General features: G+C 63.9%; 37 protein-coding genes. 15 read left to right on the forward strand and 22 right to left on the reverse strand.

Annotation, left to right across the window (positions count from 1 at the left end; genetic code table 11):
- Window positions 1-213 precede the first annotated feature (213 nt).
- Window positions 214-717: a cytochrome P460 family protein gene (locus tag AC0L23_RS33960; protein WP_473357988.1), complete on the forward strand. Its 504-nt coding sequence runs from the start codon at window positions 214-216 to the stop codon at window positions 715-717.
- A 10-nt stretch (window positions 718-727) separates the two neighbouring features.
- Here AC0L23_RS33960 and AC0L23_RS33965 read toward each other — a convergent pair whose 3' ends face one another.
- From AC0L23_RS33965 to AC0L23_RS33990, 6 genes are all read right to left on the reverse strand, one after another.
- Window positions 728-4,237 (reverse strand): PAS domain-containing hybrid sensor histidine kinase/response regulator, encoded by a 3,510-nt coding sequence (locus AC0L23_RS33965; protein ID WP_026233515.1) that lies wholly within the window; start codon window positions 4,235-4,237, stop codon window positions 728-730.
- A gap of 399 nt (window positions 4,238-4,636) precedes the next feature.
- The gene (hemA, locus tag AC0L23_RS33970; protein ID WP_085349285.1) at window positions 4,637-5,866 is read right to left on the reverse strand and encodes a 5-aminolevulinate synthase; all 1,230 of its coding nucleotides are present in this window, start codon (window positions 5,864-5,866) and stop codon (window positions 4,637-4,639) included.
- A 201-nt stretch (window positions 5,867-6,067) separates the two neighbouring features.
- Entirely contained in the window at window positions 6,068-7,129 is a 1,062-nt protein-coding gene (locus tag AC0L23_RS33975; RefSeq protein WP_018458161.1) for an MBL fold metallo-hydrolase, read from the reverse strand.
- 95 nt (window positions 7,130-7,224) lie between these two features.
- On the reverse strand, window positions 7,225-9,378 hold the full coding sequence (locus tag AC0L23_RS33980; RefSeq protein WP_018458162.1) for a methyl-accepting chemotaxis protein: 2,154 nt from the start codon (window positions 9,376-9,378) through the stop codon (window positions 7,225-7,227).
- Window positions 9,379-9,543: 165 nt separating this feature from the next.
- A complete protein-coding gene (locus AC0L23_RS33985; RefSeq protein WP_018458163.1) occupies window positions 9,544-10,269 on the reverse strand; it encodes an outer membrane protein in 726 nt (241 codons plus the stop codon).
- Window positions 10,270-10,491: 222 nt separating this feature from the next.
- Entirely contained in the window at window positions 10,492-10,812 is a 321-nt protein-coding gene (locus AC0L23_RS33990; RefSeq protein WP_027570057.1) for a hypothetical protein, read from the reverse strand.
- 207 nt (window positions 10,813-11,019) lie between these two features.
- On the opposite strand from AC0L23_RS33990, the gene AC0L23_RS33995 reads away from it, so the two are divergent.
- Complete coding sequence (locus AC0L23_RS33995; protein WP_018458165.1) at window positions 11,020-11,310, forward strand: hypothetical protein; 291 nt, start codon at window positions 11,020-11,022, stop codon at window positions 11,308-11,310.
- Between the two features lie 135 nt (window positions 11,311-11,445).
- Here the strand turns inward: AC0L23_RS33995 and AC0L23_RS34000 are convergent, their stop codons facing one another.
- Window positions 11,446-11,655, reverse strand: coding sequence for a hypothetical protein (locus AC0L23_RS34000; RefSeq protein WP_007605116.1), 210 nt, complete (start codon window positions 11,653-11,655; stop codon window positions 11,446-11,448).
- Window positions 11,652-11,816, reverse strand: a complete 165-nt coding sequence (locus tag AC0L23_RS34005) for a hypothetical protein (protein ID WP_162847230.1) — start codon at window positions 11,814-11,816, stop codon at window positions 11,652-11,654. Before AC0L23_RS34005 ends, AC0L23_RS34000 begins: the two co-directional genes overlap by 4 nt.
- Window positions 11,817-12,161: 345 nt before the next feature.
- Between AC0L23_RS34005 and AC0L23_RS34010 the strand changes: the two genes are divergently transcribed.
- Complete coding sequence (locus AC0L23_RS34010) at window positions 12,162-12,431, forward strand: hypothetical protein (protein WP_085358057.1); 270 nt, start codon at window positions 12,162-12,164, stop codon at window positions 12,429-12,431.
- Between the two features lie 18 nt (window positions 12,432-12,449).
- Here the strand turns inward: AC0L23_RS34010 and AC0L23_RS34015 are convergent, their stop codons facing one another.
- The 5 genes from AC0L23_RS34015 to AC0L23_RS34035 all read right to left on the reverse strand — a co-directional run bounded on the left by AC0L23_RS34015 (window position 12,450) and on the right by AC0L23_RS34035 (window position 19,334).
- Complete coding sequence (locus tag AC0L23_RS34015; RefSeq protein WP_085383884.1) at window positions 12,450-14,066, reverse strand: ABC transporter ATP-binding protein; 1,617 nt, start codon at window positions 14,064-14,066, stop codon at window positions 12,450-12,452.
- A 2-nt stretch (window positions 14,067-14,068) separates the two neighbouring features.
- Window positions 14,069-14,908 carry an ABC transporter permease gene (locus tag AC0L23_RS34020; protein ID WP_018458168.1) on the reverse strand — a complete coding sequence of 280 codons (840 nt, stop codon included), beginning with the start codon at window positions 14,906-14,908 and terminating at the stop codon, window positions 14,069-14,071.
- On the reverse strand, window positions 14,905-15,876 hold the full coding sequence (locus AC0L23_RS34025) for an ABC transporter permease (RefSeq protein ID WP_085358053.1): 972 nt from the start codon (window positions 15,874-15,876) through the stop codon (window positions 14,905-14,907). Before AC0L23_RS34025 ends, AC0L23_RS34020 begins: the two co-directional genes overlap by 4 nt.
- A 91-nt stretch (window positions 15,877-15,967) precedes the next feature.
- Window positions 15,968-17,518, reverse strand: a complete 1,551-nt coding sequence (locus tag AC0L23_RS34030) for an ABC transporter substrate-binding protein (protein WP_085358051.1) — start codon at window positions 17,516-17,518, stop codon at window positions 15,968-15,970.
- A 265-nt stretch (window positions 17,519-17,783) separates the two neighbouring features.
- Window positions 17,784-19,334 carry a winged helix-turn-helix domain-containing tetratricopeptide repeat protein gene (locus tag AC0L23_RS34035; protein ID WP_026233517.1) on the reverse strand — a complete coding sequence of 517 codons (1,551 nt, stop codon included), beginning with the start codon at window positions 19,332-19,334 and terminating at the stop codon, window positions 17,784-17,786.
- A 134-nt stretch (window positions 19,335-19,468) separates the two neighbouring features.
- On the opposite strand from AC0L23_RS34035, the gene mddA reads away from it, so the two are divergent.
- Window positions 19,469-20,254: a methanethiol S-methyltransferase gene (gene mddA / locus AC0L23_RS34040; protein WP_085358049.1), complete on the forward strand. Its 786-nt coding sequence runs from the start codon at window positions 19,469-19,471 to the stop codon at window positions 20,252-20,254.
- A 231-nt stretch (window positions 20,255-20,485) separates the two neighbouring features.
- A complete protein-coding gene (locus AC0L23_RS34045; RefSeq protein ID WP_085358047.1) occupies window positions 20,486-20,908 on the forward strand; it encodes a GFA family protein in 423 nt (140 codons plus the stop codon).
- 43 nt (window positions 20,909-20,951) lie between these two features.
- Here the strand turns inward: AC0L23_RS34045 and AC0L23_RS34050 are convergent, their stop codons facing one another.
- Window positions 20,952-22,511 carry a winged helix-turn-helix domain-containing tetratricopeptide repeat protein gene (locus AC0L23_RS34050; RefSeq protein ID WP_018458174.1) on the reverse strand — a complete coding sequence of 520 codons (1,560 nt, stop codon included), beginning with the start codon at window positions 22,509-22,511 and terminating at the stop codon, window positions 20,952-20,954.
- A gap of 420 nt (window positions 22,512-22,931) precedes the next feature.
- Between AC0L23_RS34050 and pcaB the strand changes: the two genes are divergently transcribed.
- On the forward strand, window positions 22,932-24,293 hold the full coding sequence (pcaB, locus tag AC0L23_RS34055) for a 3-carboxy-cis,cis-muconate cycloisomerase (RefSeq protein WP_085358045.1): 1,362 nt from the start codon (window positions 22,932-22,934) through the stop codon (window positions 24,291-24,293).
- A 113-nt stretch (window positions 24,294-24,406) separates the two neighbouring features.
- On the forward strand, window positions 24,407-25,663 hold the full coding sequence (locus tag AC0L23_RS34060) for an aminopeptidase (RefSeq protein WP_085383885.1): 1,257 nt from the start codon (window positions 24,407-24,409) through the stop codon (window positions 25,661-25,663).
- On the opposite strand, the gene AC0L23_RS34065 is transcribed toward AC0L23_RS34060, so the two are convergent.
- The gene (locus AC0L23_RS34065; RefSeq protein WP_085358041.1) at window positions 25,664-26,056 is read right to left on the reverse strand and encodes a hypothetical protein; all 393 of its coding nucleotides are present in this window, start codon (window positions 26,054-26,056) and stop codon (window positions 25,664-25,666) included.
- A gap of 234 nt (window positions 26,057-26,290) precedes the next feature.
- Between AC0L23_RS34065 and AC0L23_RS34070 the strand changes: the two genes are divergently transcribed.
- Window positions 26,291-26,746 (forward strand): cupin domain-containing protein, encoded by a 456-nt coding sequence (locus AC0L23_RS34070; RefSeq protein ID WP_085383886.1) that lies wholly within the window; start codon window positions 26,291-26,293, stop codon window positions 26,744-26,746.
- A gap of 96 nt (window positions 26,747-26,842) precedes the next feature.
- On the opposite strand, the gene AC0L23_RS34075 is transcribed toward AC0L23_RS34070, so the two are convergent.
- From AC0L23_RS34075 to AC0L23_RS34095, 5 genes are all read right to left on the reverse strand, one after another.
- Complete coding sequence (locus AC0L23_RS34075; RefSeq protein ID WP_085358037.1) at window positions 26,843-27,892, reverse strand: amidohydrolase family protein; 1,050 nt, start codon at window positions 27,890-27,892, stop codon at window positions 26,843-26,845.
- 116 nt (window positions 27,893-28,008) lie between these two features.
- Window positions 28,009-28,530 (reverse strand): hypothetical protein, encoded by a 522-nt coding sequence (locus AC0L23_RS34080; protein WP_085358035.1) that lies wholly within the window; start codon window positions 28,528-28,530, stop codon window positions 28,009-28,011.
- A gap of 62 nt (window positions 28,531-28,592) precedes the next feature.
- Entirely contained in the window at window positions 28,593-29,405 is an 813-nt protein-coding gene (locus AC0L23_RS34085; protein ID WP_085358033.1) for an MBL fold metallo-hydrolase, read from the reverse strand.
- Window positions 29,406-29,527: 122 nt separating this feature from the next.
- Complete coding sequence (locus AC0L23_RS34090) at window positions 29,528-31,054, reverse strand: hypothetical protein (RefSeq protein ID WP_018458183.1); 1,527 nt, start codon at window positions 31,052-31,054, stop codon at window positions 29,528-29,530.
- The gene (locus AC0L23_RS34095) at window positions 31,051-31,800 is read right to left on the reverse strand and encodes an ABC transporter ATP-binding protein (protein ID WP_085383890.1); all 750 of its coding nucleotides are present in this window, start codon (window positions 31,798-31,800) and stop codon (window positions 31,051-31,053) included. Before AC0L23_RS34095 ends, AC0L23_RS34090 begins: the two co-directional genes overlap by 4 nt.
- Before the next feature lie 263 nt (window positions 31,801-32,063).
- Between AC0L23_RS34095 and AC0L23_RS34100 the strand changes: the two genes are divergently transcribed.
- The 6 genes from AC0L23_RS34100 to AC0L23_RS34125 all read left to right on the forward strand — a co-directional run bounded on the left by AC0L23_RS34100 (window position 32,064) and on the right by AC0L23_RS34125 (window position 38,899).
- The gene (locus AC0L23_RS34100; RefSeq protein WP_018458185.1) at window positions 32,064-32,939 is read left to right on the forward strand and encodes a branched-chain amino acid ABC transporter permease; all 876 of its coding nucleotides are present in this window, start codon (window positions 32,064-32,066) and stop codon (window positions 32,937-32,939) included.
- Between the two features lie 4 nt (window positions 32,940-32,943).
- On the forward strand, window positions 32,944-34,095 hold the full coding sequence (locus AC0L23_RS34105; RefSeq protein ID WP_018458186.1) for a branched-chain amino acid ABC transporter permease: 1,152 nt from the start codon (window positions 32,944-32,946) through the stop codon (window positions 34,093-34,095).
- Complete coding sequence (locus AC0L23_RS34110; RefSeq protein ID WP_018458187.1) at window positions 34,092-34,850, forward strand: ABC transporter ATP-binding protein; 759 nt, start codon at window positions 34,092-34,094, stop codon at window positions 34,848-34,850. Before AC0L23_RS34105 ends, AC0L23_RS34110 begins: the two co-directional genes overlap by 4 nt.
- Before the next feature lie 4 nt (window positions 34,851-34,854).
- Entirely contained in the window at window positions 34,855-35,643 is a 789-nt protein-coding gene (locus tag AC0L23_RS34115) for an ABC transporter ATP-binding protein (protein ID WP_085358059.1), read from the forward strand.
- Window positions 35,644-35,781: 138 nt separating this feature from the next.
- Entirely contained in the window at window positions 35,782-37,620 is a 1,839-nt protein-coding gene (locus tag AC0L23_RS34120) for an AMP-dependent synthetase/ligase (RefSeq protein WP_085358029.1), read from the forward strand.
- A 79-nt stretch (window positions 37,621-37,699) separates the two neighbouring features.
- A complete protein-coding gene (locus AC0L23_RS34125) occupies window positions 37,700-38,899 on the forward strand; it encodes an ABC transporter substrate-binding protein (RefSeq protein WP_026233521.1) in 1,200 nt (399 codons plus the stop codon).
- Window positions 38,900-39,055: 156 nt separating this feature from the next.
- On the opposite strand, the gene AC0L23_RS34130 is transcribed toward AC0L23_RS34125, so the two are convergent.
- A complete protein-coding gene (locus AC0L23_RS34130; protein ID WP_085349300.1) occupies window positions 39,056-40,180 on the reverse strand; it encodes a lysozyme inhibitor LprI family protein in 1,125 nt (374 codons plus the stop codon).
- Between the two features lie 100 nt (window positions 40,181-40,280).
- Entirely contained in the window at window positions 40,281-41,012 is a 732-nt protein-coding gene (locus tag AC0L23_RS34135) for a transglutaminase-like cysteine peptidase (protein ID WP_085349301.1), read from the reverse strand.
- A gap of 620 nt (window positions 41,013-41,632) precedes the next feature.
- Between AC0L23_RS34135 and AC0L23_RS34140 the strand changes: the two genes are divergently transcribed.
- The coding region (locus tag AC0L23_RS34140; RefSeq protein WP_473357986.1) for a FecR domain-containing protein at window positions 41,633-45,114 on the forward strand (3,482 nt) is incomplete at its 3' end.

A 45,114-nucleotide genomic window follows, 5' to 3' on the forward strand; every position in this document is an offset into this window, starting at 1 on the left:
CCGCCTTACCCGGGGGGCCACCGCCCACACTCGCCCCCCCCACCCACCCCACGCGTTTCCCCCGGCCGCCCCCCCCGCCGCGGGGGGCGCCTGTGTTTTTGGCCCGCGCCGCGGCCCCCCCCGCCCCCCCCGAGGCCTGACATGCGAACGCAGTTCAATGAAGCGTCAGCGAAAATGAAATCCGAAAAGTCAAAAGTTCCGTCTTCTACGACGATGATCGTGCTTGCCGTGCTCCTCCTCGTCGTTGTCCTGACCTGCGTGCCCTATCTGGTCACGATCGCTTTCGCGCAGGGCCCGGCGGATGCCTCGCCCATCTTCGGCGTCACTGTGCCGGAGGGCTACAAGCAGTGGGAGCTGATCGCGCCGGCCGAGGAGGCGGCTCCCCTGGACGAGCTGCGTGCCGTCGTCGGCAACAGGACCGCGATCGATGCTTATCAAGACAACAAGCTTCCGTTCCCGGACGGCACAATTCTGGTCAAGCCGGCCTGGAAGCGGAAACAGTCGCCCGAATTTGCGTCCGCGACGATTCCCGGTGAAGCCACCACCGTCCAGGTGATGGTCAAGGATTCCAAAAAATATGCCTCGACCGGCGGCTGGGGATTTGGTCGCTTCATCAACGGCAAGCCGGTCGACGAGGCCCAGCATCGCACCTGCTTCGCGTGCCACGAAGCTCGTGTGAAGAGTCGCGACTACGTGTTTACGAGGCTTGCGCCCTGAGTGCGGAGTTTCACTCCGCAGCCACCATCTGCTGCGTGCGCCACTGGCCGAGCAGGGCGCGCAGCGAAGCCGGCTTGACCGGCTTGTTGAGCACCGCAACCTTTTCGTCGCGCGCAGCCATTTGCACGGCGGGGCTGCGGTCGGCGGTGATCAGGATCGCGGGGATGCCGTCACCGAAGCGGCGGCGGATGTCGCGGATCGCGGCGATGCCGTTGCCGCGGTCGAGATGGTAATCGACCAGCAGGCCGGTCACGCGGCGGCCCGCAGTCTCGATTGCGGCGATCGCGGCCTCGGGATCGGCGACCGCGATCACCTCGGCGTCCCACGCCTTCAGCAGCGTGCGCATGCCGTCGAGGATCGCGGCGTCGTTCTCGATGCAGACGATCAGGGTACCCGAGATCGAGGTCCGTGCGAGCGGCGTCGCACTGGTCACGGCCGCGGTGTGAGTGATCGCCTTCGCCGTCGGCACCGTCACGGAAAACACCGAGCCGCCGCCGACATTGGAATCGATGGCGATGTCGTGCTTGAGCACGCGCGCCAGCCGCTCGACGATCGACAGGCCCAGGCCGAGGCCGCGGGCAATTCGCGCGCCCTGCTCCAGGCGGTGGAATTCCTTGAAGATCTCGCCGCGCTTGACCGTCGGGATACCGACGCCGGTGTCGTAGACGCAGATCTTCAGCGTGGCGCCGCGGCGGCGGCAGCCGACCAGCACGCGCCCGCGTGGAGTATATTTGATCGCGTTGGAGATCAGGTTCTGGAGCAGCCGCCGCAGCAAGAGACGATCCGACTCGACGGGCAGCGAACACGGCACGAACACGAGCGCCAGATTCTTCGCGCGTGCGATCGGCGCGAACTCGATCTCCAGCGAGCGCATCAGATCGGCCATCTTGAAGCTCGAGATCGAGGTCGTCATCGCGCCGGCGTCGAGCCTGGAGATGTCGAGCAGCGCGCCGAGAATTTCCTCGATCGCCTGGAGCGATTCGTCGATGTTCTCGACCAGCCGTGTCTCCTCGCCGCTGTGCTGACGCTCGACCAGGCTCGTGACATAGAGCCGCGCCGCGTTCAGCGGCTGGAGAATGTCGTGGCTTGCGGCGGCGAGAAAGCGGGTCTTGGAGATGCTGGCGTCTTCGGCCGCGCTCTTGGCCAGCGCCAGCTCGGAATTCAGCCGGGTCAGCTCCTCGGTGCGGTCGCGCACCCGCTTTTCCAGCGTCGCATTGGCCCTCTCCAGCGCTTCGGCCGCCTCGAACGTGGGCGTGACGTCGGTGAAGGTAATGACGAAGCCGCCGCCGGGCATGCGGTTGGTCAAGATCTCGATCACCATGTGGCGGTCGGGCAGGCGCTCGAGATAAGGCTCGCCGTCGGTGGTGTAAGCCACCAGCCGGCGCTCCAGCATGGCCTCGCGCTCGATCGGATCGGCCGGCTCGCTCACGCCCATGAATTCCAGGATTTCACGCAATGGCGTGCCGAACTGGATGAAATGCGGAGGAACGTTGAGGAGATCGCCGAACTGCCGGTTGGAGCAGATCAGTTGCAGATCGGCATCGAACACCGCGATGCCCTGGCGCACATGGTTAAGCGCGGTCTGGAGGATCTCGCGGTTGAAATGCAGCGCCGCATGGGAATCGTCGAGCAGTTTTAGCGCAGCCTTGGCGGAGACCGTCCGTTTGCGCAGCAGCAGCGACATTACGAGACGCGAGGAGGCTGCGCCGATCGAGGAGGCGATCAGGTGCTCGGCGTGCTGCAGCAGCTCGAAATCGGCGGGCGCCCCGGACTCCAGCCGCACATTGCGCCGCGCGGATAAGGCCTCGAACGAATGCCGCGCGCGGTCAGGCCCGAGATATTGCGCTACCGTGGTCTGGATGTCCTGCACCGTGACCGTGGTGCGCCAGCGGCGGAAATTCGGGGAAATTGGCGCGAGCGTGTTGGGGACGAACAGATCGGCCTGGACCAGCTCGATCGAAGACGGCCGGCGCGCCAGCGACAGCAGCACGTAGGTGAGGATGTTGAGCGACAGCGACCAGACCACGCCGTGCATCAGCGGCGGCAAATCGGCGCCGAACAACGCCTGCGGCCGCAGCGCCTCGATCCCGAACGGGCCGTGCTGGAGCAGCAGGATGCCCGCCGTCGAGGTATCCATGAAGCTCGGGATGAAGAGCGTGTAGAGCCACACTGCGAAGCCGACCAGCATGCCGCCGATCGCGCCGCGCGCGGTCGCGCGCCGCCACAGCAGTCCACCGAAGAAGCTTGGTGCAAGCTGGGCGATGGCGGCAAAAGACAGCAGGCCGATCGCCGCGAGCTGGGTGTTGCCGAGCGCGCGGTAGTAGAAATAGGCCATCACCATGATGGCGAAGATCGCGAGCCGGCGCGAACGCAACAGGAAGTCGCTGAAATCGGCACCGCCGGTGCGCCCCTCCGGCCGTCGTTGCAGCACCAGGGGCACCACGAGGTCGTTCGAAACCATGATGGAGAGCGCGACGCATTCGACGATCACCATCGCGGTCGCCGCCGACAGCCCGCCGACGAAGACGGCGACGCTGAGCAGATCCGCGCCGCCCTCCATCGGCAGCGCCAGCACGTACATGTCAGGATCGGCGGCGCCGAACGGGAAGCTGACGAGGCCGGCGAGCGCGATCGGGATCACGAACAGATTGATGGCGACGAGATAGAGCGGAAACAGCCAGCGCGCGCGACCGACCTCGGCGTCCGAGGAATTCTCCACCACGCTGACGTGGAACTGGCGCGGCAGCAGCATGATTGCGCACAGCGACAGCAGCGTCATGGTCAGGAAGTTGCCGATCGACGGCGAATAGTTGATGACGCGCACCGCCTCCGGTGTCTTCATCGCGCGCTCGATCAGTTCGTGCGGCGAGAACATCCAGAACGTGACGAAGGTGCCCGCAGCGAGGAAGGCGACGAGCTTGATGATGGATTCGGTTGCGACCGCCAGCATCAGGCCGTGCTGGTGCTCGGTGGCGTCCGTCTGCCGCGTGCCGAACAGCACCGCGAAGGCCGCCATCGCCAGCGTCACGATCAGCGCCACGTCGCCGATGATCGGGATGTGGGAGAAGGCCTGGTCTTCGCTCAGGATGGTTTCGAGCGAGGAGGCGACCGCCTTGAGCTGGAGCGCGATGTAGGGCACCGAGCCGATGATAGCGATCAGCGCGACGGTTGCCGCCACTGCCTGGCTCTTGCCGTAGCGCGCGCCGATGAAGTCGGCGATCGAGGTGATGTTGTGGGCCTTCGCGAGCTGGATCACGCGGCGGAGGACGCCGGCCCCTAACCCGATCATCAGGATCGGGCCGACATAGATCGCGAGGAAGTCGGTGGAGGTGCGGGTGGCGAAGCCGACCGAGCCGAAGAAGGTCCAGGAGGTGCAGTAGATCGCCAGCGACAGCGGATAGATCAGCCCCGAGGCGCGGCCGCGCCCGGCCGGCGAGCGGCGGTCGCCATGGCTCGCCACCAGGAACAGAAAGCCGATATAGCCGAAGGCGGCGGCGATCACGCCCCAATCGTGCAGCATGGCGAGCGTGCTTCTCCCGGGGCGCGCGCTGGCCGCGCCCAATCTCATTTTCCCTGTAAATCTAGCGCGTTGGACGGGTGGAGGCGACAGCGAAATGCCGTGCCACGGCGGGAACCGGAGTTGTCGTTAAGCGGTGCGCAGTCTTAAAGCTGCGCTGCTTCTGGCTTACCGAGAGAGTCCCCGCGTGGTACCCCCCCTCCCTGACCCGCCCCCACAAGGAGGGAGGGAACGGAGAGACCGTCCGCGTTGCAGGAAATTCGAGACCGACCGCTACGCTGTGGGGCTCCCCCGACGTAAGGGAGGCGCAACTCTCTCGCTCCCTTTCCCCATGTGGGGGAGGGGGGGGAGGGGGAAGCTCCGGGACGGTGAAACTTAGATCGAAAGAGAAGGCGAAGAAGCCTATTCCGCCGCCAGCGACTTCTCGCGGAGCGGCAGACCCAGGCGGTCCCACACCTGCAGCAGGGCTTCGGCGAGTTGATCGATCAGGCCGTCGTCGTGATAGGGCGAGGGCGTGATGCGCAGGCGTTCGGAGCCCTTGGCGACCGTCGGATAGTTGATCGGCTGGATGTAGATGCCGTGCCGTTCGAGCAAGAGGTCGGAAGCCTGCTTGCATTTCTCGGCATCGCCGATGAACAGCGGGACGATGTGGGTGTCGCTCGACATCACCGGCAGGCCGGCGGCGTTGAGGATCGCCTTGACGCGGGCGGCGCGGTCCTGGTGACGCTCGCGCTCCCAGCTTGACGTCTTCAGATGCTTGATCGCGGCGGTCGCGGCCGAGCAGATCGCCGGCGGCAGCGCGGTGGTGAAGATGAAGCCGGGCGCATAGGAGCGCACGGCGTCGATGATCTGACCGTTGGCGGCGATGTAGCCGCCGAGGCAGCCGAACGCCTTGGCAAGCGTGCCTTCGAGAATGTCGATGCGATGCATCACGCCGTCGCGCTCGGCGATGCCGCCGCCGCGCGGGCCGTACATGCCGACGGCGTGGACCTCGTCGACATAGGTCATCGCGCCGTACTTCTCGGCGAGGTCGCAGATCTTGGCGAGCGGGGCGATGTCGCCGTCCATCGAATAAAGACTCTCGCAGGCGATCAGCTTGGGCCGGCTCGGGCCCGCAGCCTTCAACAGCGCTTCGAGATCGGCGAGGTCGTTGTGGCGGAACACGACCCGCTCGCAGCCGGACTGGCGGATGCCCTCGATCATCGAATTGTGGTTGAGCTCGTCGGACAGGATCAGGCAGTTCGGAATGAGCTTTGCGATGGTCGCGATGCCGGTCTGGTTCGAGACGTAGCCGGACGTGAAGAGCAGCGAGGCTTCCTTGCCGTGGAGATCGGCGAGCTCGGCCTCGAGCTGCACCAGCGGATGATGCGTGCCGGCGATGTTGCGGGTGCCGCCGGCGCCGGTGCCGACGCGGGTCGCGGTCTCGACCATCGCGCCCACCACCTTCGGGTGCTGGCCCATGCCGAGATAATCGTTGGAGCACCAGATCACGACGTCGCGCTTGCCCTTGGGCGAGTGCCAGAGCGCATGCGGGAACCGGCCGGCAATGCGCTCGAGATCGGCGAACACGCGGTAGCGCCGCTCGGTGTGGAGACGATCAAGGGCGGAATTGAAAAACTGGGCGTAATCCATCGTCAAACCTGCAGCGGAACCGACCAAAGACCCGCATATCCTTAGAGCTTTTCCAGCTCCAATGTCTATGCGCTATCCCACATTTGGACCTGCGGGGCATTTGGGCAAAATGCCCTATCGTGCGATTTGAAACTTGATCCGGATCAAGTTCGCGCGAGATGCAATGTTGCTCTGCACCATCCGCTGAATTGAAGTCAGCGCTCAGGTCGTCCTGAACTGCAACACGCCGTCCTGCGTCTCGGCCGTCAGCCGGCCCTCGACGATCATGTAATTGACGTGGGCGACCAGTTCGCCGGCAGCGAAACCCATCTGATGTTCGTCCAGAACGTGCTTGTTAAACACCACGGGCACCAGGGCGCGCGAGGTCTGCGGCACCTCGCGGCAGGCTTCCGCGATCAGGCGGCAGCGCTCCTCATGGTGATCGGCGAGCTGCTTGATGCGGGTCTTGAGCCCGTAGAACGGCACGCCGTGGCCAGGCAGCACCAGCACGTCATAGGGGAGAGTCGTGGTGAGGCGGGCGAGCGAGGCCAGATATTCGCCGAGCGAGTTCTGGTCGGGTTCGACCGCCCACACGCTGACGTTCGGCGAGATCTTGCTCAGCACCTGGTCGGCCGAGAGGAACAGCTTGTCGTCGGCGCAGTACAGCATCACCTGGTCGAGCGCGTGACCGCCGCCGGTGATCACCTTGAAGCGGCGCGTGCCGATCACGACGTCATCGCCATGCGAGATGCGGCGGTAGGACGGCGGCAGCACCGAGACGCGCTTGAGATAGTCCTGGCCGCGGCCGAGCAGTTTTTCGGTGAGCGACTCGTCCATGCCATGGCGGCGGAAGAACAGCCGCTGCGCTTCCTGCCGCTCCTCGGTGCCGCGGTTCTGGTGATAGACCGATTGCAGATATTCGACCTGCGACATCACGAGCGGGCAGTTGAACCGCTCGACGATCCACCCGGCCAGACCGACATGATCGGGATGGGAATGGGTCACGATCAGGCGCGTGATGTTGACGCCCTTCAGCGGCCCGTCGAACAGCTTCGTCCAGGCTTCGATCGTCTCCTCATTGCCGAAGCCGGCATCGATCATGGCATAGCCGTCACCATCGGCGAGCAGGTAGATGTTCACATGGTTGAGGCGGAACGGCAGCTTCAGCCGCGCCCACAACACTCCTGGCTTCACCTCGACGACCTGTTCGGGGCCGGGATGCTGTTCCCAGGGATAGCGCAGGGCGTCGGCGGAGGACTGCACGGTGTCGGTCTTTGCGTTCATCCTACCGGCTTAAACCCGCCCGTCACGGCGCGCCAGCCGAAAAAGAACGCTGGCGCGGCCTGCATAGCGGTCATTCCGGGCTACGGAACGGCGCCTTACGCAGCCCGCATGTTGTTGAGGAACGCGTCGATCTCTCCGCGCAGCATGTCGGCTTCGCGGCGGAGCGCGTCGGAGGCGCCGAGCACTTCGTTCGCCGCTGCGCCGGCTTCCGCCGAAGCCGTGGAGACGCCGACGATGTTGCTGGAAACCTCGCTGGTGCCACCGGCCGCATGCTGGATGTTGCGGGCGATCTCGCGTGTCGCCGCGCCCTGTTCCTCGACGGCGGCGGCGATCGTCGTAGTGACGTCGTTGATCTCGCCGATGATCCGGCCGATGCCCTGGATGGCGCCGACCGCCGACGTCGTCACTGACTGCATGCTGGCGATCTGGCTACGGATCTCCTCCGTGGCCTTGGCGGTCTGGCTCGCGAGGCTCTTCACCTCGGAGGCGACCACCGCGAAGCCGCGGCCGGCTTCGCCCGCGCGCGCCGCCTCGATGGTGGCGTTGAGCGCCAGCAGATTGGTCTGCGAGGCGATGGTCTGAATCAGGTCGACCACCACGCTGATGCGGCTCGCGCTGTCGGCGAGGCTCTGCACGGTGGCGTCGGTCGCGCCCGCTTCGTCGACCGCCTTCCTGGCGATCGCGGCCGAGGTGACGACCTGCTTGCTGATTTCCTCGATCGAGGACGAGAGCTGCTCGGTGCCTGACGATACGGTCTGCACGTTGACCGAGGTCTCTTCGGCTGCGGAGGCAACCGCGTTCACCAGCGCATTGGACTGGTCTGCCGTGGTCGACATGCTCTGCGCGGTCGATTGCATCGAATTGGCCGACTGCGCGAGATTGTCGAGTGCGGAGCGCACCGTACTCTCGAACCCGGCGATCTTCGCCTCCATCTGCGCCGCACGCTCGGCCTTGGCGATGCGATCCCTGTCCTGCTCGCTCGCAAGCGCCCGGGCTTCGATCATGCTGTCGCGGAACACCGTCAGCGTTTCCTTCATCGCGCCGATCTCGTCGTTCTGCCGGGAGCGGACGATCTCGGTGTCAAGGTCGCCGGCCGAGAGCAACTGCATGGCGCGTTGAAGCTCGCGAATGCGGCGCAGGATGTTGCGGCCGACATAGAGCCAGACGAACAGCGCCGAGCCGACCAGCGTCAGTGCGCCGAGCGCCAGCATCGCGGTGGTCGCGAGCGAGATCTCCTGCCGCGCCTGGAAGGTCGACGCGTTGGTCTCCTTCTGCACACCCTCGACCAGCTGCTGCACGCTGATGCCGAGGCCGACATTGAGCTTGCGGGTCTCGTCCAGGATGGTCTGGCCGTAGTCGATGGCGTCGAGCTCCTTCTGGCGGATCTTGAACACGCCGGACTTGCCTTCGCCGAAGGCGAACAGCTTTTGCACGGTGTCGCGCACCGCTTGCATCGAGGCCATGTTCGGCAGGTCCTCGAGGTTCGACTTGACACGGTCGCGCGTCGCCTTGAACTCCTTCTCGATCGCCTCCAGCGTATCGCTGTTGTTGGCCGACAGCGCCGCCATCATGTCGGCGGCCATCAGATTGCCGTTGGCGGAGATGGTCGCGACCTGGGAGACGGTGCGGGCGGCTTCGGTGGCATCGTCAGCGGAAACTTCCGCCGCACCGAGGATCGCGTTCAGACGCGTCTGCGCATCCAGCATGGCAGGACCGGCCGCACCGACGAAGGTGAGCTGCGCCTTGCGGAGTGCTTCATATTGCTTGTCATGCAGCGCGCCGGTATCGAGCCGCTCGCGCGCGGCTGACACCAGGCTCTGGGTCGCCTCGTCGATGCTCTTGGCGGTGTCGCGCAACGCGGTTGCGATCTGCTTGTCGGCGCCGAGCTCGATGATCTCGCCAAGCTTGGCCATGGCAAGCTGCTGGATCTCCTGCACCTTCTTGGTGCGTTCGTTCAGCGCCTCGTCGGACGGCGACGCCAGCAGGCCCGGCCCCTGCGCCGCGAGCGTTGCGCTTTGCGATGCGAGTTGAAGGCTTGCGGAAAGGCGGGGGATATCGCGGCCGCTCAGGTCCATCATAGTGCTGCCGAGATGGTTGAAGACGAAGCCGGCGCCGGCCGCGATCACGAGACCCATGCCCGCGATCACTGCGAAGGCCGTGAACAGGCTGCCGCGCACGCCCCATGTCGGCATTTTGAAACGAGGCCGGATACCACCAAGCAAACGGCCAAGGCCCAGACGGATCGCCATCGAAATTCCCCCACGCATGATCTTTATGTTTTCGCGGCGGAGTATCCTCGGGGCAGGTTAAAAAATCGCAAGTTGCTCAATTGGTTGCGTTGCGTTCCGCACAGCGAAAAAAGAAGGGCCGGCAACGATGCCGGGCCTTCATCATGATAAGGCTTTGATAACCGTTCAGTAGCGCGCGACCGCCGAGTTGGCCCAGTTGAAGCGGTAGTTGACGCCCGCCTTGATGGTGTGGTCGTCGGTGGTGAAGTTGCCGGTTCCCGCCAGCGGGCCCGCGGTGAAGTGGGCGTCGCCGAAATTGTAGTACTGGTACTCGGCCTTGGCTGACCAGTTCGGCGCGAACATGTATTCGAGGCCGGCGCCGACGGTGTAGCCGTTGCGGTGGTCGCCGCTGATGATGAAGCCGGTCGGCACGCCGCCGACGGTCACCTTCTCGTTGTTGTCGGAATAGGCGTAGCCGCCCTTCACGTAGAGCAGGCCCGGACCCCAGGTGTAGCCGACGCGGCCGGTGATCGAGCCGAGACCGCGCTGGTCGTTGGTGTAGGCGACGCCGGCTGGGAACACCGCGCCGACGCTGCCGGAGAGCCAGGAATACTGGCCTTCGACGCCGACAACGAAGTTCGGGTTGAACTGCCAGTCCGCACCGGCCTGCAGACCGCCGAGGAAACGGCCGTTGCCGTTATTGCCGGTGGAGAGGCCGCTGAAATTGTTGTCGCTGGAGAACGCGCCGCCGACATGGCCGCCGATATAGAAGCCGGTCCAGTTGTAAATCGGGGCGGCATAGGCGGGCGCGGGCGCCTTATAATAGTTGCGGTTACCGAGATCGGCACCGACCGCCGGTGCGGCAGCGCCCACCACGAGCAGCGCAACGGTCGCAAACAGAATCTTCTTCATAGTCCAAACTCCAACACTTAAGTCCCCGGCAGTCGCGCTTTCCGCGCCGTCGTTGGTTTGCAGATAGCTCGCTTTTGACGAAAATGCTGTCACATCCATGGCACAGCGGCAGCCAACGTAACTTATTGGGCTGTAAACGATTTTTGTGCTTAATGTCGGCTTAAGAAGTGCTGAAGGAAAGCTTAACTCGGCGTTATCAGGCTAACTTGCGCGCGCATCTCATTAACCAAGACGGCGCCGCGCCTCATCGCGCATCTGTTCGCGGAATGCAGCGCGCTTTGCGGGCCGGTCTTCCTCGCGCACGTCATGACGATCGAAGACGTCGAACTTCTCCAGGATCGGATAGCGCTCGCTCGCCATCGCGAGCACGCGCAGCACCTTGGTCGCCGACGGTGTCGGGCCGCTCACTTCCCAGCGCCGGATGGTGTCGGCGCCGCCCTTCTCCGGCAATCCGCAAAGCCGGGCCATGTCGGCCGCGGTAAGCTTGCGCTCGAGGACCTCCGAGAGATCGTTGCGGAGTTGCTTCAGTTCGGGACCGGTCATGTCGCCTCAATACACGAAGTCGATGAGGTGAATGCACTAGCGCTGATTCGGGTCCATCCGAAGGCGAGGCACGCGAGCGGGCGTGCTAGTCGTGCGACCGCTCCCCGGCGCCTCCGCCCGCGCACGGAGTTATGAACGGCTGCCTATGGAAATCCGCGGCTGAATGAACAGATGGCAAGGGGCCCGCAGCGAACGAAGGGATCAGCCATGACAAGCATCAAACCCGCCATTGCCGCCCTAGTCACCGTCGGGTTGCTTGCCGCGCCGATCGCGGCTGAGGCCAAGAAGCACCGGTCAAGCCGAGCTTACAGCACCGGCGTGGTGGCTCCGAGCTATGGGAGCGCCGGATCGTTGGCAGCACAGCCCAGAGCCTACGGGTCGAGCGGACAGTCGGTCGGGACGGTCACGGCGCCGTCGGTCGGTACGTATAACTGGCCGTCGGTCGGCGTGACCAACGCAGTCCCGACCTGGAGCAACACCAACCCGCCGGTCAGGTAGGCGCGCCTATCCGGCGAGCCAATGCCGGTCACCCTGTGACGGTCGCAAGGCCAAAGAAGATGATAAAGTGCGACCAGCAATGATCATGGCGGTGGACCAGACATTGCGGATCGTTCAGGGAGAGCCCGTCCGATCCTAAATTCCCCGCCCGGCCTGTTGGCCGATCACGCAGCGCCAGCCGGCGAGGCGCTCGGCCGGATGCTGGTTCATCCATTCGGCGAGCTGCGGCGCGCCCATCAGGCACGATTGCATCGAGACGTCGGCGAAGTCGGATGTGGTGACGGTCTGCTCATGACAGTTCGCTGGAGAGGCGAGGTTGCAGAGCACGGCAATGATCTTGATCACGCGAGGTTGCCTCCGTCGCTGCGACGCGCGGAGGCTCCACTCGATCGTTCGCTCACCGGATCAGCCGGCGGGAAGATGCTGTCGTAGATCGCGCGCGCTTCCTGGATGAGGCGAATGCGCTCGCGCTCGGATTTCGAGACAAACTCAATAACCTGGCCCATGTCGGCTCCAATAGATGCTCAATCCATCATCACATGATGGAAATCATTTCATCTGGATGTGGGGTCCCGGCCTCGGCTTTGCAGCCGTGCGGGCGGTCACGAGGGATAAAAAGCCCGTGACTATTCCGTTCCTGAGGTGGAACGGGGTACCTTCAGCGATGCGCCGATGGCACGGCGCATCCGTTCGGCGGGGACCGCTTCGTAGCATCGTGATGAAGAGTTGAGCCCACGGGATGATGGCACTGCGGCACATTTTCTCGCGCGTGGAGTTGTAAGGTCAGTCAGTGCACGGGCGCCTCGACGAACGGCATTGCGATTGAGAGACCGCGCCCGAAAGGATCAGCCATGACAAGAACAAAACGCACCATTGCTGCACTTATTGCTCTCGGATTGGCCGCCGCGCCACTTGCTGCAAACGCACAAACATCGGGGACGGCTACACCAAGCAGCACGAGCGGACGCACCGGAGCGCCGGTACAGCAAGGGACCATCGGAAGTTCCGGGCAGACCGTCGGGACCGTGACGGCGCCGTCGATCGGAACGTCCAACCAGCCCTCCGTCGGAGTAACAAACTCAGTCCCCACCTGGAACAACACGAATCCTCGAACGAAGTAGAAACCGCCGTCGGCTGACTTACGCCGGCGCGCGCTCTCTCTGCCCCGGGACTGCTGCGAGCAATTCGCGTGTATAGGCATGCTCGGGCGCGGCGAACAGCTGCGCGGTCGGCTTCAGCTCGACGATGACGCCGCGCTGCATCACGGCGATGCGGTCGCAGATTTGCGCTGCGACCCGCAGGTCGTGGGTGATGAACAGCATCGAGAGGCCGAGGCGGGCCTTGAGGTCTTCGAGCAGCCTCAGGACCTGCGCCTGCACGGAGACGTCGAGCGCGGAGACGGCCTCGTCCGCGACGATGATCTCGGGCTCGAGCGCGAGCGCGCGCGCAATGCCGATGCGCTGGCGCTGGCCGCCGGAGAATTCATGCGGATAGCGTTCGAGCGCGCCGGCATCGAGCCCGACCATCTTGAGGAGATCGCGGGCGCGGTCGAACGCCACTTTCGGATCGGTGCCGGCCGCGATCGGGCCGTCGGCGATGATATGACCGACCTTGCGGCGCGGATTGAGCGAAGCGAACGGATCCTGGAAGATCATCTGGATGCGAGGGCGCTCGGCGCGTAGCGCCTTGCCCGCGAGCTTTGTGAGATCGGTCTCGCCGATCCTCACGGTGCCGCGGTCGGCCTCGATCAGCCGCATCACAAGGCGGGCCACCGACGATTTGCCAGAACCGGATTCGCCGACTAGGCCGAGCGTCTCGCCCTTGAGGATATTGAAATTAACCCCGCGCGCGGCATCGACGCGGCGGTCCTCGCGAAACCAGCCGCCCGAGGTGACGTAGGTCTTGTCCAGTCCGATCACCTCGACCGCCTTGGCCTGGTCGTCCAGGGGGCTGCGGGCGGGTGGGTCCATCGAGGGCACGGCGGCGAGCAGCGCCTTGGTGTAGTCGTGCTGCGGCGCGTTGAAGACCGCCGAGGCGGGGCCTTCCTCGACCACCTTGCCATGGCGCAACACCACGACTTGGTCGGCGATGTCGGCGACCACGCCGAAATCATGGGTGATGAACATCACCGCCATGTTGCGATTGCGCTGGAGGTTGCGGATCAGTTTCAGGATCTGCGCTTGCGTGGTGACGTCGAGCGCGGTGGTCGGCTCGTCCGCAACCAGCACCGCCGGTTCGAGCGCGAGCGCCATCGCGATCATGGCGCGCTGGCGCTGGCCGCCGGAGAGCTGGTGCGGATAGGCGCGCACGATGCGCTCGGGGTCGGGGAGGCCGACTTCGCGCGCCAGCGATAGCGCCTTTGCGCGCCGCTCCCTCGGCGTGAGCAGCCCGTGCGCCTCGAACATCTCCGCCATCTGGTCGCCGATCCGCATCAACGGATTGAGCGCGGTCATCGGTTCCTGAAAAATCATCGCAAGCCGGCGGCCGCGCAGATCGCGCCAGCATTCGTCGCCGAGTTTGAGCAGGTCGCGTCCTTCGAACTGGATCTCGCCGGAGGTGACGGTGACCGTGTCCGGCAACAGGCCCATCAGCGCATGCGCGCACATCGACTTGCCGGAGCCGGATTCGCCGACCACGCAAACGATCTTGCCGGGCCGCAAATCGAGCGAGATGCCGTCGACCGCGAAGGGACGCTCGGCGCCCTTGGGCAATGCGATCCGCAGATTCTTGACGGAGACGGCGGGCGGTGCGGTCATGATCAGCGGCCCTCCCGCGACAGCCGCGGATTGAGCGCGTCGTTGAGGCCTTCGCCGATCAAATTGAGCCCGAGCACCGAGATCAGGATCGCGACGCCGGGAAACACGGTGATCCACCAGGCCTGGCGGATCACGGTGCGGCCGGCACCGACCATGTAGCCCCAGGAGATCAGATTGGGATCGCCGAGGCCGAGGAACGCCAGCGAGGATTCCAGCAGGATCGCGGTCGCCACCATCAGCGAAGCCAGCACGATCACCGGCGACAGCGTGTTCGGCAGGATTTCGCGCAGGATGATCCAGGTGTTGCTCTGGCCCGTGACCACCGCGGCCTGGACGTACTCCCGCGTGCGCAACGACAGCACCTCGCCGCGGACGAGGCGCGCGACCGGCGGCCAGCTTACCAGCGCGATCGAGGCGACGATCGAATAGATCGAGGGCTGCAGGATCGCGACCAGGACGATCGCGAGCGCAAAGCTCGGAATGGTTTGGAAGAACTCGGTGAAACGCATCAGGGCGTCGTCGACCCTGCCGCCGAAATAGCCGGCCATGGCGCCGATCGGAACGCCGACGACCAGCGCCACCAGGGTGGAGACCATGCCGACGAGCAGCGAGACGCGTGCGCCGAAGATCATGCCGGCGAACACGTCGCGGCCGAGTGCATCGGTGCCGAGCGGCACGGTCGCGAGCGTGAACGGCGGCAGGAACGGCCGCTGCACCATGCGCCAGGGCGAGTTCGGGAACAGCATCGGACCGAACAAGGCGACTGAGATCGCAAGGAGCAGGATGATGAGCCCGATGACGCCGCTCGGGCTCCTCAACATCGATTTCCAGAACTGTTTCATGTGGTGAATTCGATGCGCGGGTCGACCAGGCGATAGACCAGGTCGGTAATGAGGTTGAAGATCAGGACCATGGCGGAGCAGATCACGAAGACCCCGAGCAGCAGATTGTAGTCGCGCTGGAGCAGGGCGTCGTACATCAGGCGTCCGATGCCGGGCCAGGCGAACACGGTCTCGGTGATGACGGCGCCGCCGATCAGGGTGCCGGAGTGGACGCCGGCGAGCGTCACGACGGGGAGCAGCGCATTGCGCAGGACGTGGCGACGCTGGATCACGGCGTCGGACAGGCCTTTGGCGCGCGCGGTCTTGACGAAGTCGAGACGCTTCACCTCCAGCATCGAGGCGCGCGTCATGCGGGTGTAGGTCGCCATGAAGAACAGGCCGAGCGTCATCGCCGGCATGATCAGGTGCCTTGCGACGTCGACCACATGGGCAGGGCCGGAAAGGTTGGCGCCGACGGTCTCGTAGCCGAAGCTCGGCAGCCAATCCATGGTGACCGAAAACAGCAGGATGCCCATCAGCGCCACCCAGAAGATCGGCATTGCGTAGAATATCAGGGCGAAGACGGTGATCGCGGTGTCGAGAAAGGTTCCGGCAAAGCGCGCGGCGAAGGTGCCGAAGAGAACGCCGAGCACGAGCGAGATCGCAAACGCCGTCAGCGTCAGCAGCAATGTCGCGGGCAGCCGCTCGCCGATCAGCTTCGCGACCGGTGCCTGCTGGCGGAAGGAGAAGCCGAGGTCGAGGGTAGCAATGCCCTTGACGTAGATGAAGAGCTGCTCGGGCATCGGCTTGTCCAGGCCGAACTTCTCCCTGAGCTGCTGGACGAAGATCTGGTCGCTGGCGCCGGCCTCGCCCGCCATCACGACGGCGGGATCGCCGGGCGCGAGCCGGATCAGGAAGAAATTGAGGACGACGATCGCAAGCAGGACGATCACGCCCTTCGCGACACGCTGAGCGACAAAGGAGAGCATCTAGAGGATCATATCGGTGATGTGACCTGGAGCGACAGAGATGGAGCGATCCCCTCTCCCCGCGAGCGGGGAGAGGTGACGGCGGCAGCTCTCACTTGTCCAGCCATGCATCCTTGAAGCCGTCGTTGACTCCGATCCCGGTGGTGATCAGGTTCTTGACCTTGCAGCGCATGATGGTCGGGAATTGCAGCTCGAGCATCCAGGCCACCGGCACGTCCTCGACCAGGATCTTCTGCGCCTTCTCGTAGATCTCCTTGCGCTTGGAGTCCGGCGTTGCCACCGCGCCCTCGGCGAACAGCTTGTCGATCTCAGCGTTGGAGTAACCCTCGACGTTGTTGAACACCTGGCCCTTGGCAATCGCGCTGGAGACGTAATTGCGGCCGACGCCGAGCGCGGGGTCGCCGTACTGGTAGAGGTAGGTGAAGGCGATGTCGTAGTCCCAGTCGCCGATCTTCTGGTTGCCGCCGGCGACGTCGGTGGCGATGGTCTCGATGTTCATGCCGACGTCCTGGAGGTTCTGCTTCACGGCTTCACCCCAGCGCTGCCAGGTCTCGCCATAGGCGAGCGGCAGAAGGCGGATCTTCTCGCCCTTGTAGCCGGCTTCCTTCAGCAGCGCCTTGGCCTTGGCGGGATCGTAAGGGTATTTCGGCACGTCGTCGGTGTAGTATTTGATGGTCGAGGCCGACGGGCCGGTTGCGACCTTGCCGAGCCCGTTCCAGATCACGTCCTTGGCGAACTCGCGGTCGATCGCAAACATGACCGCCTGCCGCACCCGCTTGTCGGCGAGCGGACCCTGCCGGTTGTTGAGCCACAGCCAGGCCAGCGGCGAGAAGAACTCCCAGCCGGCGCCGGTGACGCAGGTGTCCTTCAGCTTGGAGAGCCGGGGCACGTCGAAATTCTCGACCGAGCCGCCGGGCAGCACGTCGACCTTGCCGGTCTCATACGCCACCGAGCGCGCCGCGGCATCGGGAATGATCTGCCAGTAGATCTCGTCGAGATAGGGCTTGCCCTTCTCGTAATAGTTCGGGTTCTTGACCAGGCGGATGAAGGAGCCTTTCTGCCATTCCTTGAACATGAAGGGGCCGGTGCCGACTGGGGCGTTGTTGTAGGGATTGGTCTTCCAGTCGGTGCTTTCATAGAGATGCTTCGGCACCATCGGCATCGAGCCGACCTCGAAGATGCCCAGGAACGGACCGAACGGCTGCTTCAGCGTGAACACCACCGTGTAGTCGTCGGGGGCCTCGACCTTGTCGACCTGCGCGAGGTTGTTGCGAGCGCGCGCATGCGTCTGTTTCAGCATCTCGAGCGAGAACAGCACGTCGGCGGCGGTGAAGGGCTTGCCGTCATGCCAGGTCACGCCCTTCCTGAGCTTGAATGTGTAGGTTTTTGCGTCCTCGCTGACGCTCCAGCTCTCGGCGAGCTCCGGCTGCGGTTCGAGCTTGGGGCTGTAGCGAAGCAGGCCTTCGAAAATGTTGCCCGACACCATCTGCACCGGGCCGTTCTGGACCATCGCCAGCATCAGGCCGGGCGGCTCGGGCTGAATCACGGCATTGATCGCTCCACCCGCCTTCGGCTCTTGCGCCAGCGCGGGGGCCGCGAGGCCGCAAGCCAGGAGGACACCAAGCAACACTCGTTTTGACATGTCGTATCTTTCTCAAGCGAGACCAGCCGCAAACGCTTCGCACGTCGTGGCGCGCAAAGCTACGGCCGGCCCATCCCAGTCCCCATCCGGGATCGAGGCTCACACGGTCTCATTCGGCGCCGCAAGATGAAAGTCTCGACAATGTTCGCACAAAAAATGTACAGCGCGTCCTGTTATGGTGTTTGGCGGCCAAGCCGGCGCCGCCGCGCCGCGCGATCCGTCCATCTGCGCCGCAAGCGCGACGCGGACCCGGCGTGAGGATCGTCTAGCGCAAGCCCGCCCGCCGGAATCCTTCCAGATAGTGCTCGCGGTCGGCCTCATTGGCCCATGGCAATTGCGTCGAAATCCAGTGCAGCGAGATGTTGGGCTGGGTGCGGCGGAGCTCGCCCAGCGCCATCTCCCCAAGCACGCCGTCTCCGGTCATGCCGGCAGAAACCGCGAGCACGCGGTAGGCGCCGGTGAGATCGCCGCGATGGCGGATTGCCTCGCGCGCGAGCGCGATGGCCTCGGCATAGCGCCGCTCGGTGAAGCGGGCATAGCCGGCGATGCCGTGATAGATCGCCAGGGATGGATCGCGCGGCGACAGCCGCATTGCCCTCTGCGCTGCCTCGAATGAATCCTTCGGCCGCCCGGCATAGGACAGCGCCAGTGCGTAATAGCCCTGCGCCAGCGAGAAGTTCGGATTGAGTGCGAGCGCCTGCTCGAACTCGGACAGTGCGTCCGCGAGTCTTCGCGTCGAGAAGTAGACGCTGCCGAGCGCGGCGTGCGCCCAGGCATCCTCATGGTCGCAGCGCACCGCGGCGAGCGCGGCGGCTTCCGCCGCTGGCGCCACCATGGCAAGCTCGGCCCAGCCGAGATGCACGCCGAACATGTGGTTCGCCGCGAGCACCGACAGCGCCTGGCCGTAGTTCGGGTCGATCCCCACCGCGCGTTCCAGCAGCGCCCGTGCGGTCTCGTGATCCCGCCGCGTCACGCGCCAGTAATGCGACAGCGCCCGCATCAGGAGATCCCAGGCATCCAGGCTCGCGGGGGGCTTGCGATGGGCGCGAAAACTTTCCGCCGCATGGATCTGCGGCTCGATCGCCGCAGCGATCGCATTCGTGATCTCGTCCTGCACGGCGAACACGTCGACCAGCTCGCGGTCGTAGCGCTCGGCCCAGAGATGGCTGCCCGTCGTGGCGTCGTTGAGCTGCGCGGTGATGCGCACCCGGTTGTCCGACTTGCGCACGCTGCCTTCGACGACGTAGCGGACGCCCAGTTCCTCGGCAATCTGCCGGATGTGGACCGCGCGCCCCTTGTAGGTAAAGGACGAGTTGCGGGCGATCACCATGAACCAGCGCTGCTTCGACAGCGCGGTGAGGATGTCCTCGCTGATGCCGTCGCCGAAATAGTCCTGTGCGGGATCGCCGCTCATGTTCTCGAAAGCGAGCACCGCGACCGCCGGACGGTCCGTCAGGACGCGCGGCAGGGCAGCGACGGGCTGCGCGGGCGCAGTCGTGGCTGCCACTTCTTCCCGGACTTCGCCGACGAAACGAAAACCCTTGCGCGGAATGGTCTTGATCAGCCGCTGGCTTGCGCCATCGTCGCCGAGCGCCTTGCGGGCGGCGTTGATCCGGCTGTTCAGGGCGGAATCCGAGATGATCCGATCGCTCCAGATCTGGCTGATCAGGTCATCCTTGCTGACCACACGCGTGCGCTGCGCCACCAGATAGAGCAGGAGATCGAACACCTGCGGCTGCAACGGCACAGCGGCTCCGCTGCAAGTGAGTTCCCGCAGGTCGCCGTCGAGCACGTTGTTTTCAAAGCAAAATCGCACGTTTTTGTCGTCTCAAGCAAAAATCAAAGTCGTCTCAGGCGAAAATCAACCGTCCGCGAAAGTCTTGGGACCTCCGGTGCGGCATGGTGCAGCGACCAATGAAGTGCCGGCGTTTTGGCACAACGGAGCTGTTTATGACCCAAATTGATCATCAGGTTCATCCTATCGGCCCGGTTGCGGGCTCACGCATTTTCAAGTTCATCGCCTTTCTGTACGGAATTGCGGCGTATCTCGTGTTTTTCATCACCATTCTCTACGCCATCGGTTTCGTCATGGGGCTGGTGGTGCCGAAGACCATCGATACCGGGACCGACACGCCCGTGGCCGAGGCCATCATCATCAATCTGCTCCTGATGGCCCTGTTTGCGGTCCAGCACAGCGTAATGGCGCGCCGGCAATTCAAGGCCTGGTGGACGCAGTACGTCCCCAAGCCGGTCGAGCGCAGCACCTATGTGCTGTTTGCGAGCCTGTCATTGCTCCTCCTGTTCTGGCAGTGGCGTCCGCTGCCCAGGGTCGTATGGGACGTCGCGAACCCGGATCTTGCTGTGACGATCGTCACGCTGTCGCTGGTGGGCTGGGTCCTGGTGTTCACCTCGACATTCATCATCAATCACTTCGAGTTGTTCGGCTTGCATCAGGTGACCAATCATCTCGTCGGCAAGGAGGCGTCGCCGCCGCGTTTCAAGACGCCGCTGCTCTACAAATTCGTCCGTCATCCGATCTATCTCGGCTTCATCATCGCGTTCTGGGCGGCGCCGGTCATGACCGCGGGCCATCTGCTGTTCGCCGCCGTGACCACGGCCTACATCTTCGTCGGCATCGCGCTGGAGGAGCACGACCTCATCGATCTCTTCGGCGACGAGTACCGGCAGTACAAACAACGGGTGTCGATGCTTATTCCCTGGCGCAAGTCGGTATAGCTTGCGCGTCGTTCCGTCGCGTCCCCCGAAAGGAGGACGCGCGGCGGCGCCGAGGCGCGTATCGGAGCTTGCCGGACGCAACCTTCAACGTTTCTCGGGGTGAATCCCCCTCATCCCGACGCTATCAGTGCGAGCAAAGCTCGCTGCGACCCCCGCATTCGTTTCTTGCCGAGTTATCGGCAAACAGGAGCGGGGAGAGGAATCTGAACAATCATCAACGGAGACGACCTAATGAAACATGTTGGAAACTGCTTCTGTGGCGCAGTCACGATCGAGGTCACAGGCGCGCCGGAGGCGATGGGCTATTGCCATTGCAGCTCGTGCCGCTCGTGGTCGGCCGGTCCGGTGAACGCCTTCAGCCTGTGGAAGCCCGAAGCCGTGCGCATCAGCGAAGGTGCAGAGAATGTCGAGACCTTTGCGAAGACGCCGCTCAGCCAGCGCAAATATTGCAAGAAGTGCGGCGGTCATCTCATGACCAACCATCCGCCGCTCGGCCTGATCGACGTCTTCACTGCCACCATCCCCACCCTCGCGTTTGCACCAGGCGTCCACGTCAATTACGCCGAGACGGTGCTGCCAATGCGCGACGGACTGCCCAAGCTCAAGGATTTCCCGGCCGAATTCGGCGGCAGCGGCGAGATGATGCAGGAGTAGCGGCGCCCTTCTCCTCTCCCGCAAGCGGGAGACGAGAAATTAGCTACCTCATCCCCGCGCGCCGCAATCCCTCGAGATAATGCTCGCGATCCTCGTCCCGCAGCATCGGCAGCTCGCGTGTGATCCAGGCCAGCGAGATGCCGGGCTGGGCGCGGCGCAAGCCTTCCAAGGCGGAAGCCGCGCGCGCGGAATCCCCTGACATACCGGCGGCGGCCGTCAGCACGCGATGCGCGCCGACGAAATCGGCGCGCTGCCGCATCGACTCGCGCGCCATCTGTGCGGCGCCTTCGTAATCGCGGCCGATGAACCGGGCATAGGCCGCGACGCCGCAATAGATTGCTGCGAGCGGGTCGCGCGGGCTCAGCCGCAGCGCGCGGCGCGCCGCGACATCGCCGTTCTGCCATCGTCCCGCGTAGCACAGCGTCACGCCATAGAAGGCGTGCGCCATCGCAAAGTTCGGATTGAGGTTCAGCGCCAGTTCGAACTCCGCCAGCGCGTCGTCGAAGCGGCGGCGGAATAGATAAGCATACGCCAGACCATGATGAGCCCAGGCATCTTCGCGATCGGCCTCCACCGCCGCGAGCGCGGCGCGCTCGGCGACCGGCACGGTCGGGGCCATGTCGGACCAGCCCATATGCGCGCCGAAGATGTGGCTGGTTGCGAGCAGGCCGAGTGCCTTGCCATAGGCGGGATCGAGCGCGACGGCCTCTTCGAGCAGTCCTTGCGCGGCGGCATTGTCCTCGCGGGTGATGCGCCAGTAATGCGACAATGCGCGCATCACAAGGTCCCAGGCATCCAGGCTTCCCGGCGGCTTCTGCTGGGCGCGAAAACTCTCGGCGGTATAGAGCTGCGGCTCGATCGCGGCGACGATCGCCTCGGTGATCTCGTCCTGCACCGCGAAGATGTCGGCAAGCTCGCGGTCGTAGCGTTCGGCCCAGAGATGGCTGCCGGTCGAGACGTCGTTGAGCTGCGCGGAGATACGCACGCGATCGCCGCTCCGCCGCACGCTGCCTTCGAGCACGTAGCGCACGCCGAGCTCGCGCGCGACCTCGTTCATGTGCACCGCGCGGCCCTTGTAGACGAAGGAGGAGTTGCGCGCGATGACGAAGAACCAGCGCAGCTTCGACAGCGCGGTGATGATGTCCTCGCTGATTCCGTCCGAGAAATAATCCTGCTCGCGGTCGCCGCTCATGTTGGTGAAGGGCAGCACCGCGATCGCGGGGCGGTCCGGTAGCGGCAGCGGGGCCCGTAGAAGCTTCGCTTCGAAATCGGATTCCGGCGCGGTTGCCCCACGCTTGGTTTCGACGTCGCCGACGAAACGAAAACCCTTGCGTGAGATGGTGCGGATCAGCGCCTGGCTCGCGCCGCTGTCTCCGACCGCCTTGCGTGCCGCATTGATCCGGCTGGTCAGCGTGGATTCGGAGACGCTGCGCCCGTGCCAGATCTTGTCGATCAGCTCGTCCTTGCTGACCACCCGATCGCGGTTCTCCATGAGGTGGACGACGAGATCGAAGACCTGCGGCTCCACGGCAACGGGAACCTGCTCGCGGCTCAGCTCGCGCAAGTCGGTATCGAGCAGGTGATCCCGGAACAGAAACTGCACGTCGAAAACTCAGACCTCAAGGCAACATCGGGCAATAATGAAAGCAAAACGGATTTCGGCTGATGTCTGTGAGTCCGCCGAGGGGCCTGCCCGGTTCACCACGATCGCGTGATGGCAGGCATGCAGTTTACGGGGAGGAATGCAACCTGGATTAGAATAAAGCCGTTTCGGCCGGATTGTCGCGATTTCCTCACGTCGTTGCGAGCAATCCAGCCTGCCGCCGCGGAGCCAGCGTGGATTGCTTCGTCGCAAGGGCTCCTCGCAATGACGGTGTTGAGGCAATGGCGTGCGGCAGCTGCCGACGTTGTCCTGGCCTTCGCGACGGCATCGAATGTGTGACGAATAGTGAATGTCCATTGCCGAACAGTTCCGTGTGCGTAAGCTGCCCTCACACAAAACACCAACCACGAAGAAACGCTCATGCCCGCTTTTCATGCGTCGACCACCGTGCTCGATTCCATGCTGTTCCGCGATGCCTTCGGCACGCCGCAGATGCGGGAGGTGTTTTCCGATATCGCGACGGTCGCGCGCTATGCCGAGGTCGAGGTGGCACTGGCGAAGGCGGAAGCGAGATGCGGAGTGATTCCGCAGGACGCGGCCGATCAGATCGCCGCGCGGACCGACGTTGCCGCGCTGGATTTCGACCTGTTGCGGCAGGAGACCGATGTCGTCGGCTATCCGATCCTGCCGCTGGTGCATCAGATGGTGAAGCAATGCGGCGATGCCGGCCGCTATGTGCATTGGGGTGCGACCACGCAGGACATCATGGACACCGCCGTGGTGTTGCAACTGCGCGCAGGGCTTGAGATCGTCGAACGGGACATCGCGGGCTTGCGCAAGATCCTCGCCGATCTATCGAGGCGCTACCGCGACACGCCGATGGCGGGCCGCACCCATCTCCAGCAGGCGCTGCCGGTCACCTTCGGCTACAAGACCGCGATCTGGCTCGCGATGTTCGACCGCCACGCCGAGCGGATCAGTGAGTTGAAGCCGCGCGTCCTGGTCGGTCAGTTCGCCGGTGCCGCCGGCACGCTGGCCTCGCTCGGCGACAAGGGGTTCGAGGTGCAGGAAGCGCTCTGCGCCGAACTGAGGCTCGGCGTCCCCGCTTCGACCTGGCACGTCGCACGCGACGGTTTTGCCGAGGCCGTGAATTTCCTGGCGCTGGTCACCGGCTCGCTCGGCAAGATCGCGCTCGACATCATGATCATGGCCTCGACCGAATTCGCCGAGGTCTATGAGCCCTTTGTCAAGGGACGCGGCGCTTCCTCGACCATGCCGCAGAAGCGCAACCCGATCTCCTCGGAACTCATGCTCGCGGCGTCCAAGGCGGTGCGCCAGCATGCCGGCCTCATGCTGGATGCCATGGTGCAGGATTTCGAGCGCGCCACCGGGCCCTGGCACGCCGAATGGATGGCGATCCCCGAGAGCTTCGTGCTGACCGCCGGCGCGTTGCACCAGGCGAAATTCGCGCTCGCCGGCCTCATCGTGGATGAAAGCAAGATGAACGAGAATCTCGCCGTCAGCCGCGGTCTGATCGTGGCCGAAGCCGTCATGATGGGGCTTGCGCCGCAGATCGGACGGCAGGAGGCCCATGACGTGGTCTATGATGCCTGCCGGCTCGCCAATGAGAAAGGTCTTACGCTGGCGGACGCGCTGTCTTCCGACGCCCGCGTCTCTGTCAGAATCGACCGTGCCACGATCGAGGCGCTGACATCACCGAAAAATTACCTCGGCCTTGCTCCCGCCATGGTCGACCGGGTGCTGAAATCGGCAACGCGTTGAAAACCAAAATGCGCGAAACTGCGTATCTTTGGGGTGTCGCAAGGCACTCGCGCACTTGTGTCTCGCGATGCTAGACTTAAATTGAGCAAGAGACGTTCGGCAGAGGACCCGGCATGACTGATCAACGCAACACCTCCACTCCCATCGATCCCGTGAAGCTCGACCGGCTGGCCGAGGTGGCGGTGAAGGTGGGCCTGGGCTTGCGGCCGGGCCAGGATCTGCTCTTGACGGCACCTGCGATCGCGTTGCCGCTGGTGCGGCGGATTGCCGTGCATGCCTACAAGGCCGGCGCCGGCATCGTGACGCCCATTCTCTCCGACGAAGAGATGACGCTGGCGCGCTACCGCCACGGCCACGACGACAGCTTCGATCGCGCCGCCAACTGGCTCTACGAGGGCATGGCCAAGGCGTTCTCCAACAACACCGCCCGTCTCGCCATCGTCGGCGACAATCCGATGCTGCTGTCGGGCGAAGATGCTTCCAAGGTCGCGCGCGCCAGCAAGGCCAATTCCATGGCCTATCAGCCGGCGCTGGAAAAGATCGTCAATTTCGATACCAACTGGAACATCATTGCGTATCCAAGCCCATCCTGGGCAAAGCAAGTCTTTCCGAACGATCCTGAAGAGGTCGCGATCGGCAAGCTCGCGGACGCTATCTTCGCGGCGTCCCGCGTCGATCGCGACGACGCGCCGGCCAATTGGGCGAGCCACAATGCGGTGCTGCGCGAGCGCACCAACTGGCTCAACGGCCAGCGTTTCCGCGCGCTCCAGTACTCGGGACCGGGCACTGACCTCACCATCGGGCTCGCCGACGGCCATGAATGGGAAGGCGGCGCTTCGCTCTCCAAGAACGGCATCAGCTGCAACGCCAATATCCCGACCGAAGAGGTCTTCACCACGCCGCATTGCCGGCGCGTCTACGGCCATGTCGTGAGCTCGAAGCCGCTGTCCTACCAGGGCACGCTGATCGACAACATCGCGGTGCGTTTCGAGGACGGCAGGATCGTCGATGCGAAGGCTTCGCGCGGCGAGGAGGTACTGAACAAGGTGCTCGATACCGACGAGGGCGCGCGCCGTCTCGGCGAGGTGGCCCTGGTGCCGCATTCCTCGCCGATCTCGCAGAGCGGACTGTTGTTCTACAACACGCTGTTCGACGAGAACGCTGCCTCGCACATCGCGCTTGGCCAGTGCTACTCGAAGTGCTTCGTCAATGGCGCGCAGCTCACGCCGCAGCAGATCGCCGCGCAAGGCGGCAACCAGAGCCTGATCCATATCGACTGGATGATCGGCTCGGCCGAGACCGACATCGACGGCATTCTCGCCGACGGCAGCAAAGTGCCGGTGTTTCGCAAGGGCGAATGGGCGAAGTAACTACGCCGCCGGGTTGCGCAGCATCGGGCTGTTGTCGATGCTGAAGCGGTTGAACAACGTCGTGAACGGGCTGCCATCGGTGGCCCGCACGACGGCGTCGGAGGCCGCCACCGCATCGTAGAGCGCACCGACCGGATCATTCGCCTCGGGCAGGTCGAGGCCCCTGCGGATTTGCTCGCGGGCCTCGTTGACGTCGTCCTCGTCGTCGAGTGTCGCCTCGAGCGCATCCGCCGCCCGCCGCATCTCATGGAGGTCACTGCCGATCTGCCGAGGGCTTTCGATGCCGCCAACGGTGAACCAGGGCTCCTCTTCGGTTGCGAAGGAGACATCGAGGCTGCCGAGCCAGGCGACGACCTCGCCGTGAGCTTTGAGAACCTCCGGGGTGAGGGGCATCGGCAGGGCTCCTTCAGACGCTTCGCGCACTTTGTCGCACCCCGGAAAAGAAGGGTTCATGTGCGCGAAATTGCAGGGAAATTGCGACGTTAACCGTTTCGCGTCTGCAACTTGCGGCTGATTGTCGGGCCCTCCGTAAGAAAGAATTAAAAATCGGCTACTAGCGTTCCCGCCATCTTTGAACAATCCGGGCCGAGATCCGGGCAGGTCATATTTTATCCCCCGAGGAAACAGATGTCGCGCACATTGATTGAAAACAGTCATTGCAATGTAGATCTCGAGCTCCGGCCGATCGAGCCGTCCTGGATTATCGAAGGCAATCCGGTGTCGCGCTCGCACATCCTGTCCACCAGCGCCGACGGCACCGCTTCGACCATCATCTGGGCCTGCACCGAAGGGCGCTTCAACTGGTACTACGATATCGACGAGACGATCATGATCATGGAAGGATCGATCGTGCTCGAAAGCGACGGCATGCCGCCGAAGCGCTACGGCCCGGGCGACGTCATCTTCTTCCGCGACGGCGCACATGCCAAATGGCATGTCGAAGGCCACGTCAAGAAGATCGCCTTCTGCCGCAAGACCAATCCCGTGATGATCGGCTTCCTGATCCGCGTCGTCAACAAGCTCAAGAAGATCTTCGTCGCCACCGGCGAGCGCCGTCCGGCCTCGCTGATGGGCGCAAATTAGAGTTCAAACAGTTCAAGGACGCTTCCCAGCGGTCACGACGGAACAGGGGCCGGGATCAACATCCCGGCCCCTGTTCTCGTCATGGTGCCAATCCCTTTAAGGCAAATCGAGCCGGTAGAAATTGCTCGCGGTCTGCGAGAACAACGCCGTCTTCTCGGTCTCGCTCAGGGGCGCCGCGATACGCTTGAACGTGTTGAAGATCACCTGGTAGCTGCACTGGCCCTTGTCCGGCGGGAAGTTGCTCTCGAACATCGCGCGCTCGGGTCCAAACGCCTCGATGCAGGTTTCGATGTAAGGCCGCCACGCCGCGGCAAGCTCCTTGGATGATGGCGGACTCGCGCGCAAATGGAAGTCGTAGCCGAGCAGGCACATCGCGAGCCCGCCGAGCTTCACCACCACGTTCTCGCATTTGGCGATCTCCCGGATCGAGGCGCGCCATTGCGGAAACACCTCCTCGCGTCGCCCGGCAAAGCGGCCGATTCCGGCCGGGCCGCCGCAATGGTCGAGCACGATCCTGGTGTCGGGAAATGCGCGGGCGAGCTCGGTCAGCTCGCCGATTTGCGGATGGAACAGCCAGGCGTCGAAGCTCAGGTTGAGCGGCGCGAGGCAGGCAAAGCCCTTGCGGAAGGTCGGGTCCTGCAGCAATCCCTGCGGCCGGCTCGCATACATGCCGGCGACAGCAGGATCCTGGTCCCAGGCCGAGGAATGCCGGATGCCGCGGAAGCGACCGTTGCCCGCCGCGATCTCGGCCTCCAACACCGGTTGTGCGGCATCGCCGAGCAGCAGATTGACGTGGCTGACGATGCCGGCGCAAATCGCGGCCTTGCCGTAACCGCCGCTGGCGCTCATCGCGGCGACGCCATTGGCGAACTCGACTTCGCCAACCGGCCGGAACGCTTCGGGCCCGTGCGCGCGATACATCGAGCGGCAATCGACATAGACGGTGGCGATGACGTTGTGGCCGGAGGCGATATCTGCCGCCATCTCCTCGATCAGATAGCGGTGCCCGCGATTCCAGAGATGGTGATGGGGATCGACGATCGGCCGTGAGGGATCGATGATCTCCTCCTGATGCAGCGCGAGCCAGTCCTCGCGCGGCTCGACGAATAGCCCGCTCGTGTTGGCGGGCAAACCGCTTGCAGCCATCGGCGTGCGCTCCCTTGATGTATGCTTCTTGTTTTGGGAGCCTAGCACCTCGTCCTCGCATGCACCAACGCGCGTTGCGCAATCGCGCCCGTCATCGCGGTACAGCGGCGCCGGCGTCAACCCTTGCGCCGCTTCGCCCTCACATCGACCACCAGCCGCCAATCGGTTGCGGTGGCCGGCTTGACCTCGCCGAGCCAGTGGAAGAAATCCTCGGTGACTTCCGTAAAACTCCAGCGCGTCAGGTCGCCAGCTTCGGTCGTGCCTTCCTGCACGATGTCGGCATCGCGTGGACGGCCGATCTGCTGGCGGAATATGCAGCGGCCGGGATCGAACCATGAAATCCGCCAGGCATCGATGGTCGGATCGTAGACCCGCAGCGTCGTGCCGTACCAATTGCCGGAGATCGGCAAGGCCGGGATGCCGGCCGGGCGCGGAATGATCCAGACGTCTTGCACGGCGCGGCCCTCCAGCACCCAGCCGAAATGGATTTCGCCGGGCGCGGTGTGTTTCGTTCCATCGGGTCCATGGGCGGTGATCTCGGCGTCCCAATCGCCGACGAAGCGGCCATAAAGCTGGAGTGCCGCCGCGTGCTGGGGGCTCGGTCCGTCCGCGTGCAATAATCTCGCAAAGTCGGTCATGTCGATCTCCCTTTGCGGGAGATCAGCACGACCGGCCGGCAGCCGACTTGGAGAAAATTGCGTCACACCCCGTCGAGGATGATCACCGTCGGCTTCGACGGCAACGCATCTCGGGACATCCGGAAACTTCGTTCCATGCGCCGGTCGATCTCGAACTGCTGGCCGATGCGTTGCATGAAATCGTCGAGCGGGGTGGCGAAGCGGTGCATCGGCAGCACCACCGAGGCGCGCAGCCGCTTGGTGATCTCGGAGACGCCGTCGAGCGACATGGTGTAGGTGCCGTCGATCGGCACCATCACGATGTCGAGCCGCCCGATCTGGGCGAAGTGGCTGTCATCGAGCTTGTGGTGAAGATGGCCGAGATGGCCGATGCAGAGGCCCGCCACCTCGAAGATGAAGATGGAGTTGCCGTCACGGATCATGTCGGCGCCGGCATCGTCGCCGAAATAGCGGCGGATGTCGGTCGTGACGTTGCGGATGAAGGTGTCGCCGATGCGCTCCGACACGATGGCCGGCTTGCCGTCCTCGCCCCAGCCATGCAGCACACGAGGAATGCGCTTGTCGGGATATAAAGAGTAGTGCGTGCTGTGGGCCCGGTTCATGGTGACGACATCGGGCAGCCGGCCCACCTGGTAGGCCCCGCTATAGTCGGTGGCGATGCGTAAGCCGCCGGGCGTGTCGATGAAATAGGTGGAATGGCCGGCATAGGTGATCTCGACCTCGGGCGCAGCAGCCGCCTGCCTGAACGCGACGGACATGAGGCGCGGCGCAGCATTCGCCATCGCCAAGCATTCGCTGCGCTGCGACTGCTGGGCGGTGGCAGGTGAGAGGAATGCGCCGAACAGCGCCAGAGCCGCCGAAACCAGTCGCCGCATGAATCCATCCCCGATGACTTCAGGGGAAAGTCTAGCTTGCAATGCAGCGCGTGGCCAACAGTGCGCGATCAATAGCGCGTCAGTGTCGCACCGTCACGCCCGCCCTATGATTCGCGCCTTTACTACTCCCGCCGCGGGCTGAACTTCCAGGTGAGGGCGACGAGGCTCGCGGTGATCAGGCTGCTGACGAGGCCGACGATGGGCAGCGTGAGCACCAGCGCGGCGCTGGCAGCCCAGCCGATCGAGGAGAACGCCTCGGCAAAGGTCGCAAGCCGCGACGAGGTCTGGCGGCGGCGGAATTGGCTGCGCCGGGCTTGCACCCGGAACCAGAGCTGGATTGCGGTGGCGGAGGCCGCACTGACGATGACCGCACCGGCGCTGACCGCGGCCTGGAACGCCGAGGCGAAAGCGAGCGCCGCGATCAGCGGGCAGAAGATGACGCCGATCGCGATCAGCACCACCTCTATCTTGGCGCGGATGACGCTGGACGGCGGCAATGGCGCGGTCGCAACCAGGTCGGGCGCGTCCTCGCCCGAGAGCGTCAGCCAGGCAAGCCCGCCGGCGAGTTGTCCCGCCGCCATGACGATGACGGGCGTGATCAGCGTCAGCGCCGCGGAGCTGTCGGCAAAGTTGCGCCAGAGCAGCAATGCCGGCGGCACCAGATAGAGCAGCTGCATCAGCGTCTGCGAGATCAGCCAGGGATCGCGCCAGAGCAGCGAAAATTCCTTGCGCCGTAGGGCATGCTGCCGCGATCCGCCGCGGAACGGGCGCTCCTTCGCGCTGCGACGGCCGGACGCGCCATAGGCGGCGGCATCGATCGCCGTGTCCGCAAAGCGGCCCGAGAAGATCGCCATGACGCCTCCGAGCAGCACGAGGCCGAGCGCCAGGAGCAGCAGCAGCGCTTCGGCGTCCCCCATCGCCGCCCGCGCCGGCCACCACCAGATGCTGTCGGCATCGGGCGCGTAAGCGGCCAAGCTACCCGAGGTCAGGATGGTGAAGCGCGACAGCGTGCCGTAGGACATGATCGCCGCCACCTGGAGCGCGATCACGAAGCCGGCGCCGATGATGGCGGCGAGGATCTGGGCGACGAACCGTGTCCGCGCCGGACCGATCAGGCGGAACAGCAGGATGGTGACGGCGATCGCGATCGCTGCGGCCGACAGGCCCATCGCGACGACGACGCCGAACGCAGCAAGCCAGCGCGCGCCGCCCCCGAACACCAGCACGTCGATGAAGGGTGTCGAGAACAGCAGTGCCATCACCGTGATGGCGAGCGCGATCGCGGCGATGCGCACCGAGAACAGATTGGCCAGCGTCGCGGGTGAGGACATGATGAGGTCGAGATCGGCGCGTGCGTAGAACACCCGCGTCACCGATTCGATCGCCTGTGACAGCATCAGCGTCCAGGCCAGAAAAATTGTCGCCGAAATCACGATCAGCGAGGATTTGTCGAGCGGCAATTGCAGGTCGGCGAAGCGGCCGATCACCGCCCAGGCCGGGACGTGCAGCAGCGCCGCGAAGAACAGCAGGCCGATCACCGCGGCACGCGTTCGATTGCGCCGCCCGCCGGTCATCATGGCAAGCCATTCGCGCCAGGCGAGCCGGAGCTCGTGGCGGGCGAACCAGGACAGCGCGGTGGCCGAGCTCATGCGGCTTCCTGGAGGGTCACCAGCGCGATGAAGAGATCTTCCAGGCTGGTATCGGCGTGCCCGTTTTGCTGCCGGAGCTCAGTCAGCGTGCCCTCGGCAACCAGGCGGCCGGCTGCGATCACGCCGATGCGGTCGGCCATGCGTTCGGCGACCTCGAGGATATGCGTGGTCATGATGACGGTGCAGCCGGCGCGGACGCGCTCGCTCAGGAGTCCCTTGACATGGCGGGCGGAGACGGCGTCCAGTCCCGTCAGCGGCTCGTCGAGGATGATGAGGCGGGGATCGTGCACCAGGGCGCCGGCGAGGGCGACCTTCTGGCGCATGCCCTTGGAAAAGCCCTCGCAGCGTTCGTGCCGGTGCAGCTCGAGCCCGAGCGAGTTCAGGAGCTCCGTGGCGACCGGTTCCGAGGCCGATGGTGCGATGCCCCACAGACCGGCTACGAACTCGAGATATTCGAGCGGCGTGAGCTTGTCATAGATCATGGGCTCGTCGGAGACCCACGCCATCACCTGCTTGGCGGCGACGGGGTTTTGGAGCGCATCGATGCCGAAGATGGAGACCGAGCCGGCATCGGGCCGCAAAAGGCCTGCAACCATGCGCAAAGTGGTGGTCTTGCCGGCGCCGTTGGGGCCGACCAGCGCATAGAATTCGCCGGCATGGATGGTGAGATCGAGGTTATCGACCGCCAGACGGTCAAAACACTTCGTTAACCCCATGACTTCGAGCGCCGAGTCGTCCCGCTTCATCACGGCCACACCTTGCGGTTTTGCATCGCTCGCGACCATGCCCCGAAGATGTTTCGGCACCGTGAATCGCGCTGCCGCAAATTCCGTCATCCGGATTGGACTAATGGCAAGTCACCGTTTGTTGACAGCGCTTGGCGGTTCAGGCTGAATTGGTGAAGGGACGAATGGCGCGAACGCAGCGAAACGACTGCGTAGCGACTGAACACAAGATGCGGCAAGGCGGTCAGGAAGAACCGCCGGTTGTATCGGGAGGATGCGCGACGATGCTGGATTTCGTTCAGCAGCTGGTCAGCGGTGTTGCGCTCGGCTGCGTCTACGGCCTGATCGCGCTCGGCTTCGTGCTTGTCTACAAGGCCACCGAGGTCGTCAATTTCGCCCAGGGCGATTTGATGATGCTGGGCGGCTTCTTTGCCTTCACCTTCATCGGCATGATGGGGCTGAACTACTGGATCGGCTTTGCCGGTGCGGTGGCGGCGATGGCGCTGTTCGGCATGCTGGCCGAGCGCGTGGTGGTGCGGCCGATCCTCGGCTATCCGCAATTCTCCATCATCATGGCCACCATCGGGCTCGGCTATTTCCTGCGCTCGATCGCAGGCATGATCTGGGGGACCGATGATCTGAAGATCGAGACGCCGTTTAGCCAGGGCGTGCTGCGCATCGGCCCGCTGGTGCTCGCCTACGACAAGCTCTCGGTGATCGCGGCGACCATGATCCTGTGCACGCTGCTCTATCTGTTCTTCAACAAGACCACGCTCGGCACTGCGATGCGCGCCAGTTCCGAGAACATGCTCGCGGCCTATTACATGGGCATTCCGGTCAAGCGCGTGGTGTCGATCGTCTGGGCGATCAGCGCGGCGGTCGCGACCTGCGCCGGCGTGCTGCTGGCGCCGATCACCTTCATCCATTCCAATGTCGGCCTCGTGCTCGGCCTCAAGGCGTTTCCGGCCGCCGTGCTCGGCGGCTTCGGCTCGATCCCCGGCGCCGTGGTCGGCGGCGTCCTGATCGGCGTCATCGAGAGCATGGCGGGCTTCTATCTGGCCGAGGGCTGGAAGGACGTCGCGCCCTACATCGTGCTGCTCGCCGTGCTCTTGCTCAAGCCCGAAGGCCTGTTCGGCCTTCACGTCCGCAAGAAGGTCTGAACGCATGCGCTTCCTGTTCAAGACCGACTACGAGGACGACATCAGGCTGTTTCCGCATTCGGGCTATTACGTCTCATACGGTCTCCTGCTGGCCGTGCTGCTGATCGCGCCCTATGTGCTCTCCAGCTATCTGATGAGCCAGCTCGTCTTCGTCTGCATCTATGCGACCGTCGGCGTGGCGCTGCTGATCCTGACCGGTTTCACCGGGCAGGCCTCGCTCGGGCACGCGGCGTTCCTCGCGATCGGCGCCTACACGGCGGCGTACTTGCAGACGTACAACGTGCCGTTCCCGGTCTACTTCCTCGCCGCAGGCCTTCTGTCCGGTTGCATTGGCGCGTTGGTCGGCTTTCCCGCGCTGCGGCTCCAGGGCATCTACCTCGTCATCGCCACTATCTCCTTCGCCTTGATCGTCGAGGAGATCCTGGCGCGTTGGGAGAGCGTGACCCACGGCAACGAGGGCATGCGGGTGAAGACGCTGTCGCTGCTCGGCGTTGCGGTGCCGCGCGACAGCCCCACTTTCTATTTCCTCTGCCTCGCCGTGCTGGTGCTGACCATCGTCGGTACGCTCAATCTGCTGCGTTCGCCCACCGGGCGCGCCTTCGTCGCGATCCGCGACAGCGAGACCGCGGCGCGCAGCATGGGCGTCAATGTCGCGCTGTACAAGGTGAAGTCCTTTGCGATCTCCGCGGCGATCACCGGCTTCGCCGGCGTGTTGTTCGCGCACAAGCTCTCCTTCATCTCGCCGGAGATGTTCACGCTCCAGCTCTCGATCGAGTTCATCATCGTGATCCTGATCGGCGGCACCTTCAGCCTGCACGGCGCGGTGCTGGGGGCGATCTTCATCGTGATGATCGATCCGTTCCTGACCTACCTCAAGGACGACATGCCCGGCATCATCGCCGGCATTGCAGCGACCTTCGGAGCGGGCACGCAAGCCGCAGCCAATGTCCAGTCCAAGGTCGCGGCCTTTGCCTCGCTCAACGGCCTGAAAGGCGCGATCTACGGCATCATCATCGTATTGTTCGTGCTATTCGAGCCGCTCGGGCTTTACGGCCGCTGGCTCAAGATCAAACTCTTCTTCCAGCTGTTCCCGCTCTATAAGCGCGCCACCTTCAAGCGGCAGAAGATCTACGTGAAGTCGGAGCGCAACCGATGAGCTATTTTCGCGCCGAGAACTTGTCCCTGCATTTCGGTGGGCTGAAGGCCGTCGATGCGGTGTCGTTCGCGGTCGAGAAGGGCGAGATCCTCTCGATCATCGGGCCCAACGGTGCCGGCAAGAGCTCGATTTTCAACCTGATTTCGCGGATCTACCGCCCGACCTCGGGTCGCATCTTCTTCGAGGACCAGGACATCACGGAGCAGCCGCCCCACGACATCGCAAGGCTCGGCATCGCCCGCACGTTCCAGAACATCGAACTGTTCGAGAATGCGACGGTGTTGTCGAACCTGTTGGTCGGCCGCCACCGGCATTCGACCACGCAGCTTTGGCAGGAGCTGTTGTTCCTGCCGGGCGTGCGCGCCGACGAGAAGGTGCATCGCCGCAGGGTCGAACAGGTCATCGAATTCCTCGATCTCGAGCCCTACCGCGACAAGCTGATCTCGGGTCTGCCTTACGGCGTGCGCAAGGTGATCGAGCTGGCGCGCGCGCTGTGCTCGGAACCGAAGCTGATCCTGCTCGACGAGCCGTCCTCCGGTCTCAACGTGGAGGAGACCGACGACATGTCGTTCTGGATCCGCGACCTGAAGAGCGAGCTCGGCGTCACCGTGCTCATGGTCGAGCACGACATGTCGCTGGTCAACCGCGTCTCCGACCGCGTCATCGCCCTGAACTACGGCCGGGTGCTGGCGATGGGCTCGCCGGCCGAAGTGCAGCAGCACCCCGATGTCGTCGCCGCCTATCTGGGAGCCTGACGCGATGGATGCCGTGGCGACACCAGATATCATCCTGAAACTCTCCAACATCGAGAGCTATTACGGGCCGATCATGGCGATCCGCGGCATGTCGCTCGAAGTGCCGCGCGGCCGCATCGTCACGCTGCTGGGCGCCAACGGCGCCGGCAAGACGACGGTGCTGAAGACGATCTCGGGCATTCTCGATCCGCAGAAGGGCGCCATCGAGTTCATGGGCAAGTCGATCCAGCGCATGGAGGCGGACAGGATCGTGCGGCTGGGCCTCAGCCACGTGCCGGAGGGACGCGAGGTGTTCCCGTTCCTGTCCGTGCGCGAGAACCTGATGATGGGGGCCTATCCGCGCAAGGATCGTAACGGCGTTGCGGACGATCTGGGGCGCGTCTACGGCTATTTCCCGCGGCTGAAGGAGCGCATCAACCAGCCGGCCGGACAGCTCTCCGGCGGCGAGCAGCAGATGCTCGCGATCGGCCGCGCGTTGATGAACCGGCCGACGCTGTTGCTGCTCGACGAGCCCTCGCTCGGGCTGTCGCCGATCCTGGTGAAGGAAATCTTCGCGATCATCCGTCGCGTCAATGAGGAGCAGGGCATGTCGATCCTGCTGGTCGAGCAGAACGCCAAGGTGGCGCTGGAGACGGCGCATTATGGCTATGTACTGGAGATCGGCCGGATCGTGATGAACGACAGCTGCGACCGTTTGATGCATTCGAAGGACATCCAGGAATTCTATCTTGGCGCCAAGGAAGCGGGCGCACGAGGCGAGCGGCGCTGGAAAAAGAAGAAGACTTGGCGTTAGAGGAAGACGTTAGGGGAAGACTTGGCGTTAAGGGAAGACTTGGCGTTAGAAAAAGCCTTAAATACCAATGCCCATCCGCCAATATAGACCGCCGGCAAGGCAGGCAGCGGAGGGGAACGCGACAGGGAGGAGACGTGCATGGCCCGACCGGCGGTGCTGACGGTCGCTGACACGATCGCGAAAAGCTTTTTGCGCGCCGCGGAGACGCGGGGCGACAGGCCGGCTATACGCGAGAAGAAATTCGGGATCTGGCAGCCGACCAGCTGGCGCGAATGGCTGGAGATCTCGAAGGAGGTCGCCTACGCGCTGCATGCCATCGGCGTCAGGCCCGGCGACGTTGCTTCCATCATCGCCAACGCCGTGCCGGAATGGGTCCATGTCGACATGGGCATTCTGTGCGCCGGCGGCGTCTCTTCCGGGATCTATCCGACCGATGCCTCATCCCAGGTCGAATATCTCGTCAACGATTCCCGGACGAAGGTGATCTTCGCCGAGGACGAGGAGCAACTCGACAAGATCCTGGCCTGTCGCGCACGCTGCCCGTCTCTGCGAAGGATCATCGTGTTCGACATGGAGGGCCTCAGCGGCTTCTCCGATGAGATGGTGATGTCGCTCGACGAGTTTCGCGCGCTCGGGCGCAACCACATGGCCGGCCGCGAGGCGCTGTGGCAGGAGATGGTCGACAGTCGTAGCGCAAGCGATCTCGCGGTCCTCGTCTATACATCCGGCACCACGGGTCCGCCCAAGGGCGCCATGCACGCCAACCGTAGCGTCACGCACCAGATGCGGCACGCCAACGATTTCATTCCGGCGCGCGAGAACGAGGACCGGCTGATCTTCCTGCCGCTTTGCCACGTCGCCGAACGGATCGGCGGCTATTACATCTCGGTCGCGCTTGGCTCGGTGATGAATTTTGCCGAGAGTCCGGAGACTGTGCCGGACAATCTGCGCGAGGTGCAGCCGACCATCTTCCTCGCGGTGCCGCGGATCTGGGAGAAATTCTATTCCGCCATCACCATCGCGCTGAAGGATGCGACGCCGTTGCAGCAATGGGTCTACCGCCGCGCCATCGACATCGGCTATCGCATGGTCGATTGCAGGATTGAAGGCAAGCCGCCGCCGCTGCCGTTGCGGCTCGCCAACGGCATCGCTTACCGGCTCGTCTTCCGCAACATCCGACGCATGATCGGGCTCGACCGTTGCCGCATCGCCTTCACCGGCGCGGCGCCAATCGCGCCGGAGCTGATCCGCTGGTATCTCGCGCTCGGCATCGACATTCACGAGGTCTACGGCCAGACCGAGAATTGCGGGGTCGCCACCATGATGCCGGCGGAGCGGATCAAGCTCGGCTCGGTAGGCAAGGCGGTTTCCTGGGGCGAAGTCGCGCTGTCACCCGAGGGGGAAATCCTGATCAGGGGCGACTTCCTGTTCATGGGCTACCTGAACCAGCCGGAGAGGACAGCCGAGACCATCGACCATCGCGGTTGGCTGCATACCGGCGACGTCGGCACCATCGACAATGAGGGCTTCGTCCGCATCACCGACCGGATGAAGGACATCATCATCACCTCCGGGGGCAAGAACATCACGCCGTCCGAGATCGAGAATCAACTGAAATTCTCGCCCTACATCTCGGATTCCGTGGTGATCGGCGACAAGCGGCCATACCTCACCTGCCTCGTGATGATCGACCAGGAGAATGTCGAGAAATTCGCGCAGGACCACGACATCCCCTTCACCAATTATGCCAGCCTGTGCCGCGCGGCGGAGATCCAGGACCTGATCTGGCGCGAAATCGAAACGGTCAATGCCAATTTCGCCCGCGTCGAGACCATCAAGAGATTCTATCTGATCGAACGCCAGCTCACCCCGGAGGACGAAGAGCTGACGCCAACCATGAAGCTGAAGCGCGGCTTCGTGAACAAGCGTTATGCCGCCGAGATCGACGCGATGTATCCGGCGCGGGCGGTGGCTTGAACAATCTTATTTGAATAACAGCGAAGGAGTGAAGGCCCCACCCTTCGCATCATAAGGGCCCCAAGGAGAGGAGACTTCAATGTCGAGATCGTTGAAAACGTTCGGCTTTGCGGCAGGCGCGGTGGTGCTCACCTGTCTGCCTGCCGCGGCGCAGACCAAGGTCACCAATGAGGGCATCTCGGCCTCCGAGATCGTCATCGGCACCCATCAGGATCTGTCGGGGCCGATCAAGGGCTGGGGTGTGCCAGTCTCGAACGGCATGAAGATGGCGGTCGAGGAGATCAACGCCGCCGGCGGCGTCCAGGGGCGAAAGATTCGGCTTGTCGTCGAGGACAGCGGCTACGATCCGAAGAAGGCCGTGCTCGCGTCGCAGAAGCTGATCGAGCGCGACAAGATCTTCGCGATGGTGGGGCCAATGGGCTCGCCGACCGTGCTGGCGGCGCAGGATATCCTGCTCGACGCCGGCGTGCTTCAGCTCTTCCCGCTGACGGCGGCGGAGTTCACGTTCAAGTTCGATCCCGCCAAGCCGCAGGAGCGGCTGAAGTTCAACAATCTGCTGCCCTATGTCGAGAGTACGCGGGCGGCGCTGAAATACATGATGGAGTGGAAGAACTTCAAGAAACCCTGCATCATGCATCAGGACGACGAGTACGGGAAGAACGTGCTCGACGGCTTCAACCAGCAGCTTACTGCCATGAAGGTGCAGCCGGCCTCGATCACGAGCTACAAGCGCGGTGCCTCCGACTTCAGCGCGCAGATCGCCAAGATGAAGTCCGACAGCTGCGACCTCGTTGTGCTCGGCGCTGTGCTCCGTGAGCCCATCGGCGCGATGACGGAAGCCAAGAAGCTCGGCTGGGAGGTCACCTTTCTCGGCGCGACGCCGACCAACGTGATGGAGGTGCCCATGCTCGGCAAGGAGGCGGTCGAAGGCCTCTATGCTGCGTCCGGCTTCGAGATTCCCTATGAGGACACCGCGAAGGGCAAGGTGAAGGACTGGCTGGTCAACTACAAGAAGATGTTCAGCACCGATGCCAACACGCAGGCCATCATTGGCTACAATGCGGTGATGACGTTCGCGTTTTACGCCAACAAGGCGGGCAAGGATCTGACCGGCCAGAAGATGCTGGACGCGCTGGAATCGGGCGACAAGTTCCTCGACATCTTCAACTCGCCGCCGACCAAATTCTCCAAGACCGACCACCTCGCCAACACCATCACCCAGGTGCAGCAGGTCAAGGGCGGCCGCTGGGTTCTGGTGAAGGACAATCTGATGTTTTGATTTCTTCGCCTCTTCCCGCATGCGGGGAGAGGCGGGAATTTGCGCAGCAAATCCGGGTGAGGGGGCTCTCCCAAGAGTCTGTCACCGGATTCGCTGAAGCAGCCCCTCACCCCAACCCTCTCCCTGCGAAGAGCGGGAGAGGGAGAGCACACAGCCCTACGATCCTCCACCCGCGGTGCCTGAATTCACCGGGGCCAGTTCGTCTTCCCGGCAGCGCCAGCCATCGGCGGCTTTGACAAATGCAAACGTGCGCTGGATCCGCAGGCGGCGTGTGACGTTGAAGGCGTCCGTGGAGCGCTCCTTGTTGCCGACGCCGGGCTGCGGACGACCCGTTCTGGCATCCCAGCAGGTGCCCGTACAGGTCGTGGCGATCTTGCTGCAGGTGGCGAAGGGCGCCAGCACGGCCATCTCGATCTCGCCCGTGACCTGCGCCTCCTGCTCGCCCACCTGGCTGTCGAGTGCGTAGACGCGGTTGATGCGGAGGAAGTTGCCGCAGGAATTGGCCGCGTGGATTCGCGCGGCGCAGAAATCGACGGCATCGGTGTCGGGCGAGTGGGCTGCGACCTGCCGGCCGAACACCTTCTTCGGATCGCCTTTCGCCGTGCCAATCTCGTCAGCCTTGTGCTTCAGATAGCCGGCGAGACAGTCCTCCGCGGACTCGAGTTCCCCGAGCGGCACGTTCTCCTTGCCAACCAGATTGCATTTGCGATCGCGCTCCCGCGTCCACCGGCCGTATTCGGCGAAGGCAAAGCGCGCCGCGGTCGGATCGAGCTTGCCGATCAGGCCGAGAACCTGGCTGTTCAACTCAGTCTCGGCCAGCGCCAGCGACGGGTCCGCACAGATCAGCGCGCCCGCGGCGGTGTTGGCGGCGAGACAGTCGAAATCCGGATCGCGTACGATCGCTGCGCGCTCATCGGTCACCTTGAGAAGACATGCCTTCACCCGGTCGAAATCTTCGGCGCGGATCGCGGTCTGGCCGACGATGCCGCAACCGAGATTGCGCTGGCGGATCCAGATCGCGTTCTCCTCGATCCCAGGCAGGCGATCGGGCAGGCGGGCAAGCCGCGCCTCGATTCCCGTGCTCAGCTTCTCGGCGGCGGCGGCAAGCTCGGCATCACCGCAGAACAATTGATTGCCGGGATCGCGGATCTGCTGGCAGTTGTTCTTGGCAAACAGCGGCAGCCTGTCGGCGACGGAGCGGTCGGACGGGCTGGATTGCGCGAAGCCTGGAGCCGCCGGCAAGGCCAGCAGCGCAAGCATAGTCAGCACGATGAACCGCATTCCAGTCGCCCCCGCATAGCCGCGGGCATGCTAGCGTCCCGAATCGCGCGGCGAAATGGCTTTGTGGGGTAAGCGTACTTTTTACCGGGCTACAACAAGATCAACGCGCCTCGGCGGCGATCATCGAGAACCGCACGGGCTCGTCGACATATTTCAACACGGCCGACTGGTAGAGCACGAACAGCGGCTGGTAGCTACGTGCAGCGTCGTCCTCGACCATTGCCATGCGACGGTTGTCGAGCATCAGCCAGTGGCCGTCGAGCCGTGCAGCGGCAATCGCATGCTCTTCGCCGGCCCTGAGGTCGCGCACCACGACGATGCGGATATCTTCGGCGGCAATGCCCGCGAGCTTAAGAGCGGCGAGCTTGGCAATGGCATAGTCCTCGCAATCCCCGGCGCCACGCGCGAAGGTCGCGAGCGGCGAGCTCCAGACGTCCTCAGAACCGTCATCGGCGGCGCGGATGCCGAGGTTGATGGCGCGATTGGTTTCGCCCAGCCGGGCGCGGCCGTCACGGCTGCGGGCCTGGTCGACGATCGCGAGCAGTTTCAGCGCAGCGGGCGAAGCGCAATTGTTCCGGTCGCCGTCGCACAGCGCGAGCTGCACCATGTCATCGTCGAGCCTGGACCTCAGCGCGAGCCATTTCTCTTGCAGGCTGCCGGCTGAGATGGCGAAGGCGAACACGCCGAACGGCTCGGCGGATTTGCGCACGAGGACGCCGGCTCCCGGCGATAGTAGCGTGCCAGCGCGAAGCTCGGCGGCCGATCCGAGTAGGATCAATCCGCACAGCACAAGGATAGCGCGCCAAGCGCGCGAACGAGCAGCGGTCTCCATCTGACATCCCCTTCCGGCTTCGCCAGGTCCCCCTCGACCTGCACGTGCCGGGCTTTGTTGCTTTCGCGGAGATAGTGCGAGGCGGGCGGTTTTGTTCTGCTTAACGCGCCCGGCTGGGGTCCCAAAACCGGGCAACAGGCTGAAACGGGCCTGCTCATATTGCGTAAAATTTTACGATTCGCCGGCTAGGAGGGCGGCGGTTGCCGCGAAGAGGGACCAATTGCAGGCAGAAGTTGTCGTGAAACTGATTCTGCGCCCTATGGCTAACGGTTGGCTATTTCGCGAGTTCTGTTAGCTGGATCACAGATTTGGCCCCGTATTTGCCGCAGGGTCGTGCGGGGCACCACGAACAAAAGATGACAGAAGTATCTATTGCCAGATTTCTGCAATAGAATACATGAGGTTACTGAAAATGAGCGAAAATAAGCGCTACTTTACTTATGAGTATTTGAAAGATTACTTTGGCTTCCCTGCAGGTGCCCAGCCGTCCGAGAGCATCGACCGCTTGGTGATGCGAAATCACACAAGCAATAGGTGGTTTCGCTAAGGACTTGGTAATGATATGCAAGTTTAGGCGAGCGATACTTACTTAGATTTTAACTCCTTTTTTGGTGCCCGGATTGAATTACGCTGGCAAATTTGACGCCGCGATTTCCTTGGACGGCTTGGGTTCCCGATCGCCCGCCGATGGCCATGTCGATTCCTTTACTGCGAAGGCACACGGCCACGTGCCCGATGGCGCATTCGTGGTTCCCGACCCGAACCTGATCTTCAACGGCGATTTCAAGCGCGCCGGTCTCGATCTCGTGCTGTCCCATGATGGGCACGATTTCGTCGTTCACGATTATTTCAGGGGCGACAAGCGCGCGGCGATCGCCTCGCCCGACGGCGCGCACCTCACCGGCGACGTCGTCAACGCACTCACCGGCCATGTGCAATACGCGCAGGCCGCCTCAGGCATTGCCGCCGCGCAGGTCATCGGCCACGTCACCAAGCTCTCCGGCAGCGCGACCGCGGTCCGTAACGGCGTCTCCGTCATCCTGAACAATGGCGACAACGTCGAGAAGGGCGACGTGGTCTCGACCGGCGGCGACTCGACGCTCGGCATTACGTTCATCGACGGCACGGTGTTCGGCCTGTCCTCCAATGCGCGGATGGTGCTGAACGATATGGTCTACGACCCCAACGGGTCGAACAATTCCTCTCTGCTCAGTCTGGTCGCAGGCACCATCACTTTCGTTGCCGGTGAGACCGCTAAGCACGGCGACATGAAGGTCGACACGCCGGTCGCCACCATGGGCATCCGCGGTACGGCGGTGCTGAGCCAGATCAACTTCGTCGTTCCCGCTGGCGGCGGCGATCCGCAGCCGCAGGCAAGCTTCCAGGTGCTGGTCGAGCCGAACGGCACGACGGGCTCCTACATCCTGTTCGACAAGGTCACGCTGCTGCCGATCGCGACGGTCAACCAGGCCGGCCAGATGATCCAGATCAGCGGCGGCAACGTCTCGATCTCCAATGCGCTGATGTCGCCGGACATCCAGAAGCTGATCACGGACGTGTTCACGCTGAAGTTCACGGACAACAACAGCAACACCAAGCTGACCCAGAACTTCACCGACTCGATCACGCAGACCGGCAACATTGTCTTCATCAAGACGGATACCGGTGCCACCGCGACCGCGACCTTTACGCATCTCCCTGAGCCGGGATCGCAGGGGACCGGCCATAATCCGTCGACCAGCACCCGCATTCCCGGCCCGCCCGTTCGTCAAAGCCTCGATCTCAACGGCAATGTGAAGACGGCGTTCGAGATGATCGAGCGCGCGGGCACGACCGGCGACACAACTCATTACGATACCATCTCCGGTCGCATCACCTTCGTCGATCAAAACCTGGCCGATCTGCCGACGGTGAGCATAGACCTCGGCGATGCGCCGAACTTTGTCTACAAGAACGCCGGCCAGCAGGATGTCACCGGCGCGCTCTCTGCACTCCAGAAGCAGGACATCGCGGCAACGCAGATCCAGCTCAGCGTGGCCGCAGCCGCCGGTAACAACAACAACGGCTCGGCGGTCTGGACCTACACGATTCCCGACCACGTCTTCGACTTCCTCGCGGCGGGCGAAACGTTGACGCTGACCTACAAGGTCCGCGTCAACAATAATTTCTCGGTCAATCCCGAAACGTCGACCATCGACATCACCATCACGATCACCGGCACCAACGACAAGCCGGTGATCACCACCAGCGTTCCGACCATCATCTTCGAAGGCGGCACCAGCGTGCCGGGTGGCCCGCTCACCAGCGATGTTCCCACGTCGGGCACGCTGAGCTTCGACGACGTCGATCTCACCGACAAGCATACGGTGTCGGTGGCGTTGACCAGCGCGACCCTGCCTGACGGCACCGTTCCGCCGGGGCCGCTTGCGGCGTTCCAGAGCGCGATGTCGGTCGCGATCGCGGCGGGCGCCGATAGCACCGGAGACGGCACCGGCACCATCAACTGGTCGCTGGCTGACCTGCCGGTCTATCTCGCCGACTTCATCCCCAAGGGTGAGGTGCTGACGCTGGTTTACACCGTAACGCTCAAGGACGCGCAAGGCGCCACCTCGCAGCAGACCATCACCGTCACGATCACCGGCACCGACGCTCCCGCCGTGGTGTGGATCGCGACCGATAAGCCCGGTGCTCCCTCCGGCGGCTTCTGGAAGGATGCGGCCAACTGGGCAACCGGCACGGTCCCGACCATCAATGACGACGTCATCGTCATCACCGACCAGCTGCATGGGCTGACGCCGTCCTATCCGGTGACGATCGACACGGCAGCCTACGCCAAGTCGATCACGATGAACGACTACGACACCGCGGTCGGCCACAAGGCGCCGGAAGTCATCAACAAGAGTGCGTTGACGATTGCGGGCGAGATCAGCCTCAAGGCCGATTCGAAGCTCACCAATTTCACGGCAAGCACGATCTCGGTTGGTGGCAAGGCTGAGTTCCTGGACAGCAGCGTCCTCACCAATGCCGGCTACCTGACGCTCAAGGGCGGCGGCGATTTCGCCAACGGCACCACAATCACCAATTCCGGCACGATCGAGCTGTTCGGCGGCACGCTGAAGACGCTCGCCGGAATTAACAATGCCGGCGGCACGCTGAAGGCCGATGCCGGCACGACGCTGATCGTCGGCACCGCCACCATCAGCGGCGGCACGGTCACCATCGCCGGCACGCTGGAACTCGACGGCAGCAGCGTCCTCAAGAACGGCACGCTGAACAATTCAGGGGCGGTCAACATCAAGGGCACGGCGGATTTCGCCCACGAGACCGTCGCAAACACATCCGGCGGCACGATCAAGGTGCTGGCGAATGGCTGGCTGACGATCGACCAGGGCTCCGGCGTCGCCAACACCGGCAACGTCACGGTGGACGCCACCGGCAAGCTGACGGTCAACGGCGCCACGATCAATGGTGCCGGCACGGTCACCAGCAATGGCGAGATCGATCTGACCGGCGGCGCGGTTCTGAGCGGCGGCATCCTGAACAACAATGCGGCCTTCAAGGTCAGCGGCACCGGTAATGCGCTCGACCATGAGACGATCACGAATGCGAGCACCGGCACGATCGAGGTGCTGGCGAACGGCACGCTGACGATCGACCAGGGCTCGACTGTCGCGAATGCCGGCAACGTCACGATCGATTCCGCTGGCAAGCTGACAGTTAACGGCGCCACGATCAGCGGTACCGGGACTGTCACGGGCAATGGCGAGATCGATTTGACCGGCGCTGCGGTGCTGAGCGGTGGCATCCTGAACAACAACGCGGCCTTCAAGGTCAGCGGCACCGGCAACGCGCTGGACCACGAGACGATCACGAACGCGAGCACCGGTACGATCGAAGTGCTGGCGAACGGTGCGCTGACGATCGACCAGGGCTCGACGGTTGCGAATGCCGGTAACGTCACGGTCGATGCCAACGGCAAGCTGACGGTCAACGGGGCGACGATCAACGGCACCGGCACGGTCACCGGCAATGGCGAGATCGATTTGACCGGCGCTGCGGTGCTGAGCGGTGGCATCCTGAACAACAACGCGGCCTTCAAGGT

The sequence above is a fragment of the Bradyrhizobium sp. MI1.4 genome (assembly GCF_055811315.1).

Bases quoted from the DNA above. Each gene is read 5' to 3' on its own strand.
- AC0L23_RS33960 (WP_473357988.1), top strand. From the start codon at position 214: ATGATCGTGCTTGCCGTGCTCCTCCTCGTCGTTGTCCTGACCTGCGTG.
- AC0L23_RS33965 (WP_026233515.1), bottom strand. From the start codon at position 4,237: ATGCTGCACGATTGGGGCGTGATCGCCGCCGCCTTCGGCTATATCGGC.
- hemA (WP_085349285.1), bottom strand. From the start codon at position 5,866: ATGGATTACGCCCAGTTTTTCAATTCCGCCCTTGATCGTCTCCACACC.
- AC0L23_RS33975 (WP_018458161.1), bottom strand. From the start codon at position 7,129: ATGAACGCAAAGACCGACACCGTGCAGTCCTCCGCCGACGCCCTGCGC.
- AC0L23_RS33980 (WP_018458162.1), bottom strand. From the start codon at position 9,378: ATGGCGATCCGTCTGGGCCTTGGCCGTTTGCTTGGTGGTATCCGGCCT.
- AC0L23_RS33985 (WP_018458163.1), bottom strand. From the start codon at position 10,269: ATGAAGAAGATTCTGTTTGCGACCGTTGCGCTGCTCGTGGTGGGCGCT.
- AC0L23_RS33990 (WP_027570057.1), bottom strand. From the start codon at position 10,812: ATGACCGGTCCCGAACTGAAGCAACTCCGCAACGATCTCTCGGAGGTC.
- AC0L23_RS33995 (WP_018458165.1), top strand. From the start codon at position 11,020: ATGACAAGCATCAAACCCGCCATTGCCGCCCTAGTCACCGTCGGGTTG.
- AC0L23_RS34005 (WP_162847230.1), bottom strand. From the start codon at position 11,816: ATGGGCCAGGTTATTGAGTTTGTCTCGAAATCCGAGCGCGAGCGCATT.
- AC0L23_RS34010 (WP_085358057.1), top strand. From the start codon at position 12,162: ATGACAAGAACAAAACGCACCATTGCTGCACTTATTGCTCTCGGATTG.
- AC0L23_RS34015 (WP_085383884.1), bottom strand. From the start codon at position 14,066: ATGACCGCACCGCCCGCCGTCTCCGTCAAGAATCTGCGGATCGCATTG.
- AC0L23_RS34020 (WP_018458168.1), bottom strand. From the start codon at position 14,908: ATGAAACAGTTCTGGAAATCGATGTTGAGGAGCCCGAGCGGCGTCATC.
- AC0L23_RS34025 (WP_085358053.1), bottom strand. From the start codon at position 15,876: ATGCTCTCCTTTGTCGCTCAGCGTGTCGCGAAGGGCGTGATCGTCCTG.
- AC0L23_RS34030 (WP_085358051.1), bottom strand. From the start codon at position 17,518: ATGTCAAAACGAGTGTTGCTTGGTGTCCTCCTGGCTTGCGGCCTCGCG.
- mddA (WP_085358049.1), top strand. From the start codon at position 19,469: ATGACCCAAATTGATCATCAGGTTCATCCTATCGGCCCGGTTGCGGGC.
- AC0L23_RS34045 (WP_085358047.1), top strand. From the start codon at position 20,486: ATGAAACATGTTGGAAACTGCTTCTGTGGCGCAGTCACGATCGAGGTC.
- pcaB (WP_085358045.1), top strand. From the start codon at position 22,932: ATGCCCGCTTTTCATGCGTCGACCACCGTGCTCGATTCCATGCTGTTC.
- AC0L23_RS34060 (WP_085383885.1), top strand. From the start codon at position 24,407: ATGACTGATCAACGCAACACCTCCACTCCCATCGATCCCGTGAAGCTC.
- AC0L23_RS34065 (WP_085358041.1), bottom strand. From the start codon at position 26,056: ATGCCCCTCACCCCGGAGGTTCTCAAAGCTCACGGCGAGGTCGTCGCC.
- AC0L23_RS34070 (WP_085383886.1), top strand. From the start codon at position 26,291: ATGTCGCGCACATTGATTGAAAACAGTCATTGCAATGTAGATCTCGAG.
- AC0L23_RS34075 (WP_085358037.1), bottom strand. From the start codon at position 27,892: ATGGCTGCAAGCGGTTTGCCCGCCAACACGAGCGGGCTATTCGTCGAG.
- AC0L23_RS34080 (WP_085358035.1), bottom strand. From the start codon at position 28,530: ATGACCGACTTTGCGAGATTATTGCACGCGGACGGACCGAGCCCCCAG.
- AC0L23_RS34085 (WP_085358033.1), bottom strand. From the start codon at position 29,405: ATGCGGCGACTGGTTTCGGCGGCTCTGGCGCTGTTCGGCGCATTCCTC.
- AC0L23_RS34090 (WP_018458183.1), bottom strand. From the start codon at position 31,054: ATGAGCTCGGCCACCGCGCTGTCCTGGTTCGCCCGCCACGAGCTCCGG.
- AC0L23_RS34095 (WP_085383890.1), bottom strand. From the start codon at position 31,800: ATGAAGCGGGACGACTCGGCGCTCGAAGTCATGGGGTTAACGAAGTGT.
- AC0L23_RS34100 (WP_018458185.1), top strand. From the start codon at position 32,064: ATGCTGGATTTCGTTCAGCAGCTGGTCAGCGGTGTTGCGCTCGGCTGC.
- AC0L23_RS34105 (WP_018458186.1), top strand. From the start codon at position 32,944: ATGCGCTTCCTGTTCAAGACCGACTACGAGGACGACATCAGGCTGTTT.
- AC0L23_RS34110 (WP_018458187.1), top strand. From the start codon at position 34,092: ATGAGCTATTTTCGCGCCGAGAACTTGTCCCTGCATTTCGGTGGGCTG.
- AC0L23_RS34115 (WP_085358059.1), top strand. From the start codon at position 34,855: ATGGATGCCGTGGCGACACCAGATATCATCCTGAAACTCTCCAACATC.
- AC0L23_RS34120 (WP_085358029.1), top strand. From the start codon at position 35,782: ATGGCCCGACCGGCGGTGCTGACGGTCGCTGACACGATCGCGAAAAGC.
- AC0L23_RS34125 (WP_026233521.1), top strand. From the start codon at position 37,700: ATGTCGAGATCGTTGAAAACGTTCGGCTTTGCGGCAGGCGCGGTGGTG.
- AC0L23_RS34130 (WP_085349300.1), bottom strand. From the start codon at position 40,180: ATGCGGTTCATCGTGCTGACTATGCTTGCGCTGCTGGCCTTGCCGGCG.
- AC0L23_RS34135 (WP_085349301.1), bottom strand. From the start codon at position 41,012: ATGGAGACCGCTGCTCGTTCGCGCGCTTGGCGCGCTATCCTTGTGCTG.